Annotated in this window: 57 protein-coding genes (1 of these 57 cut by a window edge); 25 read left to right on the forward strand and 32 right to left on the reverse strand. The window is 59.7% G+C overall.

Features of this window, described 5'->3' with window-relative positions; translation table 11 throughout:
* On the reverse strand, window positions 1-1008 hold the 5' portion of the coding sequence (gene serA / locus OIM11_01040; protein HJI99735.1) for a phosphoglycerate dehydrogenase. The gene continues 576 nt to the left of window position 1, outside the view; 1008 of the gene's 1584 nt are visible here — the first part of the coding sequence; it begins with the start codon at window positions 1006-1008; its stop codon lies off the left edge, out of view.
* A gap of 390 nt (window positions 1009-1398) precedes the next feature.
* On the opposite strand from serA, the gene OIM11_01045 reads away from it, so the two are divergent.
* The 9 genes from OIM11_01045 to OIM11_01085 all read left to right on the forward strand — a co-directional run bounded on the left by OIM11_01045 (window position 1399) and on the right by OIM11_01085 (window position 9064).
* Entirely contained in the window at window positions 1399-2217 is an 819-nt protein-coding gene (locus OIM11_01045) for a hypothetical protein (GenBank protein ID HJI99736.1), read from the forward strand.
* A gap of 112 nt (window positions 2218-2329) precedes the next feature.
* On the forward strand, window positions 2330-2647 hold the full coding sequence (locus OIM11_01050; protein ID HJI99737.1) for a hypothetical protein: 318 nt from the start codon (window positions 2330-2332) through the stop codon (window positions 2645-2647).
* 338 nt (window positions 2648-2985) lie between these two features.
* Window positions 2986-3537 (forward strand): cupin domain-containing protein, encoded by a 552-nt coding sequence (locus OIM11_01055; GenBank protein ID HJI99738.1) that lies wholly within the window; start codon window positions 2986-2988, stop codon window positions 3535-3537.
* A 49-nt stretch (window positions 3538-3586) separates the two neighbouring features.
* Window positions 3587-5260: an AMP-binding protein gene (locus OIM11_01060; GenBank protein ID HJI99739.1), complete on the forward strand. Its 1674-nt coding sequence runs from the start codon at window positions 3587-3589 to the stop codon at window positions 5258-5260.
* A 183-nt stretch (window positions 5261-5443) separates the two neighbouring features.
* Window positions 5444-6187 carry a molybdopterin-dependent oxidoreductase gene (locus OIM11_01065; protein HJI99740.1) on the forward strand — a complete coding sequence of 248 codons (744 nt, stop codon included), beginning with the start codon at window positions 5444-5446 and terminating at the stop codon, window positions 6185-6187.
* Complete coding sequence (locus OIM11_01070) at window positions 6072-7043, forward strand: molybdopterin-dependent oxidoreductase (protein ID HJI99741.1); 972 nt, start codon at window positions 6072-6074, stop codon at window positions 7041-7043. The genes OIM11_01065 and OIM11_01070 overlap by 116 nt, the downstream gene beginning before the upstream one ends.
* A 25-nt stretch (window positions 7044-7068) precedes the next feature.
* On the forward strand, window positions 7069-7683 hold the full coding sequence (locus OIM11_01075) for a hypothetical protein (protein HJI99742.1): 615 nt from the start codon (window positions 7069-7071) through the stop codon (window positions 7681-7683).
* 81 nt (window positions 7684-7764) lie between these two features.
* Window positions 7765-7995 (forward strand): DUF4332 domain-containing protein, encoded by a 231-nt coding sequence (locus tag OIM11_01080; GenBank protein ID HJI99743.1) that lies wholly within the window; start codon window positions 7765-7767, stop codon window positions 7993-7995.
* A 364-nt stretch (window positions 7996-8359) separates the two neighbouring features.
* On the forward strand, window positions 8360-9064 hold the full coding sequence (locus OIM11_01085) for a TetR/AcrR family transcriptional regulator (protein ID HJI99744.1): 705 nt from the start codon (window positions 8360-8362) through the stop codon (window positions 9062-9064).
* Here the strand turns inward: OIM11_01085 and OIM11_01090 are convergent.
* The 16 genes from OIM11_01090 to OIM11_01165 all read right to left on the reverse strand — a co-directional run bounded on the left by OIM11_01090 (window position 9061) and on the right by OIM11_01165 (window position 28923).
* Window positions 9061-9267: a hypothetical protein gene (locus tag OIM11_01090; GenBank protein ID HJI99745.1), complete on the reverse strand. Its 207-nt coding sequence runs from the start codon at window positions 9265-9267 to the stop codon at window positions 9061-9063. The two genes, OIM11_01085 and OIM11_01090, sit on opposite strands and share 4 nt — an antisense overlap.
* Window positions 9268-9424: 157 nt before the next feature.
* A complete protein-coding gene (gene ilvN, locus OIM11_01095; protein ID HJI99746.1) occupies window positions 9425-9898 on the reverse strand; it encodes an acetolactate synthase small subunit in 474 nt (157 codons plus the stop codon).
* Window positions 9899-9900: 2 nt separating this feature from the next.
* Window positions 9901-11619 carry a biosynthetic-type acetolactate synthase large subunit gene (gene ilvB / locus OIM11_01100; protein ID HJI99747.1) on the reverse strand — a complete coding sequence of 573 codons (1719 nt, stop codon included), beginning with the start codon at window positions 11617-11619 and terminating at the stop codon, window positions 9901-9903.
* A gap of 223 nt (window positions 11620-11842) precedes the next feature.
* Window positions 11843-12742, reverse strand: a complete 900-nt coding sequence (locus OIM11_01105; protein HJI99748.1) for a sulfite exporter TauE/SafE family protein — start codon at window positions 12740-12742, stop codon at window positions 11843-11845.
* A gap of 120 nt (window positions 12743-12862) precedes the next feature.
* Window positions 12863-13837: a hypothetical protein gene (locus tag OIM11_01110; GenBank protein HJI99749.1), complete on the reverse strand. Its 975-nt coding sequence runs from the start codon at window positions 13835-13837 to the stop codon at window positions 12863-12865.
* Window positions 13838-14265: 428 nt separating this feature from the next.
* Window positions 14266-15348, reverse strand: coding sequence for a 3-phosphoserine/phosphohydroxythreonine transaminase (gene serC / locus OIM11_01115; protein ID HJI99750.1), 1083 nt, complete (start codon window positions 15346-15348; stop codon window positions 14266-14268).
* A gap of 161 nt (window positions 15349-15509) precedes the next feature.
* On the reverse strand, window positions 15510-16085 hold the full coding sequence (gene raiA / locus OIM11_01120; GenBank protein HJI99751.1) for a ribosome-associated translation inhibitor RaiA: 576 nt from the start codon (window positions 16083-16085) through the stop codon (window positions 15510-15512).
* 31 nt (window positions 16086-16116) lie between these two features.
* The gene (locus tag OIM11_01125; GenBank protein ID HJI99752.1) at window positions 16117-17118 is read right to left on the reverse strand and encodes a transporter substrate-binding domain-containing protein; all 1002 of its coding nucleotides are present in this window, start codon (window positions 17116-17118) and stop codon (window positions 16117-16119) included.
* A 313-nt stretch (window positions 17119-17431) separates the two neighbouring features.
* Complete coding sequence (gene rlmKL / locus OIM11_01130; protein ID HJI99753.1) at window positions 17432-19672, reverse strand: bifunctional 23S rRNA (guanine(2069)-N(7))-methyltransferase RlmK/23S rRNA (guanine(2445)-N(2))-methyltransferase RlmL; 2241 nt, start codon at window positions 19670-19672, stop codon at window positions 17432-17434.
* 14 nt (window positions 19673-19686) lie between these two features.
* A complete protein-coding gene (locus OIM11_01135; protein HJI99754.1) occupies window positions 19687-20739 on the reverse strand; it encodes an NAD(P)-dependent oxidoreductase in 1053 nt (350 codons plus the stop codon).
* Window positions 20740-20742: 3 nt separating this feature from the next.
* Window positions 20743-21684: a DegV family protein gene (locus OIM11_01140; protein ID HJI99755.1), complete on the reverse strand. Its 942-nt coding sequence runs from the start codon at window positions 21682-21684 to the stop codon at window positions 20743-20745.
* A 57-nt stretch (window positions 21685-21741) separates the two neighbouring features.
* A complete protein-coding gene (locus OIM11_01145; GenBank protein ID HJI99756.1) occupies window positions 21742-23202 on the reverse strand; it encodes a nicotinate phosphoribosyltransferase in 1461 nt (486 codons plus the stop codon).
* A 23-nt stretch (window positions 23203-23225) separates the two neighbouring features.
* Window positions 23226-24695, reverse strand: a complete 1470-nt coding sequence (locus OIM11_01150; GenBank protein ID HJI99757.1) for a stage 0 sporulation family protein — start codon at window positions 24693-24695, stop codon at window positions 23226-23228.
* Entirely contained in the window at window positions 24686-25681 is a 996-nt protein-coding gene (locus OIM11_01155) for a hypothetical protein (GenBank protein ID HJI99758.1), read from the reverse strand. Before OIM11_01155 ends, OIM11_01150 begins: the two co-directional genes overlap by 10 nt.
* The gene (gene tmk, locus OIM11_01160; protein HJI99759.1) at window positions 25678-26379 is read right to left on the reverse strand and encodes a dTMP kinase; all 702 of its coding nucleotides are present in this window, start codon (window positions 26377-26379) and stop codon (window positions 25678-25680) included. Before tmk ends, OIM11_01155 begins: the two co-directional genes overlap by 4 nt.
* 18 nt (window positions 26380-26397) lie before the next feature.
* Window positions 26398-28923 (reverse strand): DNA topoisomerase I, encoded by a 2526-nt coding sequence (locus OIM11_01165; GenBank protein ID HJI99760.1) that lies wholly within the window; start codon window positions 28921-28923, stop codon window positions 26398-26400.
* Window positions 28924-29221: 298 nt separating this feature from the next.
* Between OIM11_01165 and OIM11_01170 the strand changes: the two genes are divergently transcribed.
* Both OIM11_01170 and OIM11_01175 read left to right on the forward strand, forming a co-directional pair.
* Complete coding sequence (locus OIM11_01170) at window positions 29222-29941, forward strand: phosphoribosyltransferase family protein (protein HJI99761.1); 720 nt, start codon at window positions 29222-29224, stop codon at window positions 29939-29941.
* 58 nt (window positions 29942-29999) lie between these two features.
* Complete coding sequence (locus OIM11_01175) at window positions 30000-30752, forward strand: transposase (protein ID HJI99762.1); 753 nt, start codon at window positions 30000-30002, stop codon at window positions 30750-30752.
* A gap of 146 nt (window positions 30753-30898) precedes the next feature.
* Here OIM11_01175 and hypB read toward each other — a convergent pair whose 3' ends face one another.
* The 5 genes from hypB to mtnA all read right to left on the reverse strand — a co-directional run bounded on the left by hypB (window position 30899) and on the right by mtnA (window position 34615).
* Window positions 30899-31549 carry a hydrogenase nickel incorporation protein HypB gene (gene hypB, locus OIM11_01180; protein HJI99763.1) on the reverse strand — a complete coding sequence of 217 codons (651 nt, stop codon included), beginning with the start codon at window positions 31547-31549 and terminating at the stop codon, window positions 30899-30901.
* A gap of 54 nt (window positions 31550-31603) precedes the next feature.
* Window positions 31604-31975 carry a hydrogenase maturation nickel metallochaperone HypA gene (gene hypA / locus OIM11_01185; protein HJI99764.1) on the reverse strand — a complete coding sequence of 124 codons (372 nt, stop codon included), beginning with the start codon at window positions 31973-31975 and terminating at the stop codon, window positions 31604-31606.
* Window positions 31975-32745 (reverse strand): twin-arginine translocase subunit TatC, encoded by a 771-nt coding sequence (tatC, locus tag OIM11_01190; GenBank protein HJI99765.1) that lies wholly within the window; start codon window positions 32743-32745, stop codon window positions 31975-31977. Before tatC ends, hypA begins: the two co-directional genes overlap by 1 nt.
* The gene (locus tag OIM11_01195) at window positions 32738-33298 is read right to left on the reverse strand and encodes a twin-arginine translocase TatA/TatE family subunit (protein ID HJI99766.1); all 561 of its coding nucleotides are present in this window, start codon (window positions 33296-33298) and stop codon (window positions 32738-32740) included. Before OIM11_01195 ends, tatC begins: the two co-directional genes overlap by 8 nt.
* A 153-nt stretch (window positions 33299-33451) precedes the next feature.
* Window positions 33452-34615 (reverse strand): S-methyl-5-thioribose-1-phosphate isomerase, encoded by a 1164-nt coding sequence (gene mtnA, locus OIM11_01200; protein HJI99767.1) that lies wholly within the window; start codon window positions 34613-34615, stop codon window positions 33452-33454.
* Window positions 34616-34719: 104 nt separating this feature from the next.
* On the opposite strand from mtnA, the gene OIM11_01205 reads away from it, so the two are divergent.
* Complete coding sequence (locus OIM11_01205; protein ID HJI99768.1) at window positions 34720-36066, forward strand: Na+/H+ antiporter NhaC family protein; 1347 nt, start codon at window positions 34720-34722, stop codon at window positions 36064-36066.
* A 128-nt stretch (window positions 36067-36194) separates the two neighbouring features.
* Here the strand turns inward: OIM11_01205 and ahcY are convergent, their stop codons facing one another.
* The gene (gene ahcY, locus OIM11_01210; GenBank protein HJI99769.1) at window positions 36195-37454 is read right to left on the reverse strand and encodes an adenosylhomocysteinase; all 1260 of its coding nucleotides are present in this window, start codon (window positions 37452-37454) and stop codon (window positions 36195-36197) included.
* Window positions 37455-37710: 256 nt separating this feature from the next.
* Between ahcY and OIM11_01215 the strand changes: the two genes are divergently transcribed.
* Entirely contained in the window at window positions 37711-37974 is a 264-nt protein-coding gene (locus OIM11_01215) for a hypothetical protein (GenBank protein HJI99770.1), read from the forward strand.
* Between the two features lie 347 nt (window positions 37975-38321).
* On the opposite strand, the gene OIM11_01220 is transcribed toward OIM11_01215, so the two are convergent.
* Entirely contained in the window at window positions 38322-38744 is a 423-nt protein-coding gene (locus OIM11_01220) for a TOBE domain-containing protein (protein ID HJI99771.1), read from the reverse strand.
* A gap of 151 nt (window positions 38745-38895) precedes the next feature.
* On the opposite strand from OIM11_01220, the gene modA reads away from it, so the two are divergent.
* The 4 genes from modA to OIM11_01240 all read left to right on the forward strand — a co-directional run bounded on the left by modA (window position 38896) and on the right by OIM11_01240 (window position 42022).
* Complete coding sequence (modA, locus tag OIM11_01225; GenBank protein ID HJI99772.1) at window positions 38896-39711, forward strand: molybdate ABC transporter substrate-binding protein; 816 nt, start codon at window positions 38896-38898, stop codon at window positions 39709-39711.
* A 72-nt stretch (window positions 39712-39783) separates the two neighbouring features.
* Window positions 39784-40725 carry an ABC transporter permease gene (locus OIM11_01230; GenBank protein ID HJI99773.1) on the forward strand — a complete coding sequence of 314 codons (942 nt, stop codon included), beginning with the start codon at window positions 39784-39786 and terminating at the stop codon, window positions 40723-40725.
* Window positions 40715-41443, forward strand: coding sequence for an ATP-binding cassette domain-containing protein (locus tag OIM11_01235; protein HJI99774.1), 729 nt, complete (start codon window positions 40715-40717; stop codon window positions 41441-41443). The genes OIM11_01230 and OIM11_01235 overlap by 11 nt, the downstream gene beginning before the upstream one ends.
* A gap of 159 nt (window positions 41444-41602) precedes the next feature.
* Window positions 41603-42022 (forward strand): metal-dependent transcriptional regulator, encoded by a 420-nt coding sequence (locus tag OIM11_01240; protein HJI99775.1) that lies wholly within the window; start codon window positions 41603-41605, stop codon window positions 42020-42022.
* 76 nt (window positions 42023-42098) lie between these two features.
* Here the strand turns inward: OIM11_01240 and OIM11_01245 are convergent, their stop codons facing one another.
* From OIM11_01245 to OIM11_01260, 4 genes are all read right to left on the reverse strand, one after another.
* A complete protein-coding gene (locus OIM11_01245) occupies window positions 42099-42512 on the reverse strand; it encodes a type II toxin-antitoxin system VapC family toxin (GenBank protein HJI99776.1) in 414 nt (137 codons plus the stop codon).
* Entirely contained in the window at window positions 42509-42865 is a 357-nt protein-coding gene (locus OIM11_01250; protein HJI99777.1) for a hypothetical protein, read from the reverse strand. Before OIM11_01250 ends, OIM11_01245 begins: the two co-directional genes overlap by 4 nt.
* A 303-nt stretch (window positions 42866-43168) precedes the next feature.
* Window positions 43169-45859, reverse strand: coding sequence for a ferrous iron transporter B (locus OIM11_01255; protein HJI99778.1), 2691 nt, complete (start codon window positions 45857-45859; stop codon window positions 43169-43171).
* A gap of 217 nt (window positions 45860-46076) precedes the next feature.
* The gene (locus OIM11_01260) at window positions 46077-46304 is read right to left on the reverse strand and encodes a ferrous iron transport protein A (GenBank protein HJI99779.1); all 228 of its coding nucleotides are present in this window, start codon (window positions 46302-46304) and stop codon (window positions 46077-46079) included.
* Between the two features lie 285 nt (window positions 46305-46589).
* On the opposite strand from OIM11_01260, the gene OIM11_01265 reads away from it, so the two are divergent.
* From OIM11_01265 to OIM11_01290, 6 genes are all read left to right on the forward strand, one after another.
* A complete protein-coding gene (locus OIM11_01265) occupies window positions 46590-47534 on the forward strand; it encodes a hypothetical protein (GenBank protein HJI99780.1) in 945 nt (314 codons plus the stop codon).
* A 34-nt stretch (window positions 47535-47568) separates the two neighbouring features.
* On the forward strand, window positions 47569-48981 hold the full coding sequence (locus tag OIM11_01270) for a protein kinase (GenBank protein HJI99781.1): 1413 nt from the start codon (window positions 47569-47571) through the stop codon (window positions 48979-48981).
* Window positions 48982-49083: 102 nt separating this feature from the next.
* Window positions 49084-49272, forward strand: a complete 189-nt coding sequence (locus OIM11_01275) for a hypothetical protein (protein HJI99782.1) — start codon at window positions 49084-49086, stop codon at window positions 49270-49272.
* 29 nt (window positions 49273-49301) lie between these two features.
* The gene (locus OIM11_01280) at window positions 49302-50279 is read left to right on the forward strand and encodes an FHA domain-containing protein (protein ID HJI99783.1); all 978 of its coding nucleotides are present in this window, start codon (window positions 49302-49304) and stop codon (window positions 50277-50279) included.
* A gap of 183 nt (window positions 50280-50462) precedes the next feature.
* Window positions 50463-51800 (forward strand): protein kinase, encoded by a 1338-nt coding sequence (locus OIM11_01285; GenBank protein HJI99784.1) that lies wholly within the window; start codon window positions 50463-50465, stop codon window positions 51798-51800.
* Between the two features lie 15 nt (window positions 51801-51815).
* On the forward strand, window positions 51816-52778 hold the full coding sequence (locus tag OIM11_01290; GenBank protein ID HJI99785.1) for an FHA domain-containing protein: 963 nt from the start codon (window positions 51816-51818) through the stop codon (window positions 52776-52778).
* Window positions 52779-52921: 143 nt separating this feature from the next.
* Here OIM11_01290 and OIM11_01295 read toward each other — a convergent pair whose 3' ends face one another.
* From OIM11_01295 to dinD, 4 genes are all read right to left on the reverse strand, one after another.
* A complete protein-coding gene (locus OIM11_01295) occupies window positions 52922-53332 on the reverse strand; it encodes a type II toxin-antitoxin system VapC family toxin (protein HJI99786.1) in 411 nt (136 codons plus the stop codon).
* A gap of 9 nt (window positions 53333-53341) precedes the next feature.
* Window positions 53342-53584 (reverse strand): antitoxin, encoded by a 243-nt coding sequence (locus OIM11_01300; protein HJI99787.1) that lies wholly within the window; start codon window positions 53582-53584, stop codon window positions 53342-53344.
* A gap of 136 nt (window positions 53585-53720) precedes the next feature.
* The gene (locus OIM11_01305) at window positions 53721-55352 is read right to left on the reverse strand and encodes a hypothetical protein (protein HJI99788.1); all 1632 of its coding nucleotides are present in this window, start codon (window positions 55350-55352) and stop codon (window positions 53721-53723) included.
* Window positions 55353-55599: 247 nt separating this feature from the next.
* Entirely contained in the window at window positions 55600-56460 is an 861-nt protein-coding gene (dinD, locus tag OIM11_01310; protein ID HJI99789.1) for a DNA damage-inducible protein D, read from the reverse strand.
* Window positions 56461-56807: 347 nt separating this feature from the next.
* Between dinD and OIM11_01315 the strand changes: the two genes are divergently transcribed.
* The gene (locus OIM11_01315) at window positions 56808-57164 is read left to right on the forward strand and encodes a type II toxin-antitoxin system RelB/DinJ family antitoxin (protein ID HJI99790.1); all 357 of its coding nucleotides are present in this window, start codon (window positions 56808-56810) and stop codon (window positions 57162-57164) included.
* On the forward strand, window positions 57161-57658 hold the full coding sequence (locus OIM11_01320) for a PIN domain-containing protein (protein ID HJI99791.1): 498 nt from the start codon (window positions 57161-57163) through the stop codon (window positions 57656-57658). Before OIM11_01315 ends, OIM11_01320 begins: the two co-directional genes overlap by 4 nt.
* Window positions 57659-57671 lie beyond the last annotated feature (13 nt).

Genomic DNA, 57671 nt, shown 5'->3' on the forward strand with positions numbered 1-57671 from the left:
CTCGCCACCGCGCTGGGCAACGGGGATGAAGTACTTGAGCTGCGCCATGACATCGGCCGGGATGCGCGCGGCGTTCACCGCCGTGGCAACCGTCTTGCCCTCGAGACCGGCGATGACGTACTCGGCGATCTGCGTTGCCGCGCGAATCTGGGCCTCTTTGGTGGATGCGCCCAGGTGCGGGGTGATGACGGCGTTCTCGAACTTGTGGATGGGCGAGTCGGAAACGGGCTCGTTCTCCCACACATCGATGCCGGCACCGGCAAGATGACCGTTCTCGAGCGCGTCGGCAAGCGCATCGAGGTCGACCAGGCCGCCGCGCGCGACATTGAGGACGATGGCGCCCTCGGGCATCTCGGCCAGCTGCTTGGCGCCGATCATGCCGGTGGTCTCGGGAGTCTTGGGCATGTGCAGGGTGATGAAGTCGGACTGCTTGCACACCTCGTCGATGTCATCGAGCAACGTGATGCCGTAGTGGGCGGCGCGCTCGGGCGGGCAGTACGGGTCATAGCCGATGAGCTTCATGCCAAAGGCGGCGGCGCGCTCGGCAACCAACAGGCCGACGTGACCGGTGCCAAAGATGCCGAGCGTCTTATCCTGGAGCTCCTTGCCCGTGAACTTGGAGCGGTCCCACTTGCCTTCCTTCATGGACGCGCTCGCAGCCGCTGTGTTGCGCGCGGTGGCGAGCATGAGTGCCATGGTCTGCTCGGCAGCGGACACGACGTTGGAAAGCGGCGCGTTGCACACGATGATGCCGCGCTCGGTGGCAGCCTCGCGGTCGATGTTGTCGACGCCGACGCCTGCGCGGCCGATGATCTTGAGCTTGTCACCGGCCTCGATGACCTCGCGGGTGACCGTCGTGGCAGAGCGCACGATAAGCGCGTCGTACTCGGGAATCATCTCGACGAGCTCTTCGGGCGTGGTGTCGGGCTTGAACGTGACTTCGTAGCCGGCATCCTCGAGCACGGCAATGCCGGCTTTGTTGAACTTCTCCGGAATCAATACCTTCATGATCATCCTCATTTCCCAGTTGCCATAACCAGTTGGCGCAGTAAATGCAGTTATTGTAGTGACCCCTCGTCTCGGGCGATAAGGGTTCCCCGCTTTGGTTCTATAAGTGGCACTAAAAGTGTATATTTACATCGATTTGGCGGTTTTATCTCATGAAACATAACTGGCTGCTCTTGATTTTGCCACCATATCGCCTATTTTAATCACATGACAAAGCATGCGTATATCATTCTTGCTCACGATAGCTCGCTCTCCTATTGGCGCAGCCCAACCGCAAAACGCGGACGAGGCCTAGATGCCGACGAGGCGCGTGACTTTATCGACCACGCGTGCGGGTGCGCTCACGTTCGGACGCTCGACAGCGCCCTTTCGTCAGGTATGCTCACGAGCATGCGCAAGCCGCTCGATCTGCTCACCGCCAATCGAAACGAGAGGCGCTCCACCAAGCGGGCGCGATTCCATTGCGTGCAAACTGCCTTGCCAGACGGAGCGCTTTTCCTAGCTGACGAAACAACCCTTCCCGACGGCACGAGACTGCATATCGCACTCAGCAGTCCCGAATTCTGCTTTCTGCAAATGGCGCGCTCGTTTGCATGGTTCGATTTGATCGCTCTTGGCTTTGAGCTCTGCGGGGACTACGCGCTCGCTCCCGATGCTCCGCGCGGATTTCTCCCCCGCAGTCCCATCAGCACGCCGGAGGGTTTTGCCGCCTTCGCCACAAATGCCCATAACTTCACAGGGGCCAGGGCGGCCCGCAGGGCGGCCCGACAAATCCTGCAAGGATCGCGCTCGCCCAGGGAAACGAAAATCTGCATGCTCGCGCATCTTCCCCGGCTCCAGGGAGGAATGGGGTGCAAGGTCCCTCTGCTCGGCCAGGAAATCGAGGCACCCGACCCCGCCGCGCGCATTCTTGGCGCGCGCACCTTCAAACCCGATCTCTATTGGCCCGAACATCGTGTGGTCGTTGAATACAGCAATCGCGCATGGCCATCGGCACAGGAGCGCCTGAATTACGATAAGCTCGTGCGCAATGCATACCGCATGCTCGGAATCACTGCTATCTCGCTAGGCAAAGACGACTTGCCCGACGATGCGGGGCTACGAAAGCGATTCGAGCTCGTCAATCGCAAATGCAAGCGGCGCTTGCAGACGCCAAACGATCGGCATTTGGCTCGTCAGCGCGAATTGCTCGACTGGATGGGCAGTTAGCCTTCCGTTCGACCGGCCACACCGCATTCGCTCTTTCGGGCCTCCCGTCCTAGCTGTCTTTTCGCACATGCGCTACTATCGCTTGCAGCAACAACACGCGAAAGGACACCCCATGGCCTCAACATACGATGTCATCGTCGACACGCCTAAATACCATCGTCAGGGAAAGGTGAAGCTCGAGCTTTCGGGCGACACCGCCCGCGCACATCTCGACATCACCGATGTGGGATCGCTCGACGCGGAGGGCACGCGCAACGGCAAGGACTTTGACGTCGCGGGCGTCGCGCACATCAATGGCGAGGATATCGAGTTCGCCGCCCATGGCGCAACCTGGGCCAACAGCATCGACGTCAAAGCACAGACGAGCATCGGCGAAGTCGTCATCTACGGCACGATGACCGGCTACTCCGCAGGTGACGTCGTAGGGTAACGATGCGGGCTTCGCGGGTCGCTGGGCCGACGTGCAATAAACGGAGCATTTTTTCGATAATGTGAGAGTAACCCGAACAGGGTGCAAGAAAATTTCGATTGTGTGATGATCGAAAGGCGACCGATCTCACATAATCGAAAAAAGCGTGCACGAGTTCGCCGCACGCCACACATAATCGAAAAAATTGCGTACGGGAAAAACTCTAGGTTCACATAATCGCAAAAAACGTGTAAAAGATGCCGATTGGAGCACATTTCCTGTGCACACAGCAGAAACACGCATTATACTTTGACGACATATCTGCAGGACAAACTCCACGCACAAACGAAAGGTCGATTATGTCAACTGATTTCATCGCTATTGGCGAGCGCATTCGAGGCATCCGCGAGGCCTGTGACGTAACGGCCGAGGACATGGCCGCCGATCTTGACGTCGACCTGGAAACCTACATCCAATGGGAGGAGACGGGTGCCGACGTACCCATCTCGGCCATCTATCACATGGCAAATCGCTTTGGCATCGAGTTCACGGAGATCCTGACGGGCAAGTCCGGGCACCTCGACACCTTCCACCTCATCAAAGCCGGTGAGGGCCGTGAGGTCGATCGCCTTCCGGGCTATCACTTCGAAGACCTGGCCTGGCGTTTTACGCAGAAGGACTTCCAGCCCCTGCTCGTCACACTTGACCCCCATGACGAGCCTGCGGAGCTCGTCGACCATCGGGGCCAGGAGTTCAACTACATCCTCGAGGGTTCCATCGTCTTTACCTTCGACGACCGTGAGATAGTCCTCGACGCAGGCGACTCCATCTTCTTCAACCCGGAGCACAGGCACGGACAGCGTTGCAACGGCGACGTACCCGCCAAGTTCCTCACCATCATTAGCGAATAAGACAGCGTGCCTGGCACACTGTCTCATATCCTAGAAAGAAAAGGTAAAAGTGGATTACATACTCAGCAAATATTGTCCCCGCATCGAATTCGACTCGTACGAGGACTTCTACGACAACTTCAAGATCGACGTGCCCGAGAACTTCAACTTCGCCTATGACGTCGTCGACGAGTGGGCACGCGTCGAGCCCGAGAAAAAGGCCCTCGTGTGGATTAACGATGCCGGCGAGGAGCGCGAGTTCACCTTCACCGACATCTCGCTGCTCTCAAACCGCGCTGCCAATGCCTTCAAGAAGCTCGGCATCCACAAGGGTGACGTCGTGATGATGATGCTGCGCCGCCGTTGGGAATACTGGGTGTGCGCCATGGCGCTGTGCAAGATCGGCGCGACCATCATCCCCGCAACCATCCAGCTCACCTCGAAGGACATCGCATACCGCGCGAACTCGGCAGACGTGAAAATGGTGATCTGCGTCGATGACGACTACGTGGTCGAGCAGGTGGAGGGTGCCCTTCCCAATTCGCCCAGCATCAAGGAGAAGGTGCTCGTCGCGGGCAAGCGCGACGGCTGGCTGTCTTTCGACGAGCTCGTCGAGAACGCGAGCGACCAGTGGGAGCGCCCCACGGGCGAAGATGCCACGCAAATCGACGATATCATGCTCATCTACTTCACGAGCGGCACCACGGGTAACGCCAAAGCCGTGGAGCACAGCTTCAAGCATCCGCTCGGGCACATCCTCACCGCCAAATACTGGCAGCAAGTACGCGAGAACCGCCTGCACATGTCCGTGACTGACAGCGGCTGGGCCAAGTTCGGCTGGGGCAAGATCTACGGCCAGTGGATTGCCGGTGCCGCGATCTTCGCCTACGACATGGACAAGTTCGTGCCCGCCAAGCTGCTGCAGGTCATGCAGGACTACGATCTCGCGACCTTCTGCGCGCCGCCCACCATGTACCGCTTCATGCTCCAGGAGGACGTCGCGGCCTATGACCTTTCGTCCATCGAGAACTTCGCGACCGCAGGCGAGCCGCTCAACGGCGAGGTGACCATCCAGTGGGAGAGGCTCACGGGCAAGAAGATCCGCGAGGGCTTTGGCCAGACCGAAGGCCCCGTGCTGCTGGCGACCTATCCGTGGATCGAACCGCGCCCCGGCTCCATGGGCAAACCCAGCCCGCTGCTCAACATCAAGCTACTCGATGATGACGGCTACGAAGTCGCCGACGGTAGCGAGGGCGCTATCTGCGTCACGGGCCTCAAGGAAGCCTATCCGCCGGGCCTGTTCGTCGGCTACTACAACGACCCCGAGCGTACGGCCGAAGCCGTGGGTGGCGAGTATTACAACCTCCACGACATGGCGTGGCGCGACACGGATGGCTATTGCTTCTTCGTTGGCCGCAACGACGACGTCATCAAGTGCTCGGGCTATCGCATCGGGCCCTTCGAGGTGGAGAGCGCGCTCGTGGCGCATCCGGCTGTCGTCGAGTGCGCGGTGACCGCCGCTCCCGACCCCGTGCGTGGCAAGGTCGTGAAGGCCTCCATCATCTTGGCCAAGGGCTACGAGCCGAGCGACGAGCTCACGAAGGAGCTGCAGGATCACGTCAAGCACACGACGGCGCCCTACAAGTATCCGCGTATCGTGGAGTACGTCGATGACCTGCCCAAGACCATCGGCGGCAAGATTAAGCGCAAGATGATCCGCAACGCCGACGGGGTTACAGACTAACTCGTCCGAGACTGGTCCTCACGCCTGGAAAACCGAATACATCCTTCTCAGAGAATAATAGAGCGAATCCACTGCTCAAGACCCCTCCTTTGGGCATGGCGGCATACCCAGACGCTTCCTAGTATGTAGGTATCGCGAGAACTGGGGCCCCACGAGAAATGAGAAGACAAGAGGAGGATCGAAATGGCTGAAGACAAGGTAGAGGTCCTGCGAGCCGGTTGCTTTTTCTGTCATGTCCGCTGCGGCGTGCTGGTAACCAAGGTCAATGGCCGCATCACCGACATTAAGGGAGATCCGGATTGCCCCCACAATCATGGATTTACCTGTTCGCGCCTGGACAAGCAGCGCTACCTGGAAGGGTTCGTCTACAATCCCAACCGCCTGAAAAAGCCTCTTAAGCGCATAGGCGAACGCGGCAGCGGTCAATGGGAAGAGATTTCCTGGGACCAGGCTTTTGACGAGATCGCAGAGAAGCTCGCCGATCTGCGCGACAAATACGGTGCTGAAACCCTGGCCTTCACGGAGGGCACGGCCCGTACCTGGAGCTGGCTACACTACAAGTTCACCAACCTGTTTGGCACCCCCAACACGGGAGGCAACGGCACCATCTGCTACAGCTCCGACATGTGGCTCGAGCCTTGCACCTACGGCGGCTTCTGCTCCGACAAGGCGGACTGGGTCAATGCCGACGTCGTAGTCATGTGGGGTCGCAACACCATCGCCTCAGAGCCTCTGCTGTGGGGACTGGGTGCAGAAGAACCGCGAGAAAAACGGCGCCAAGATTCTGTGCATCGACCCGCGCTTCAGCGAGGTGGCACAGCAAGCCGACCTGTTCCTGCAGCTGCGCCCCGGCACCGACGCCGCGCTGGCGCTTGGCATGATCAACGTCATCATCGAGGAAGACCTCTACGATCACGAATTTGTTGACGAATGGTGCATCGGCTTCGAGGAGCTCAAGGAGCGCGCCGCCGAATATCCCGTCGACAAAGTTGCCAAAATCACCTGGGTCCCCGAAGAGAAGATCCGCGCGGCGGCACGCATGTACGCAACCGCTGAATCGGCATCCATGCCCTGGGGCCAGAAGGGCGGAGATGCCTCCGGCATCAACGCTTCCTCCACCATCCAGGCCAAGGCCATCCTACGCGCCATTACTGGCAACCTGGACAAGAAGGGCGGAGACCAACTTGCTCCTCCGTCTCGCTTCCCACCGGCGTTCTTCGAGCACTACGCCTTGCCCCAGGAGCAGCGCGACAAGATGGTCGGAAACGACGTCTTCCCCGGCCTGACCTTCAAGGGCTGGGACATCATCTCCCAAGCCTACCCATCGTTCTATCCCTACTCCAACGCGCCGCTGATGTTCCGCCAGATGATTTCGGGCGACCCGTATCCCATCAAGGCGCTCATCGTTCAGGCAGACAACCCCGTCGTGGCGTTCTCCAACACCAAGCTGGTAGTCGAGGCGCTCAAGAACCTCGATCTGCTCGTGGTCCACGACTACTTCATGACCCCGACCGCCGCACTTGCGGATTACGCGCTGCCTGCGGCCACCTGGCTTGAGAGACCCGATAACTGCTATGCCGTCATGAACCATCGTCCCATGTACTTTGGCGCACAGGCCCGCGTCATCGACCGTTTCGAAGGCGGAGCTGACGTTGACTTCCGTGACGACTACGAATTCTGGTACGGCCTGGCAATTCGTCTCGGCCAAGAAGACAAGTGGTGGGGTCCCAAGACGGAGGACATGCTTGACTTCCAGCTCGCGCCCATGGGCATGACGTTTTGAGCAGTTCTACAACGACGTGAAGTACATGGCCGGCAAGAAGAAGTACCTCAAGTACAAGGAGCCTGGCTACAAGTTCCTCACTCCCTCCGGCAAGGTCGAGCTCAAGTCTTCGGTTATCGAAAAACTCGCAGAAGAGACGGGGCGCCCCTTCGACCCGTTGCCTCACTTCGAGTACCCCGGCCTGAGCAACGAAAAGCATCCCGAATGGGGCGATGAATACCCGCTCATCGCCATCACCGGCGCTCGCTTCATGCCGTTCTATCATTCCGAGCACAGGCAGCCCGGCCCCTATCGTGATTTGCATCCGGAGCCGATCTTCGATATCCACCCGGACACCGCAATCGACCTTGATATCGCAGATGGTGACTGGTGTTGGATCGAAACCCACATGGGCCGCATCAAGCAGCGTGCCCGAAAGACCTCGATTGTCGACCCGAGGGTCATCAGCGTCCAGCACGACTGGTGGTTCCCCGAGCAGGACATGGCCCTGCCAAACCTCGGCGGCGTGTTCAAGTCCAGCGCCAATGTCATCCTCGATGATGATCCGGAAAGCCTGGACCAGCTCATGGGCTCTTGGCAGCAAACCGGCGTTGCCGTAAAGGTATACAAATGTGCCCCCGAGGAATGCGGTATCGACTAGCGTCAAGACGCTAGCAACAAGCGCGCCGTCTCTCGCATGGGACGGCGCGCGTTTGAGCCTCGAGCGCGAGAGGAGAACAAGATGGCTGATGTGTCAAAGCTCTTTGGAATCACCGACCAGGAAATCGAAGCCGTAAAGGGCGAGGGAATCGAAACCGTGGAGGCCTTCTATGAGGTGGCCAAGCACCCTGATAGCCGCACCGAACTAGCAGGCAAGACGGGTATCGAAAGTTTCCGCCTAGAGGAGCTCTCTTCCATCGCGGGAAACTTCATTCTCATGATGGACTGCTCCTGGGATGATGATGACGAGTAGCTTCTGCTCAGATAGGAGGAAAGAGAAACATGTGTTTCAGACCACCTGAAGTGGATGCAGGAGAAGTCGTATGCCGGAGCTGCTATATGGTCGTCGAGCCTAATCCGGACGGCACCTGCCCCGAATGTGGTGCACAAATGGGAGATCCCGCTCCGGCCGCTGCGACACCGGCGCCTGCTCCCAACCCCACAGCGCCAAAGGCACCGGGAGCACCAGAGTAAGTTTCTGTCTGGTGAGGATTTGGCCCACCAGCTGACAAACGTAACGAGCGCGAAGGCTTCTGCGGCAGGCATGCAGCAGGAGCTTTCGCGCGCCTGTGAAAAACGAGGAAGACGCGACAAGCGAATAAGCGAGGGATGTCATGGTGCAGGATAGATATGAAGCCAAGCTACGCTTTGCCACGGCATTCGTAAAGCTTGCGACGGCGCAGCATCCTGACAAGGTTACGGTCGGACAGATCGTTGAGAAGGCAGGCAAGAATCGCAAGACCTTTTACTATCACTTCGAAGACAAGAACGCGCTGGTGAGATGGCTCTTTCGCTATGACATCGCATGCGAGCTCGAGCGCTACTTTCCCACACACGAGCTTGTGTTCGACGCTACCGGCGACGACGAGCATCTGGCCGGTCTACCCTTCTATGCGAGGCACTTTCAGCAAAACGGCACGATTGACAACACCATGTTCTTCGAGGTGTTCTCACGCAGCCTCGAGAAGCACCGCGACTACTACCGTCAGGTGTTTTCGCACGTAGGCGGCGACAGCTTGGATAGCTACCTGCACCAGATTTACACTCCCTGCCTGAGAGAGGACGTGCTCTACCTGATAGACCGTGAACTTGAGCTGCGCGGAGGAATCGACGCGCCGACGATCAAGAGCAAGATGGAGGAAAGCGCCGCTATCGACTTTCTTGCGGAGTTCTTCACCGGGTCCTTTATCTCGCGTGTTATCACAAGAATCCATGACACGGGCTTCAACAGGAGCATGCACGACATTGCTCCCTTCGAGAACGTCATACACGAGTCATTGCAGCTGATGATAGCCAAGCACTTGGGTCCAAGCGAGCACTAGCGATTGAACGCATCAACGGTGTCACCTGCTGCTGCGATTGCCCGCGCTCTTGCATTGTGCGGAAGGAACGTGTGGCAGGCGGGGCAGCTGATATCGGATTCTGCAACTTGAACGCCGCATTCCGGGCAGACATGCTCATGCTGGGCAGGGTCGCCCTCTTGCAGTCCCATGCAAGCTCCGCACATGACGCAGGGGATGCACATGCCGAGCTCCTTTCCTCGCGGGGAGGGGTCGTTCCCCCTTCTCTTAAGGATACCTTTCTTGGTCGCATCATGCCCTGGGCAACATGACGATTATGTGAGGGGGGGGGATTTCTCGACTCCGCTTCGCTTCGCTCGAAATGACAGGGAGGCATGACGGCTAGTCGGTTGCTAGCGCGACCTTGCCGGTGCGGATCATCTCTTTGATGCCATAGGGGCCGAGGAGCGCCTCGAACGCCTCGATCCTTTCGGCGGTGTCCGTGAGCTCGATGATGAGCGAATCGGCCGCCCCGCCATCGACACGCGCGCCGAAGAGCCCTGCAAGCTCGATGATCTCGCCGCGCTTCTCGGGCTCGGCGCTCACCTTGAAGAGTACGAGCTCGCGTTCGATGTGATCCTTGTCGGTGAGATCGGTCACCTTGTACACGTTGATGAGCTTGTGAAGCTGCTTTGTCACCTGCTCGACGATGCGCTCATCGGCATCGACCACCATCGTCACGCGACTGCGCACGTCCTCCTCGGTGATGCTGACGGCGAGGGACTCGATGTTGAAGCCACGGCGCGCGATAAGACCGGCGATGCGGGCAAGCACGCCCGGTTTGTTGTCCACCCACACGGAAAGAATGCGTGACATGGCTACTCCTCGTCTCGCAGGTCTGACACGCCCTTGGCCGAGCCATCGCATGCGTCCTTGGGGTATACGTCCTCGTCACTCGCGATGGGAATCCACAGCAGCGCCGGCCCCTCGCTTGCGAGCCACTGCCGCATTGCCGCCTCGAGTTCCGACGGGCTCTCGACCTTGCGTGCGCTCCATCCGTAGGCACGGGCGAGCGCGACGAAATCGGGATTTCCGGTGAACAGGGTCTGGCTGTATCGCCTATCGTGGAACTGCTCTTGCATCTGGCGCACCATTCCCAGGCAACTGTTGTCGAGGAGCAGCACCTTGACCGGCAGCCCGTTCTCGTGAATCGTCGCCATCTCCTGAATGTTCATCTGGATGGAGCCATCGCCCGTGATGCAGATGACGCGGCTATCGGGCATGCCGAGCTGAGCACCCATTGCCGCCGGAAGCCCGAATCCCATCGTCCCCGCACCACCACTCGACACGAAGGTGCGCGGCCTCGTGGTGTGGAAGAGCTGGCTTGCCCACATCTGGTGCTGCCCCACGTCGGTGGTGAGAATGGTGTCGCGGTCTTTCGTGAGCTCGTCCAGCACCATCATCACCTGCTCGGGACGAATCGTGCCCTCGCCACGCATGTTGCGATGGGGCTTTTCCCGCTTCCATCGTGCGATGCTCTCGAGCCATGCGGAAGTCTGCGGCTGCGCATCGTTCTTGTGCAGCTCCTCGACGAGAGCGGTGAGCACCGTCTTCACGTCGCCCACGATGGGGATGTCGGCGTGATGGTTCTTGCCTATTTCGGCGGGATCGATGTCGATGTGTATCACGTGCGCGTGCGGCGCGAATCCCTGCGCGTCACCCGTCGAACGGTTTGCGAAGCGCGTGCCCACGGCAAGCACGAGGTCGCTCTCGTGCATCGCCTCGTTTGCCGCCGGAAGCCCGTACATTCCCAGCATCCCCAGGTTGAGCGGACTGTCCTCGGGAAAGCCCCCTTTGCCGGTGAGCGTCGTCGCGACGGGAATCTGCATCGACTCGGCAAGCTGCGTGAGCTCGGCCGTCGCTCCCGAGGCGATGACACCGCCTCCCGCGTAGATGACGGGGCGCTTCGCCTTCTCGATTGCGCGCGCCGCCTGCTTCACCTGCTTGCTGTTGCCCTTGTACGTGGGCTTGTACGACTGGAGTTTGACCTCGGCGGGATAGCTATACGCAACGTCGAGCTCACGCGCGAGGTTGCTTGGAATGTCGATGACCACGGGGCCCGGACGCCCAGTCGAGGCGATGTGATATGCCTGGGCGATGGTCGCGGGGATGTCGGCCGCGTCCTTGACGAGATAGCTGTGCTTCACGATGGGAAGCGTGATGCCCGTCATGTCCGACTCTTGGAACGCATCGCTGCCCAGCGCGTCGGTGGGAACCTGACCGGTGATGACGACGAGCGGGATGGAGTCCATGTACGCCGTCGCGATGCCCGTAACCGTGTTGGTAGCACCGGGACCGCTCGTGACAATGACGGTGCCGGCCCTGCCGGTTGCGCGCGCGTAGCCATCGGCGGCATGCACCGCACCCTGCTCGTGGCGCACGAGAATGTGATTGAGCTTCTCGCTATCGTAAAGCGCGTCGTAGATGTCGAGCGCATGGCCACCAGGGTAGCCGAAGACGAATTCGACGCCGGCATCTTCTAGCGCCTTTATGAGGCACTGCGCGCCGCTCATCTTCGTTTCGTTGTGTTTGCTCATCGCTGTATCGTCATTTCCCTCGTCATTGGGCTTTGATAGCGTAATTTACGTATTATAGCGTGTGGGACAAATGGACAGGTCATTTGTCCCAGTTTCGACCGGGGATGCGTGGCGTGCCCTTGTCATCTCGACTGAAGCCCGATTGCCCTCCCCTTGTCATTTCGATCGGAGCCGCCGATAGGCGGCGCAGTGGAGAAATCTCGCCATTTCGATCGAAATGACATTACAGCAGGCTGAACTCGTTTATCACGAGCATCACAGCCGCCACGGCAAGCAGGCCGGCGAAGATGAAACGCAGCGTGCGCTCGGGTACCCGCGGTACGAGACGAGCGCCGAGCACGGCACCGGGAATGGCACCCACGCACAGCATGATGCCCGCAAGGTAGTCGATGTGACCGAGGAAGGCCTGCTGGATGACGCCGGGGATGGCGAGGATGATGATGGCGATGAGCGACGTGCCCGAGGTGCGCTTCATGGGAATGCCGAGCCATGCCGTCATGAGCGGAACCATGATGAAGCCGCCGCCCACGCCCACATAGCCCGAAGCGAACCCGGCTATGAGGCCTATCACCACCGCAAGCGCGACGTTTTTGCGCGTGAACGCAAATGCGCAGGGAGATGTCTGCTCAGCTTCGAACGCACCGTAAGGGTCCGTCCCCTTATTGCCAGTCGGCGTTGCGGGGTCCGGCGTTGCGGGGTCTGTCCCCTTTTGCCCACTTGCGGCGGAAGGGTCTGTCCCCCTCTTTCCCATGCGCAGCGCCTTTCGCAACATGGTGAAGGCGGAGTAGACGATGATGATGGCAGCGGCCAGCATGATGAGCCATGAAGGGGAAATCGACCCCAGGTACACACCTGCCGACGAGGTAACCGCACCAGCAATGCCCAGGAGTAGCCCCAGCTTGGGAAAGCAACCCCGTGCGCGGATGTGCGTGATAGCTCCTGCAAGCGAGATCGGGATAATCGCAAAGAGCGAGGTCGCCGTGGCCATGAAGGCATCGAGCCCATAGCCCAATCGCAGAACGGGAACCATGATGGTGCCGCCGCCAATGCCGAGCATTCCGGAAAGCACGCCGATGCCAATGCCGACAAGGATGAGCACGATAGATGTGATGATGATTTCCATGGGCTACATGATAAGCGAATGCCGAAGACGGATGTGTCAGGGGGTCAGACCCCTTGGCACATGGATCCATGTGCCAAGGGGTCTGACCCCCTGACACATCCCCTCCACTCCATCTGCCTACTAGATCTGGGCCATTTGCTCGGCGCAGCTGTTGTACCAATGTCCGGGATTCGAGGGGCAATACGTAGCAGCAGCCTCACGCGTGAGATAGCCGCCGTACAGCGAGCCTCCGAGTGCGGAAACGACTCTGTTGATGCCCTCTTCCCATGAGCCAAAGCTGTAACTACCGTAACCCCAGGCGTTGTGCGAGCGGAAGCAGACGGCGCCTTTGCTGCTCTCCACATACGAAATCGCCGGCGCCCAACGCGGGTCAACGCCATTATCCCAAGCAGCCGCTGCGTAGTACTCGCCCGTACCCGCCATGGGCGAGCCCGAAAGGTACGCATCGATGCGCGGTGCCCAGTCGCTCACGAAGTCGGACTTATCCGCCGACCAGCCCACATGCGAGGCGCTGGCCGATGATGCCGCATTGCTCGCCACACTCGCGGCTTGTTTCTCGTCGGCGCTCGCCGAATCCGAATTGATGACGTACTGGCTTGCCTGTTGCTCGGCAGCCTGAGCAGCGGCAGCACGAGCCGCCACGCGCTCGCGGGCCTCGCGGGCTTGTTGCAGCGAATCGAGCGCATCCTGGGCGGCCTTGTCGACATTCGCCTTGTCGTTTGCGAGCTTCTCTCGAGCATTCTTGAGCTCGGACTCCATTTGGATGGCGCTTTGGATCTCCGTCGTGTTGTACTCGATGATCCAATTGTACGAATCGACAATCGCAAGCATGTCGGTGACGCTCGTTGACTCGAGCAGCATCATGAGCACGCTCGATGAATCGTACTCGTACTTGTAGAGCGCTCGTATGCTCTCGTCAGAACGCTCGCGCTGGGCGGGAAGCTTTGCTTCGAGCTCCGCTATACGCGCATCGAGTGTCGCTATCTCGGCCGTTAGCTCTTCCTGGCGCGAGATGGCGTCGTTATAGGCATCGGCACTGGACTTGACTTGTGCCTCGAGAGCCTCAGCTTCTTCATCTGCGAGGGATGTCTGCACAAACCCGCCGCTGGCAAGACAAATCACAAGCGCCAACAAAGATGAAAGCGCGAGAATGATGCCTCGGTTGAGTGCATGTTGCAGCAAGAAATAACCTCATTTACGCTTCGTTTACGTGCATGCGGGATATAACTGTAGCGTAAGCTAGCAATATGCTCAAAAGCCGTCACATTCCCTACATATCCGCTTCACAACTGCAAAAGAGGCGTTCGCGAACAATCCCGTCCCATCAAAAGGGGAGCAGTCACTGTCATTTCGAGCGAAGCGACCGCAGAGTCGAGAGGCGGCAGGAGAGATTCCTCGACTTCGCGACCTTCGGTCGCTTCGCTCGGAATGACAGGGGGGGGGCATCGTTGCTTCGCCCGGAATGACAAGGGCGCTCGCATAATGCGGGCGCCCTTCCGATGCGTCAAGTTGCGCGTTTGCCCCTACTTGTTGTTGGCCGCCTCGAACTCGCGCATGAAGTCGACGAGCGCCTGCACGCCCTCGATGGGCATGGCGTTGTAGATGCTCGCGCGCATGCCACCCACGCTGCGATGACCCTTGATGTTGGCCAGACCGGCAGCGGTCGCCTCGGCGATGAACTTCTTGTCGAGGTCCTCGTCGCCCGTGATGAACGGTACGTTCATGATGGAGCGGTCCTTGGGATTGACCGTGCTCGAGAAAAGATCACTCGCGTCGAGGTAATCGTAGAGAAGCTTGGCCTTGGCCTCGTTGCGCTCTTTCATGACCTCGAGACCACCCAGCTCCTTGATCCACTTGAACACGAGGCCGCACATGTAGATGCCGTAGCTCGGCGGCGTGTTGTAGAGGCTGCCGCTGTCCGCATGCGTCTTGAAACGAAGCATGGTGGGCACGCCGGGAAGGTCGTCGGGGATGAGGTCCTCGCGCACGATGACGATCTGCACGCCGGCAGGGCCGCAGTTCTTCTGCACGCCGGCGTGGATGAGGCCGTACTTGCTCACGTCGACCGGCTCGGAAAGGAACATGGAGCTCTGGTCGGACACGAGCACGTGACCCTTGGTGTTGGGCAGCGTGTAGATGCGATTGCCATAGACAGTCTCATTTTCGCAAATGTAGACGAAGGATGCATCATCGCGAATGTCAAGGTCGGAGAGGTCGGGAATCCACGAGAAGTTGTCGCCCTCGCCGTTGACCAACAGCTTGGGATCACCGAGGATCTGGGCCTCCTTGTATGCCTTCTTGGACCAACCGCCGGTGACGATGTAGTCGGCCTTGCCGTTGGTGGCGAGGTTCATGAACACCGATGCGAAGAGCAGGGAGTCACCACCCTGCAGGAAGAGCACCTTGTAGTTGTCCGGAATGGACAACAGCTCACGCAGGTCTTGCTCGGCCTCGGTGATGATCTTCGTGAACGCAGCCGAACGATGGCTCATCTCCATGACGGACATGCCGGTGCCCTCGTAATCGAGCATCTCGCTCGCCGCTTGCTTCAGAACCTCCTCGGGGAGAACCGCCGGACCGGCGGAAAAATTGTACACGCGTGCCATGGGTTGATGTTCCTTTCGTCCAACTACAGTTGATAATCTGCACATACTAGCACTTCGATAAACACGACCATGTGCAAAAAGCACAGAGTAGCCAATGTGCTACGACAAAGGGGCCGGGCAGCGCCCGACCCCTTGCTCAAAACGATGACGTGTCTTATTGCCTATGCGTTGATGATCGGCCTGATGATGCCGTAACCGCCATTCTTGCGATGGTAGATGACCTGGATCTGATGCGCGTCCTGGTCGAAGTAGACGAAGAAGTCATGGCCAAGCAGGTCGGTCTGCACGAGTGCATGCTCCTCGGTCATAGGCTCCATCTCGACTTCCTTCAGACGCACGAGCAAGTCGTCGTCTTCCTCGGGCTCGGTCGGGATGACATCGGGGATGTCCAGCTCGTCGGGCTGGAGATGGCGGATGCTACCCCTGCCGCCACGGCGCTCCACGATCCTCGTCTTGTACTTGCGCAGCTGACGGGCAACCTTGTCGGATGCCAGGTCGATGGCCGCGTACATGTCCTCGGCGGACTCGGCCACGCGAATGACGGCGCCCTTGGCATTGACCGTGACCTCGCAAATGGCGTTGAGCGAAATGGCCGGGTTCTTCTCGGTACGCAGGACGACCTCCGCGTCCATGGCAGCACTGTCGAATACCTCGAGCGAGCGCCCGATCTTTTCGTCAACGTAGTCCTTGATAGCGGGAGTGACGTTCATCTTTCGTCCCGAAACTGTGATAGCCATGATAGACCTCCTTGATCGTGGGTTGTTCGTTCTACTCGTCGCCGGATTGCGCGCCCGTATCCTCCTCACCTGGGGTTTCCGGCGTATCGGGGTTGGGTTCCTCGGGATTATCCGGTTCTGCTGACACGCCGATGCCAAATGCCTTGGCTGGCAGCGTCGCCAGATCGGTCTTTCCTGCAAGAAGCGTATCGCCATCGGTACCAAGCCACTTGGTTGCGATGACACGCATGACGCCGTTTTCGTTGATCGTCTTGATGGCGGTGTTAACGCCACTCGAAAGCGCGGAGCTCTGCGTGAGCGTCACGGCGTAGATGGGCGTGACGCAATCTGCGCCCAGGAATCCCATGCGGATGACGCTCTCGTAGTTGCGCGCAAAGTAATCGCCGATGACTGCGTCGGTCACCAGGAACTTCTGCTCGCCGTTGTTGAGCGCGTCAAATGCCGCCTGCATGGTGGGCATGGCGACGATCTTGTCGATGCCGAGAAGCTCCTGCATTTTGCTCGCAGCAGTGGTCTCGGCCTGGACGAGCACCTTGGCGGTGCCAGCAGCCGTCTGCGCTGCGACATCCTCGATGGAGACGGGACGGTTGGTGCTCAGGCAAAACAGCGAGAGGCCGTCCGTCAGATATGGATCGCTGTAGGTAACGAGGTCGCCCGTGCCGGACTTGGTGAGCCCGAGAGCAACATCGACCTGCTTGTTGCTGAGCGCGAAGCGACCACTCGACCCGACATCGATGATCTGCATGCGCAAGCCGAGCTCCTGGGCGACGGCCGCAGCAACGTCGACATCAATACCGACGGTCTGATTGCTCGAATTGGTGCCGCCATACGGTGAGTTGCTCGTGTTGATGCCCACGGTGAGCACGCCCTCGGTGATGGTTGCCGAAGCATCCAGCTTGGGCGTGAGATTGCTCTCAACCTGCGTCTTGGTTTGAAGCTGGCACGCGGACAGCCCGACCACGGCAAGCATGCACACGGCAAGCGCCATGATGATCGAGGCTATTGTCTTGTGTTTGATTTGCTTTGCGAACATCTTGCTCCGTTTTTCATGGGCCAGTGAAAGTGCTCCTCCCAACTGACCTGGTTTTTGACCCCACACTCGCATACAGAAACTTTTGCCTGATACTATCTCACTACTCATTTTCTCGCCCGGGCCACCGTATGTGACCATAACGGACGGTACGTCTTACCCCTAAGATGCGCCATGCTCACGTGCAGGAAACCCTGCCCGCTTACGTGGATCCTTTCGACCGCATCTGCCTTGGACTAGAGCTGTTTTACCAGCTCGCAACCACAGACTTGGGAGGAGCGGCTCTAGTGTATCACGCAGCAGATAATCGCGCGGTCTAGATTCTCCGCAAAACAAAACAATGGTGGACCTGGGCATGTCGCTCGAAATCCAACGGTATCGTCTTGTCGGTGATGTCAACGACCTGCACGCCCGCACGTTCGATCGTCCCGCGGTCAAGCTTGAATCCACGCAGATTACACGAGAACACCGCAGCACCGCCACGGCTTAGCAGGCGGCTCACACCGATGAGCAGCTCGGCATGGTCGCGTTGCACGTCCCAGCCGCGCGTGCGCATCTTCGCGGAGTTCGAGAAGGTGGGCGGATCGACGAAGATGAGGTCCCAGCGCATTTTCGTGTGACGCGTTTGCTGGACCCATTCGACGCAATCGGCACGCACGAACTCCTGATGGCCATTCATGAGGCCGTTAAGTTCCATGTTGCGCTCGCCCCATTGCAGGTAGGTGTTCGAGAGGTCTACACTCGTCGTGAACTTCGCCCCATGGGCAGCGGCATAGACACTTGCCGTGCAAGTGTAGGCAAAGAGGTTGAGGAAGCTCTTGCCCGCGGCAAGCTTGCCGACAAGTTCGCGTGTGTCACGATGGTCGAGGAACAGGCCCGTGTCCAGATAACTCGCAAGATCGACCTCGAAGAGCAGGCCGTTCTCCTGCGTGATGAGGCTGGGACAAGGGGACAGGTCGTTTGTCCCACTGGGGTTCGTGGGACAAACGACCTGTCCCCTTGTCCCAGTACCCTTCGCGTATTGCGAGCCGCCCTTGGCACGCACGCGACGCTTCACGAAGATGTCATCTGCGGAAACATCGAGCACGACACTTGCGATGTTGAGGGCATCGGTCATGCGCCGTGCCGCCTTGGTCGCATCGATGCTCTTGGGTGGCGCATACTCGGCGACGTGCACGAGGCGCCTGCCCACATCCTTGCCCGCCCCCTCATAGAGGTCGATGGCCATGTTGTAGTCGGGCAAATCCGCATCGTAGATGCGATAGGCCGAAATACCGTTCTTGCTCGCCCATTTGCGACGCTGCTTGAAGACCTTGTTGAGACGGTCGGCGAACTGCTGCGCGCTTGCGTCGTAGACGGCGAGCTGCCTGTCACGCACGCTCACCTGTGCAGCACGGGATGCGTCACCGCGCAGGTCGAAGAGCGCGATGTCGCAGGGAGCGGACCCGTTCATGCAGCTATAGCCCCGCGTGCGCTCCCTGCCTAGATAGGCATCGGCATCTTGGCCCTCCACGAGCATGACAGCTGCCTCAAGCGGTTTGGCGTCAAGCAATTCGCCGGCAAGCTGCGCGTAGCGCGCGGGCAGGGTCGCCTCGAGGCACTCCGTGCTGACGAAGAGGCAGCTCGCGAACAAGCCCCGGGCGTCGGCACGGCGCATGATGGCGTTGGCAAGCGCATCTCGGCTCGGTAGAAACTCGATGAGCGGAACGATAGCCGCAGCCTTTGCTCGGGCCCGTGCGCACGCCATCTCGCGCTCGCGGGCCTCTGTCGCGTATATCACAACCTCGCGCGTCCCTGCTTGGGCACGCGCGTCAGCAGCGTCGAGGATGGTCTCCCACAACCCTTCGTCATGGCCACACCACCCCGAGAATCCCCAGGTAGAGCGTGTGATACCCGGCGCCACATCACCCGCTATCAGAGCCGCTTCGATGACGAGGGTGCCCGCGGCGCACATGCTATCAACGAGTATCTCGCCGCGCCTTGCGCGCGCGGGCCAATCCGCCGCGAGGAGCATGGCGGCAGCGAGCGTTTCGTGTATGAGAGGCGAGTTGCTCCGTGCGGCATCGCGGTACCCGCGATTCTCAAGCGAGGTGCCCGAGAGATCGATGTAGACGGTCGCTCGCCTAGCGTGAAGGTTTACCTGAATGAGCAGGTCGGGGTGTTGCGCGTCGACATCGGGACGTTCGCCGCGCTCATCGCGCAGGCGGTCGCAGACGGCATCCTTCACGCGCAGCGCCGTATAGCGCGTGTCACGCAGCTGGTCGTTGGTGCCACGGGCGTTCACGGCAATCGTCGCGCCGGGGGCAACGACATCCTCCCAGGCAATGCCACGCACGCCCGCATAAAGGCTATCGGAGTCCGTTGCCTCGACGCGTTCGAGCACCAGCAGGATGCGGCTCGCGACGCGCGACCATAACAGCGCGGTATAGGCCTGTTCAAGATCTGCCGAGAACGCGACACCGCCCGTGAGGGGGCGAACCTCGTCCATCCCAAGGCCGCGCAGCTCCTGGCCGAGAATCGCCTCAAGGCCCGTGCCGCAAGTCGCGAACAACTCCATGGAAAGTCGCCCGTCTAATTCTTCGAAAAGAAGCCGTCAATGGGCGGTGGGTCGCCATGCGAGCGACCGGAGGGGCCCGGGGTATCATCATCGAGAAGACCCGAGCCACCGAAAAGGTCGTCGAAACGCTCGCAGCGCTCGTTGAATCCCTCGGCAAGCGCCCAATCCAGGCCATAATCGGCACAGGTCTGCTCATCCTCGTACAGCAGGGCGAGGGCCTGCAGGTTCATCTCCTCGCCGCCAACTGCCTGAAGCAGCTCGTAGAGCTGATAGGCCGTTTCGGTCATGGGAATGGTCACCTCAAGCTCTTCGGCGGTGTCGAGCGCGACGTCGAGCATGTCGAGGAAGCTCGCGATATTGATGAGACCCGTATAGTCGTGGCTGAGCACCTGCGGAATGTAGTCGATAAGGGCACGCGAGCCGCCCGAGGTTGACGCAAGCACATTGAGCGCGTTCTTCTCGGGAAAGCCCGCAATGTGTGCGAGCGAGATTGCCTCGATGGCGCCCATGAGGGATCCGGCAAGCGCGATGATGCTAATCATGGCGGCGAACTGCCCATCACCTGCCGACTCCTGCGGCATGATGACGGGGGCCAGGTACGGGAAGAGCGGCGAGAGCGTTTCCTGCGTTTGCGGATCACCGCCCACGAAGGCGACGGGCTGCTCATGTTCGCCCACGCAGACGATGGGGGCATCGAGTACCTCGATGTCCGAGACGGCGGCGACCGCCTGGATCTCGCGGGCGAGACGCGGGCTCGATATGCTCAAATCGATGCAGAACGTGCCCGGATCCATGAGTTCGAGCAGGCCCTCATCGCCGAGATACAGGTTCTCGACCTCGGCCGTCGTGCGCAGCGAGGTGATGACGACCTGGCTGCCGAGCAGGGCCTCCATGCGGTCGTCGATGAAGACCGCACCCACTTCGCGCAGGGCCGGGGCTTCGCGCGGGTCGTGGCTCGCGACGACGACATCGAACCCGCTCATCTTGAGCTTGGCAATCGCTTCGATGACGGCGGGTTGTGCTGACCCGCCAAAGAACGCGATGCGCGTGTCAAGCGGACTGATCATCAATTACTCCCCACTGTTTATCTTGTTGGCAATGCGATCGGCAATGGAAATCTTCTCGCGGCGATCATCGCCCCAGAACACGACGGCGACCATACCCGGGCCGACGTGCGAACCGATGACGGGACCGATCTGACTGCGAATGGCGGGGATGGCGCCCTCGGGGCGATCGAGATGTTCCTCGACCCACTTGACGTCGCCCTCCGCATCCGCCGAGGCCGTGAGCACGACCCCGTTGGATCCATGGTCATCGGCGTGATTTTCGTCATAGCACTTGACCAGCGATTTGAGCGACTTCTTGCGGCCGCGGGCGACGCCGACAAGAGATAGAGCGCCGTCGAGATCGAACGCGAGCAGCGGCTTGATGTTGAGCTTGGCGCCGATGGTGGCTGCCGCTGCCGGAATGCGACCGCCCCGGCGCAGGTACTCGAGCTCATCGACCGTGAACAGGCAGTTCACGAACCAGCGCGCCTCCTCGGCCCATGCTGCGAGCTGCTTTGCCGAAAGGCCACGATTGCGCTGGTTGATCGCCTCGTAGGCAAGCAGGCCTTCGGCAATCGACGCAAGCTTGGTGTCGATCACGTATATCTCGAAATCGGGATACTGCTCCCTGATGTCACTGACAACCTGCTCGACAAGCCCGAAGGTGCCGGAAAGCGCGGAGCTAAAGCCGAGGTACACCGTCGGCATGCCATCCTTGGCATAGGCTTCGAAACGCTCGGTGATTTCGGAGACGGGAACCTGCGCCGTTCCCGAGACCTCGCCCTTGCGCATGCGGTCATAAAACTCCTTGGCGGTCATGCTCTTCCACATATCGTCGAAGTGCTCGCCATCGTTCATGTTGAACGGGAACTCGAGGAGATCGACCTTGGCGTTGTCGATAATCTCGGCGGGAAGATCGCAGCACGAATCGAGAACCAAGCGGCACTGAATCTTGTCTTCTGGCATCGGATGCCCCCTTCTTACTTGCGCGTGCGGGAACCGCCCCGCATCGCGTCTTCGGCTCTAATCATAGAGCGAACTGTTCTTCCCCGTGGCAATGACCATCTCGTTGCGACGGTCAAAAAGCCCGCGTTCGATGCCACACGGATACTCGTGCGGATTCATGAAGCGCTTGATCGAATCGTCCAGAAGCGCAAACTGCTCGGTGCAGCGCTTCTGCGCCCTGCGGGCAGACAGGTCGATATCCTCGACTTTGCCATCGGTGACGAGCGGCTTGAGCAGCGTCTCGAAGCGCCCCTCCACCTTCTTGCGACGTGTCGCGTCGAGCGGGTCTACCATGACGGCTTCTGCGGGTAGCTCGTCGTGCACGTCAATGATGAGATCACCGGCCAAGTGGCCATCCGCATCGAAATAGCGACGCACGTCAAGCACCCCGGGAATGGTGCGCTTGTAGAGCTGCTCGGAAATCTTGAGGCGCGGCGTCCACTCCTCCTGCCCCGGCTCGCGTATGGCCGAAAGCTTGTAGACGCCCCCGAGGGCGGGCTGCCCATAGGCAGAAGCCAGGTGCGTGCCCACGCCAAGGGCCGTGTACTGGGCCCGCTGCTCGTTGAGCGCGGTGATCGTATATTCGTCAAGGTCATTGGAAAGCACGATGCCGACATCTTCGAAGCCGGCTTGATTGAGCATCGCGCGGGTCATCTTCGAGAGCCATGCCAAATCGCCGGAGTCGATGCGAACGGCCTTGAGCTGGTGGCCATCGCGCTTAAGCTCCCGCGCAACGGTGATGGCGTTGCTCACGCCCTGCTTCACGTCATAGGTATCCACGAGCAGGATGCAGTTATCGGGCATGGCCTGGGCGTAGGCCCTGAAGGCGCTCAGCTCGTCGGGAAACGACATGACCCACGAATGCGCGTGCGTGCCGCTCACGGGAATATCGTAGAGCTTGCCCGCGAGCACGTTGGCAACTGACGAGCAGCCGCCCACATAGGCGGCCCGTGACGAGGAAAGCGCCCCATCGGGGCCTTGCGCACGACGCAAGCCAAACTCGGAGACGGCTCGTCCCTCGGCAGCATGGCAGATACGCGAGGCCTTGGTGGCAATGAGCGTCTGGAAGTTGACGCCGTTGAGGATGGCGGGTTCCAGGAGCTGGCATTGCAGCAGCGGCCCCATCACGCGCACGAGCGGTTCGCGCGGAAAGACGGGCGAACCCTCGGGCACGGCGCAAATATCGACAGATAGCTCGAGGTCGGTAAGCCATGCGAGGAACTCCGGGTCAAAGAGGGGGGTCCCCGCCGGAGACGGCAATGACGCGAGATATTCGATGTCGTCATCGGTGAAGCCGAATCCATCGATGAGCTCGGCGATCTGGTTGGCACCGCAGAAGATACCGTAACCGCCTCCAAAGGGATTATCGCGATAGAACGAGTAGAAGCACGCCTCGGTATCGAGCTTGCCCTGCGACCAATATCCTTGAGCCATCGTGATCTCATAGAGATCGGTCAACAGCGTCATGTTGCGTGCCATGTGCATCTCCCGCTTCGCGCGTGTTATTCGCTTGCCTTGCCCTCGCTTGGCTTGCCTGAACCCTGACCGTGTCCCGACCCGCCACGGCGTCTGCGGCGGCGCTTGTTGCCCGAACCATTCGAGCCACCTGAGCCGCCCTGTGCTGCGCTTCCGCTTACGGTCGATGAGTGCTGACCGGGGCGCGGACGCGAGGAACCTTGGCTCTTGCCCTGCGCGCCATCCTTAGACTGCGTACTCTGGCCGTTTTCGCGTGGCTTGCCGTTCGAGCGCCTGCGGCGATTACGCGAGCGGTTCGCATTGCCCGAGGATTGCTCGTCCTTGGAGCCACTCGCTTGCTTACGCGTGGAGTCGTCGTGCTTGATCTCGCTGCCGTCGGTTGCGGAGACGGAACGGCGGCGCTTGCGTTCATCGCGCGGCTTGGGCTCCGGCGAGGAAGACCCGCGCTTGCGTGGCTTGCGGCCCGATTCGCCCGATGAGCCGTGCGAGGAAGAGCCCGACGAGCCGCGACGACGACGGTGAACGCGCTCGAGCGAGCCGCCTTCGGCCGTGGTGTCAGCCAGGTTGGGGTCATCGGAGAAGAGCTTCTCGCCCATCATCGCGAGATTGCTGTCGTTGCTGAGCTCCTCCATGATCTTGTCGAAGTTCTCCTGCGAGATGTGGCAAGGGCGAATGCGCTCGCCCTCGCGCGGCACCTTGTCGCCCGTGTCAAGGAACGAAACGGGAAGCGTGAGACTCGAGCCGTCCTCCATACGCAGACGCACGGTCTCGCGTGGCGTATCGAACTCGACGACCTTGCCCATGCCCGCCGGCGTGTCGATGAGGGCGTTCTTCTTGGGGGCGCGACCCTTGAAGTCCTTGTATGCCTCGTACTCGTAGCGCAGGCAGCACATGAGCCTGCCGCACAGACCCGAAATCTTCGTGGGGTTGAGCGGAAGGTCCTGCTCCTTGGCCATGCGAATGCTCACGGGCTGGAACTCGCCACCCAGACGTGCGCAGCACAGCTCCTCGCCGCAATGGCCCAGACCACCGAGCATGCGGGCTTCGTCACGCGGCCCGATCTGGCGCATGTCGACGCGCGTGTGGAACTCGGCAGCCAGATCGCGCACGAGACCGCGGAAGTCCACGCGGTCATCCGAGGTGAAGTAGAAGGTCGCATGCGACTCGTCGAACGAGAACTCGACGGCCGAGGGACTCATGTCGAGGTGGTTCTTATCGGCAAGGTCATGAAAGACGGCGAGCGCTTCTTGGTCGCGCGCGGCTATCTCGTCGGCCTTTTCGAGGTCTTCCTCGGTCGCGATGCGGATGACCGGCTTGAGCGGCTTGGCGAGCTCCACCTCTTCGACATCGACGACATCGTGAGTGCACAGGCCAATTTCGGTGCCCTTGCTTGTCTCGACCAGCACGTGGTCTCCCGCCTTCACGTCAAGGCCAGCAGGGTCGAACCAATAGTCCTGGGACGCGTAGCGAAGTCGAACGGACGCTACTAATGGCATAACGCCTCCCTGATTTCTAAGAACATTGCGTCAATCGCAAGTTGTGGTGTCACATTATACGAAATGCGCGCGATGGCTCCCTTGGCGGCATCGAGCGCGGTGAGAAGACCGGGGATGCTCGCCGAACGAGCAATCTGAGAGGTCTGGTCGGCACATTCGGGGTACGCGAGCAGCTCCGAGCCCCCTTCGCGCGTCACGAGGCAATCGCGTAACCAGGCGCGTACGAGAGCGCAGAAGTCGAAGAGGGCCGCACGCTCGTGCGCAGTCGCCTCGCGTTTGCCGGCGAGTTCGATCTGCTTCTTGGCGCCCTGCGAAAGGTAATCGTCGTACTTCTCGATGTACGCCTCGACATCGAGGTCATCGTCGCCCATCTTTGCCGCCTGCTCACGCGCAAGCTCGACGAAACGCTTGGAGTTGCCGAGCAGCGTACGGTTGTCACAGTTGCGCGCAAGAGCGTAGAGCATGTCGAAGACCTGGGCGTTTCCGGCTCGTACCCCCGAGATGGCGTTGAGTACGAGCACCTCGCAGCGACTACGCAGGGTTTCGAGCACCGCGGACTCGCTGTTGGCAACGAGTATGCAGGTGACATCGCGCGGCGGCTCCTCGAGCGTCTTGAGGAACGCGTTTGCCGGCGCCCCCGCCAGACGATGAGCGTCCTGGACGATGTAGACCTTGCTTGCAGCGCGGATGGGGGCGAGCTCGGCATCGCGCGTGAGCTCGCGGATCTGCTCGACAAGGTAGCCGTCGGTGCCACCAGGCGCGTAGACGTGCAGGTCGGGGTGGACGCGGCGCAGAACCTCGTCTTGCGTCTGCGCGTCGCCCTGCGCGATGAGACCGGCCGCAAAACGCAACGCCAAATCGGCACCCAGGCTTTCGTCGCCGCCTGCGATGAGATAGGCATGCGTGGCGTTGCCCGTATCGTGCACGCGCTGGAGATACGATATGACCTGATCCTGACCAGCAATGCCGGCAAAGAGCTCGCTCATGAGCACCCCTCCGCCCCAGAAAACTGGGACAAATGGACAGGGCATTTGTCCCATTCGAGTTCGGCGAGGTCGGCGCATATGCGCTCATGCACTTGTTCGATGCTTCCGTTGGCGTCGATGACATGCACGCGCTCGGGTTCGGCGGCGGCTATCTCCTCGAAACCCACGCGCAAACGCGTGCGGAACTCGTCGCCTGCGGACTCCATGCGATCACCCGTGCCGTCGATCGACCGGTCCTCGACGCGCTCGCGCGCAATGCTGGGATCGAGCGAGAGCAGCAGCGTGCGCGTAGGATAGCGACCGCCGCAGGCGAGGTCGTTCGTCGCGCGGACGAGCTCGGCGCCGAGCTCGCGGCCATAACCCTGGTAGGCGAGCGTGGAATCGGTGAAACGATCGCAGACGACGATGCTGCCCGCGGCAAGTGCCGGCTCGATGACCTCGCTCATCACCTGGGCGCGAGCCGCCTCGAAAAGCAGGAGCTCGGCAAGCGGCACCATCGCGTCATCGTCCTTGTCGAGGAGGAGCGTGCGGATCTTCTCGCCCAGACGCGTGCCGCCTGGTTCATGCACACGCAGGACCGTGCGGCCCTGTTCCTCGAGCCATTTGGCGAGAAGGTCGGCCTGGGTCGACTTGCCGACGCCATCGTCGCCTTCGAGCGTGAGGAAGATGCCCTCGGTACTATCAGGTTTGCTATCCATGCGGATACGATGCTCCGTCTACTTCTTGGCCGCGGTCTTTTTCTTTGCCGTGGACTTCTTCTTGGCCCCACCGCTCGACTTCTTGGCCTTTTCGGCCTTCTCCTTCTCGCGCTTGGGGCAGTTCATGTTCACGCAGATGCGCCATGGGCCACGAGCCGTCGAGACGATGACCTCGGGGGCACCGCACTCGTCGCACACCTCGCCCGTCGCGGTGATGTCGCCGCGCTGGGGCAGCGGATAGCTCACGTCGCATTGCTCGAAGTTCTCGCAGCGGATGAAGCGCTTGAGCGTGCGCGGGTTCTTCTGCGCGATGAGCTTGCCCTCGCGGCCTGCTTCCTTGCAGACCTCGCACGTGCCGACGACGATTTCCTCCATCTTGTTGGTGGGGCACTCGGGGTCGAGGCAGTGGTTGTACGCCTTCTGCCTGAAGGGCGTGACCTTGATCTGCGGGCCTCCGCAGGTGGGGCACGGCTCATCAAGTGCCTCGTAGCGGCCCTGGGGCAGCGGATAGGTCACGTCGCAATCGGGCCAGTTGTTGCAGCCCACGAAGCTCGCACGGGTCTTGGCCGACGTCTTCACGCAGAGGTCGCCACCGCACTTGGGGCACGCGCCGACGCGACTGTCGGCCGTGACGGCGTCGCTGATCATGTCCGCGATGGCGTCCTTCTCGGGAATGAGGGCCTCGATGATGCCGCCGAGCAGCTCGCGCGAATGCAGCACGACCTCGTCGCGCTGGCGCTTGCCATCGGCAACCTGCGTCATCTCGCCTTCGAGCTCGGCGGTCATGTTGGGAGTGGTGATGGGCTCGGCGAACTTCTCGAGTGCGTCGATGATGGCGATGCCGAGCTGGGTGGGCTCGATGGGGTCGTTCACGATGTAGTGGCGGCTGTAGAGGCGCTCGATCATATCGTGACGCGTGGCCTTGGTGCCCAGACCCTTGGCCTCCATCTCCTGGACGAGCTTGCCCGACGAGAAGCGCGCGGGCGGCTCGGTCTGCTTATGGGCGCAATCGGCATCCCAGAAGTCGAGTGTCTGGCCCTCGGTGAGAGGCGGCATCTGCTCGTCCTTCTTGAGGCCGTACGGATACACGCTGCGATAGCCCGGCTCGACGAGCACGTCACCGCGGGCGGTAAATGCCTCGCCCGCGATATCGAGCGTGACCTTGGTGGACTCGAGGACCGCAGCCTCGGACAGCGTCGCCATGAAACGGCGGCAGATGAGGCTGTAGAGCTTCCACTCCTCGGGGCGAAGCTTGTCGGGATCGGCCGCGCCCGTGGGATAGATGGGCGGGTGATCGGTCGTCTCCTGCTTGCCGCGCGTTGCCGTGAGCTTGTTCTTGGCGAGCAGCTCCTCGGCGCCCTCGCGGAAATCGGGAACCTTGGCGAGAATGCCGAGGACCTCGCGCAGGTCGAGATTGTCGGGGTAGACCGTGTTGTCAACGCGAGGATACGAGGTGTAGCCGTTCATGTAGAGCGACTCGGCGATGCGCATGGTGCGCGCCGGCTTGATGCCGATGGAACTTGCCGCCGCCATGAGCGACGTGATGTTGAACGGGGCCGGCGGATTGGACTTGCGGCGCTTCTTCTCGATGGTGCCGACGGTCGCCTCGCTTGCGCCCGCAATGCGGGCCATGACGGCATCTGCCTCGTCCTTATCCTTGAAGCGCGCAGTGGCATGCGTCGCGGTGAAGGCCTCGTCGTGATCGCCCTTGGGGGCGGCGTTGCCGGTGATGACCCAGTAGTCCTCGGGGATGAAGGCGTCGCGCTCCTTCTCGCGCTCGACCACGAGGGCAAGCGTCGGGGTCTGCACGCGGCCGGCGGAGCGCGTGTTGCCGATGCCGCTGTACTTCACGCAAGTGAGGTAGCGCGTGAGCACGGCGCCCCAGATGAGGTCGATGTACTGGCGCGTCTCGCCCGCATGCGCGAGGTCGTAATCGAGCGTCGTGAGCTTGGCGGGAGAGAACGCCTCCTCGATCTCCTTCTTCACGAAAGCCGAGTAGCGAGAGCGCGTGATGGGGGCGGACTCGTTTACCTCGCGGACCACCGAGATGGCGTCGAGGCCGATGAGCTCGCCCTCGCGATCGAAGTCGGTGGCGATGACGATCTCGTCCGCCTTCTTGGCGAGGTTCTTGAGCGAGCGAATGATGTCCTTCTCGGCGGGAAGCTTCACGATAGGCGCGTAGGTGAGGTAGGGCAGCGACGGGATCTTCCAGCCCTTGAGGTTGATGCCCTCGGGGATGTACGGACGACGCTTGGACTTCCACGGTGGGGTGGGGAGCTCCTTGGGGACGTCCGGCGCATCGATGACCTCGCCGTCCTCTTCGAGACCAACCCAGCCGGTCTTCTTCTTGTAGATGAGCTCCTGCGGGAAGTCGAGGCCCAGGATGTGGCCCTTGAGACCGATGGCGACGCATTCGTGGCCGTCGCGATTGAAGCGGTACACGGGGGTGTTGTAGACCTTGTCCGTCTCGGGCTTGCCACCTTGGGCAAGAAGGCGAGAGATCTGTTGGGCCGCGATGTTCTTCTCGGTAATGATTAGTTCCATGTTGTCCATCACTCACTCGTTTTTGCTGCGTTCTTGAAGACAGCTATGGCTTACAATTACCCGCGGAGACTAGCGGGTGGGGCCGGAAAGGCCTCAGTTGCACGATTTTAACCATATATATAAGGTTCTGGCTACCTCCATTTTGGAAACGATTAGCCCTACGCGCTGTGTCGTGTGCGACATGCCCGGCAGCGTTTTGTGCGAGGGCTGCGCTTCCTCCCTTCCCTTCATCGATCTTGCACTTGCTTGTCCGCGCTGCGGAGCGCCGTTTGGGCGTACGTTGTGCACGGAGTGCCCCATGCCCGGTAGCGAGTCGGCGCTGCTGCATCCCGAGGAGGCGTTTCCGTTCACGCAGGCGCGAGCGGCGCTTTCCTTCGAGGACGGGGCGCGGAGAATCATCGGCACCTACAAGGACGGCGACGAACTACGGCTCGATGCGGTGATCGCCTCGCTGCTGTGCGCCGCAATACGGGGACGGATACTGGGACAAATGGACAGGTCATTTGTCCCATGCGGACGGACGATGGGGGCCGACATCCCAAGGCCTCCCGCCGTCATTTGGGGTAAGGCGGGGCCTTCCGCTGTCACTTCGAGCGAAGCGGAGCGGAGTCGAGAAATCTCCTCCCCACCCTCCCCTCAGGATTGGACGCAGTGGGCGGATGCGCTCGTGTACGTACCGGCATCGCCCGAGGCGCTCCTGCGACGCGGATTCGACCACATGGAGCGCGTGGCGGAGATTGTCGCGCGGCGCACGGGGATGGCGTTCGTGCACGCACTCGTGAGTTGCAAAGGAGCACGCGACCAGCGGGAGCTGGGACGCAGAGAGCGACTGGCAAATCGCAGTGGGTCGTTTTCGCTGGCAGCAGATGCAGTGTCGGAGGCAGATGCGCTGCCGCGACGCATCGTCCTCATCGACGACGTCTTTACGACGGGCGCAACGCTTTCGGCGGCAGCGCATGTGCTCCTCGACGGCGGCGCTCACGAAATCCGCACTGTCACCTGCTGCCGCGTCTGGTGAAGAAGCAAATGAGACAAATGGACAGGTCATTTGTCCCACCTAGAAGAAAGGAACGAAAATGGCAAAGAGTCGAGTTGCAAGCGAAGCCAACATTTATCATGTTATGGCCCGAGGCACCGGGAAGCAAATTATCTATGAGAGCAAAAATGATCGGGTGGTCTTCTTGCGAATGCTTCGCCATGCGATAAAAACCCACAAAGCCGAGTTGTATGCCTGGTGTCTAATGCAAAACCACTTTCACCTGCTAATTCATGGAAATCTGGAGGACCTATCTCAGTGCATGCGGGAGCTTTGCGGAAATTATGCGCAGTGGTTCAACAAAAGGGCGGGACGTGTTGGGCATTTGTTCCAGGAACGATATAAAAGCGAGCCCATAGATGACGAGGCGTACTTATTGACCGTAATACGGTACATACACGAAAACCCCAAAAAAGCGGATATCTGTGCTACATCTCACTACGAATGGTCTAGCTATCGGGAATACGTCAATCATGCCGAGTTGTGTAACACGAGCTACGCTCTTGATATTTTAGGAGGAGTAGAGTCCTTCAAGGAATTCCATAAACAAAGTCATGAGTCTCTTGAGCGAATAGACCGAGATGAAGCACGACAACGCATCCGCCTTCTAAGCGAAGACGCAGTTGTCCAGGAAGCGAAAAGACTCTTGGGGGACATAACCCTCGCTCAGGTTAAATCCCTCCCAAAAAGAGAGCGCAACGCGCTGTTGCACAAGCTGAAATTAGAAGGATTTACCGTACGTCAAATCGAGAGACTCACAGGTATAGGACGAAGCATCGTATCTCGCGCATAAAATGGGACAAATGACCTGTCCATTTGTCCCATTCTCGTGTCCCAGTCTCGAGCAGGAGGCCTACCTCAATTCCTGGACGCTGGGAACGGTGTAAGTCGATTCGCGATAAGGGGAAACCAGACAAAAGCGCCCCGGCGGCAACTGTCTCATTTTTCGATTTGCTCGGAGAGCCAGCTGGCCCACTCGTCAACGCCGTCGCCCTTGGTTGCGGCGATGGCGAAACTCGGTGCCGTGGGGTTAAGGCGCGCGATGTGTTCGTCGAAGAGCGTCTTGTCAAAGGTGAAGGCCGGCATCACGTCGATTTTATTGAGGATGATGGCGTCGGCTACCTGGAACATACCCGGGTATTTGAGCGGCTTGTCGTCGCCTTCGGGCACGGAGAGAATCATCATCTTGATGTCCTCGCCTAAGTAGAAATCCGCAGGGCACACGAGATTGCCGACGTTCTCAATGAAAATGAGGTCGATGTTGTCGAGGTCGAGCACATCGAGTGCGCGGCGCAGCATGTCGCTTTCCAGGTGGCAGGCGCCAGCCGTGTTGATTTGCACGGCAGGGATTCCCATGGCCTTGATGGTCTGCGAATCGACGTCGCTCGCGATATCGCCCTCGATGACGGCGATATTGTACTTATCGCGCAGCGCGTTGATGGTTGCCACGATGGTCGACGTCTTGCCCGATCCGGGGCTTGCCAGCACGTTGACCATGTAGACGCCCTTTTCGTCGAGCAGGGCACGGTTTGCCGCAGCTCCCTCGTCGTTCTTGTTCAGGATCTTCGTTTCCAGGTCGATGTGAGCCATGTCATCCTTCTCTCTCGACGTGTCGGGGGGTCTGACCCCGTGACACATTGGCCCCTATGCGGGGGCATCCTCGTCGTCGGGTGTCTCGATTTCCATGGACGCGACTTCGAGTTCGCGACCCGCTATGAGCATGGTCGCCGCGGAGTCGCAGGCGGGACAGTGGTTGTGAAAGCGGTCGTGTTCGAACTCGTTACCGCAATCGAGGCATTTCGATCGCGGACTCACGAAGTCCATCACGAGCACGCAGCCGTCGAGCAACGGGTCATCTTCGGAAAGCGCCTCGAAGGCAAACTCCATCGCTTCGGGTACGACCATCGTCATCTCGCCGATCGTGAGCTTGATGTTTGTGATCTTAGTCGCACCGTTTTGACGTGCGACGGGGACAACCGAGTCGAATATCCCCTGAACAAGCGAAAGCTCGTGCATTATGCAGCCATCTCCGCTTCTTCCTCGGCGCGCTGGCGCTTGATTCTACGTGACAGCGCAATGCGCGCGGCGGCGAGGGACACCTCGTAGAGCGCGAGAAGCGCGGCGAACATGATGCCCATCGTCACGGGAGAAGCGTCCGGAGTGACGACGGCGGCGATTACGAGCAGGCCAACGTAGATGCCACGCCAACTCGCACGCATCTTCTTGTACGGCACGATGTTGAACAGGATGAGGAAGAACACCACAAGCGGCAGCTCGAACGCAAGGCCAAAGGCAAGCTCGAACAGGATGATGTAGTGCAGGTAGTCGGTTGCCTGGGGCAGAATCTGACCGATCGACATGCTTTCGTTCGTGAGAAACTGGAACGCCGGACTCAGGCAGAAGCAATAGCAGAACACCATGCCGAGCACGTAGAGCGCGACGGCAACGAAGAACGTCGGCAGCACGTAGCGGCGTTCGTTGGGGCGCAGCGCCGGCAGGAAGAACGCGAGCAGCTCCCAGAAGATGAGCGGGCTGCACACGAGGACGGACATGAAGAGGGCAACGCGAAACTTCAGCGAGAAGCCTTCGAAAGCGCCGGTCACATAGACTTCTTGCACGTAATCGCTCACGGGGAGGATGAGGAAGTCGATGAGGTAGGGCGCGAGCAGGTACATGAAGCAAACCGTAACGGCCAGCGCCACGACGATGATGACGATGCGGCGGCGTAGCTCGCCGATATGGTCCATGAGCGGCATGCGTGCGGGTCCGATGGGCACGTCACTCACCGTCCCTCTCGCCGTCAAGATCGTACAGGCTCGCGGCCATGCTCTTCTTCTTGACGGTGCCGCCTGCCTCGGGAATGGGCTTGCCCTCGGGATGCTCTGCGGGCGCGTCATCGAGGACGGACGCGAACGGGTCATCGGCAGCGGGTGCCGGAGCGGCTTGCTTTGCCGCCGGAGCAGGGGGCTCACCAGGAACGCCGCCAGGGATGGCAGCGCCGGGCTTGGCCGCGGGAGAACCAGTCGAGCTGCCGAACATGTCCTTGAACGGGTCGGTGAACATGTTCTTCGTCTCGTTGAGGGTATCGTTGATGGCGGAGATGTCCTCTTGGATGGGCTTGGTCGACTCTTCGACCTGATCCTTATAGGGGGCAATGGCCTCCTGGAAGGGATCGGCGACCTCTTCCTTGAATTTCTTGTTGGCCGCCTCGGAGGCGTTTCTGAACTGCCTGATCGCCCGTCCTACGGTGCGCCCCATCTGGGGCAGCTTCTCCGGTCCGAAGATGAGGAAACCGAAGAACAGGATAATCACTAGCTCCGTGCCACTGATTCCGAACACGAAAACATCCTTTTCTAACAACGTTCGATTTCCCTGCAAGCTCGCTACTTTACCACATGCGGGGCGGGGAGGCGTGCCTGGCACACTGTCTCAAACGATAGCCATAATCAATAAAATGTCTGCGATATGAGACAGTGTGCCAGGCACGCTGTCTCACTCGCCTGCGAACTCGATGCCCGTTTCGGTGATGACGCCGGTGATGAGCTCGTTGGGGGTGATGTCGAAAGCAGGATTGAAGACGTCGCATTCACTCGGCGCAATGGGAAGCCATTGATGCCCGTAGGGCATGCAGCGCACCTCGGTCTCGTCGCGCTGCTCGATGACGACCTCATCGCCCGTCACGAGCGACTTGTCGAAGGTCGAATGCGGCGCGGCGACAAAAAACGGCACGCTGTGATAGCTCGAGACAACCGCGAGCGGATAGGTCCCGATCTTGTTTGCTACGTCGCCGTTAGCGCACACGCGGTCGGCACCGACGATGACGGCGTCCACGAGCCCCTGGCCCATGATGGACCCGGCCATGTTGTCGCAGATGAGCGTATAGGGCACGCCCGCCTGCTCGAGCTCCCACGCGGTAAGGCGCGATCCCTGCTCGACGGGACGCGTCTCATCGACCCAGACCTTTTCGATGTCACCGTTCTCGAAGGCGTGGTAGATGATTGACGTCGCCGTGCCCCACGCGGCTGTTGCGAGCGCGCCGGCATTACAGTGAGTCTCGATGCGCAGGGGACGGCCCAAGCGCTGGGCAAGCGTGGAGATGATGACGGCGCCGTTCTCGCCGATGAGCTTGCATGAGTAGATTTCGTCCTCCATGAGCTGGCAAGCCTGCTCTTCGAGGTCCTCGGTGATCTTATCAACGCTACCACCCTGGTAAGCGGCCATGCGCGCCGGCGCCACGAGCTCGTTGATCGCCCACGCGAGGTTGACCGCCGTCGGACGCACCGCCGCGATCTCGCGGCCGCGTTGCTCGAGCTTGCTCGCGAATACGGTGACAGAATCGACGTCACTCTTGGGGTTGGCCTGGCGCTTTGCTTCGCGAATGACAGGCCATTCGTTCTTAGCCCAGAGCACAAGGGCGAACGCGCCGGCAATGCCGATGGCCGGGGCACCGCGCACGGCGAGCTCCTCGATTGCATCGCAGACCTGCTTCGAGGTGAAGCAGTCGATGTACTCGATCGAAAACGGAAGCAGGCGCTGGTCGAGCACCGTCAACCGGGCTGCCGCATCGTCAAGATTTGCCGTGGTCAGCGCACTGGGAACCCATCCCTCGAGCGCCGGCTGCCATTTTAGGGAACGCGGAAGATTCTCTCCCACCATGCCTATCGCACCGCCTTTGATTAAAAACACTTAGGCGGATGATACCACCAAGCGCCCGCACGCGGCGGCTTCACGCCTCACAAGACTTTGGCTATCATGAGCGCATGGATAAGAGACCAAACGCAAAGGCATTGCTGCCCATCGTCGTCTTCCTCGTGCTGTACCTCGGATGCGGCATCTATTTCGAGTACATCGCACCAGCCGAGGGGCAGATGGGCTTCTACGTGGTGAGCGTCGTCGTGGCGTTCGTCATCGCGCTCATCGTCGCGCTGCTGCAAAATCGTTCGCTTTCCTTCGACGAGAAGATCCACGTCTGTGCACGTGGCATCGGTGACGACAACATCGTCATCATGCTCTTCATCTTTCTGATGGCCGGAGCTTTTTCGGGCATTGCGAGTGCGGCCGGAGGTGCCGAGAGCACAGCCAACCTCTTTCTCGACATACTCCCTGCCCAAGCGGCCATACCCGGCCTCTTCGTCATCGCCTGCATCATCTCGCTGGCCATGGGCACGAGCGTGGGCACCATCACGGTGCTAACGCCAATCGCGGTCACGGTTGCGCAGAGCGCCGGTTTCAACTTGCCCTTATGCGTTGGCACCGTCGTGGGTGGCGCGATGTTTGGCGATAACCTCTCGTTCATCTCGGATACCACCATCGCGGCGACCCGCACGCAGGGCGTCAACATGAAGGACAAGTTCTTCAACAACTTCCGCATCGCCTTGCCGGCAGCGCTCATCACGCTCGGCATTCTCATCGTCATGGCACTCATGGCCGGCACGCCCACGCTCGACGACTTCGACTACAACATTTGGCAGGCGATTCCGTACTTCGCGGTGCTTGTCGCCGCGTTGTGCGGCATCAACGTCTTCGTCGTGCTCGGTGGTGGCATCGTGCTGTTCGCCATCGTCGGCGTTGCGACGGGTACGCTCGACTTCGCGACAGCGTTCTCGGCCATGGGCACGGGAACGGCTGGGATGTTCGAGACGATGATCGTCACGATCCTGGTGGCGTCGATTAGCGCGCTCATGCGCGAGTACGGCGGTTTCGCCTCGGTGCTTGGCTTCATCAAGCGTCACTTCACGGGCAAGCGAGGAGGCGAGCTGGGCTGCGGCCTGCTCACGCTGCTGCTTGACGTTGCCTGCGCGAACAACACGGTCGCCATCGTCGTGGCCGGCCCCATCGCCAAGCACATCGGCGAGAAATACGGCATCGAGCCCGTGCGCGTTGCCAGCCTCATCGACATCTTCAGCTGTATTGGCCAGGGTCTTATCCCCTATGGTGCGCAGCTGCTCGTTGCCGCGAGCCTCGCCGGCATCGCGAGCGTCGAAATCATGCCGTTTCTGTTCTATCAGTTCCTGCTACTCGTCTGCGTGCTCATCAGCATCGCCCTCGACAAGCCCGGTAGAAAAAACATCGGACTTGAGCAAGAAACCGCCAAAGAAAACGCCTAGATACCGTTTGCTATGGTCGGGACTGGGACAGGGGGACAGGTCATTTGTCCCATTACCGAATGGTGCCTGTTGCTAATGGGACAAATGACCTGTCCCCCTGTCCCAGTCCCGACCTGTCCATTGCTTTGCTACACCGTTCCCAGCGTCCAGGAATTGAGGTAGGCCTCCTGCTCGGGCGTGAGCGTGTCGATCTCGATGCCGAGCGTACCGAGCTTGACGCGCGCGATCTCGTCGTCGATCTCGGCCGGGATGTTGTAGCACTGCGGCAACAGCTCGTCGCGATGCTTGAGCAGATATTCCGCCGCAAGCACCTGGTTGGCGAAGCTCATGTCCATGACCTCGGCGGGATGCCCCTCGGCGGCAGAAAGGTTCACGAGGCGTCCGTCGGCAAGCAGGATGATGGTGCGGCCGTCAGGCAGCGTGTACTCGTCGACCAACGGCTTGAGGGTCTCCTTCGACACCGCATGTTCCTCGAGCCACGGGATGTTGATCTCGCTATTGAAGTGACCGGAATTGCAGATGATAGCGCCATCCTTCATGTTCTCAAACGCTGGCGCGTCGATGACGTTGAGATCGCCCGTCACGGTAACCCACACATCGGCGTACTTGGCGGCCTCGGCACACGGCATCACGCGATAGCCCTCCATGTGAGCCTCGAGCGCTTTGAGCGGATCGACTTCGCAGATGATGACGCTCATACCCATGCCGGCAGCACGCTGCGCCAGGCCACGGCCACAGAAGCCGTAGCCGCTCACCACAAGGGTGCGTCCCGCGAGCAGGCGATTGGTCGCGCGCACGATGCCGTCGAGGGTGGACTGGCCCGTGCCGTAACGGTTGTCGAAGAAGTGCTTGGTGTTGGCATCGTTAACGTTAAACGAGGGGTACTTGAGCGCACCAGCTGCAGCCATGGCCGCCAGGCGGATGACGCCGGTTGTCGTCTCCTCGGTGCCGCCGATGACGTACTCGAGGGCATCCTGGCGATCGCCATGGATGCGGTCGCAAAGGTCGGCACCGTCATCCATCGTGATCTGTGGCTTGGTATCTATGACGGCATCGAGGTGCTTGTAGTAGGTTTCGGTATCCTCACCACAGCGGGCAAAGACCTCAGCGCCGTAGTACTTGACGAGCGCAGCAGCCGTGTCGTCCTGGGTGGAGAGCGGGTTGCTTGCGCACAAAGCGACCTGCGCGCCGCCCTCGATCATCGTGCGTACGAGGTTGGCGGTCTCGGTCGTCACGTGCAGACACGCACCGACGCGGATTCCCTCGAAGGGGCGCTCCTTGGCAAAACGCTCGCGAATCTCGGCGAGCACGGGCATGTCGCGGTCGGCCCACAGAATGCGCGCGCGGCCCTCGTCGGCAAGGTTGATGTCGGTGATGTCGTAGCTCATGGGTTCCTCCTCGATGAAATGACACGCTGCACATACTATCACGGGCGAATGGGGCAAGCAGTCGAGCCGGGGTAAACGAACGGGCCATTTGTCCGCGATTGTCATTCCGACCGAAGGGGCCGCGAGGCCCCGAAGTGGAGGAATCCCATGGCGGAGATTTCTCGACTGCGCAGCCCTCGGCCGCTCCGCTCGAAATGACAAATCCTATGTCCCGGCGCCGTTTGTTTCATTTGTTAGAGTATGCTAACATTTGGATATGAATATTGCGAGTTGGATCATACTTGCCATCGTTGTCGTGTGGATTGGCATTGCCATCAAGGTCGCCTTCTTCGGCGGCTTTGGCAAGAAGGGGCGCTCATGCCACGGCACGCACCACGATGCCGACTTGCCAAGCGACGAGGACCTCAAACTTCCGAGTGCCTGCATGGGTTGCAGCAAGGGGAGCTGCTCCGGTTGCGCAAGCGCAGCCGACAGACACGACATCCCGATACCGGTTATTCGCGAAGAGCCAGAGTCCTAGGACCTGACTGGCAAAAAGTCGAGCTGCGCGCGCAAAAACCGCGGATGTCTAGACTACAGATGCATAACACACGCGTGGCGTGCAGGAAAATGCCTGATGTCTAGGGTTTGAGGGCTGCAGAGGCTAGACATTCGGCATTTTTGCGTATACGGAGTCCCGATACCCTAGACATTCGCGGTTTTTGCGCGCGCCTCGCATAATACCTTGCATATATGCGAATGCGACCGGGGAAGCTCGGCCGCATTCGCACGAGAGAGAGGAAGAAGAAGAGTAATTGTTCTTCATCTGAAATAATAGTATAGCTTCTTTTTATTCTATTTAAAGAATAATATATAACTTTTTTTCCTTTACTCGACCCCGACCATGACTTCGCTGGCCTTGAATACGGCGACGGCATCTCCGCCGTCCTCGAGTCCCAACTGGTCGATTGCCTGATTGGTAATCGAACCTTTGATCTTATAGCCGCAGCGCAGCTCAATGGTGACGATTCCATTTACCGCGCCTTCCTCTACCTCGACGAGCTTGCCCTTGAGTTGGTTGCGAGCCGAAATGTTGGGGATGCGGTCAGTTGCGAACATGACGGAACTCGCTTTGACTATCGCAATGGCCTCTTTGCCAACCTCGAGCCCCAAATCATGAATTGCTGCATTCGTAATGGAAGCTTTTATCTTGCATCCGCAGGGAATCTCGATCGTGACAATGCCGTTCACGGCACCTTCTTCTACTTCGACAATCGTGCCCTTCAGCTGATTACGTGCGGAAATCCTCATGATCTGCTCCTTATCTTTGCTTGCCACTGGGCGATTTACGAGTATCCATTCGTGGCAGTATTATTCTAATGCACATCTATTCTTCTTGTAAAATATTCTTTTATTGATATATTTCATATACCGAATCAATCACCTTGGGAGAGGAACTGCAATGGCAATCACCAAAACAGGAAGTAGAATCAGGCGACTTGGCGCAATCGCTGCCATGGCTCTCGTGCTAGCAGCGCTAACGATGGTGGGGTGTTCCTCGTCAAACGCGGGATCGCAATCATCGTCGCAAGCAGCTAACCTGCAAGGCCAGCAGCTCAACATCTATTGCGGCGCGGGCATGACCGAGCCCTTCCAGAAGATAGCTGACCTCTTCACCGAGGAAACCGGTTGCGAGATGAACGTGACCTATGCCAACGCCGCGCAAATCCAAACGCAAATCACCACGACGAACGAAGGTGACTTCTTCATCGCCGGCTCCAAGGAAGAGCTCAAGCCTGTCGAAAGCGCGGTCGCCTCGAGCGAGGACCTGGTCAAGCACGTCCCCGTACTTGCCGTTCCCGCCTCGAATCCCGCAAACATCACCGGCATCGCCAGCCTCGCCAACGCCCAGCGTGTGCTCATCGGTGATCCCGAATCCACCCCTATCGGCAAAATCGCCAAGAAAGCCCTCACCGATGCCGGTCTGTGGGACTCGCTCATGGGCTCGGGCGTCATCACCACCACGACCACCGCACCTCAGATCGCAACCGCTCTTGCCAATGGCGAAGGTGATGCGGGAATCGTCTGGAAGGAGAACGTGAAGGGCGATGGTGTGAGCATCGTCGACACGAGCGATCTTGATGCCCTCGTCAAGGTAATCCCCGCAGCTCAGCTTACCTGCGCTCAGGATGTCGCCGCCGTTAGCGTCTTCAAGGATTTCCTGCAAACGGATGCCGTCTGGGATATCTGGGCTTCCTACGGCTACGAGCGCGCATAGCTCCGTATATTCGGACGTGAATGTGGGACAAACGACCTGTCCGTTTGTCCCACATTTGTTCCAAGAATCGCCATGTCTCATACGGACGAGACACGCAAGCATAGTGGGCGCATCCGGGAACTCTTTCCCACACTCACCATCATCATCGCAATCGTGGCGCTCCTGTTCATCGGGAGTGCCATCGTTGCCGTTGTCGCCAGTGGCATAACCCACTTCCACGAGGCACTCACCTCGGCTGAAGTTATGTTCTCACTGCGCATGAGTGTTGTCACCTCGATAATCTCGACCGCCATCTGCCTCGTGCTCGCGCTGCCAACCGCCTACGCGCTCTCGCACACGAACATGCCCTGCAAGCGCATCGCGAGCGTCGTCATGGAACTCACGTTGTCGCTGCCCTACATCCTGCTGGGTTTCGCGCTCCTCATCATCTTCTCGTCACCGTTTGGCAAGGCACTCAAGGACATTGGCCTGGCCGTGGTCTTTCAACCGGCTGGCATCGTGTTCGCCCAGCTCATCGTCAACCTGCCCTTCGCCATCCGCATGGTGCGAACGGCGCTTGACGAGGTCAACCCTCGCATGGAGTTCGTGGCCAAGACCCTCGGGGCGAGCTCCTGGCAGGTGTTTCGCGACATCATCCTTCCCCAGGCGCGCAACTCGATCATCTCGTGCGCCGTCCTCACGTGGGCACGCGGGATGGGAGAGTTCGGCGCCACGCTCATGCTCGTGGGCGTCACACGTATGCGAACGGAGACGCTGCCGGGAAGCATCTACCTGAGCATATCGACGGGAAACAATGACGTGGCGATGGCGACGGCCATGATCATGCTCATCGTCTCGGCGGCGACGTTGGTGCTCGCGAACCTGCTGAATCGCCCGGTCGGAGCATCGCGCGTGGACAAAGGCGGGCGCAGTAGATGGCTGCGCAGCCGACGGGCATCTTGCGACGAGAAGCCGATCGACGAAATGCCCGATATCGCCGATGTGCCTTTCGAGGAGGAGTCCTTTGGCCGGTAGCATCGAAATCAGAGACTTGTGCGTGAAGCGCGGGGCGTTCGTTCTGAGCGTCCCATCGCTGAATATACGGCCACGCGAGATCTTCGCTATCCTCGGCTCAACCGGATCGGGCAAGACCGTGCTCATGGAGGCCGTCGCCGGGGCATGTTCCTGGAAACGCGGGGAAATCCTGCTCGATGGCAAGAGAGCCGACAGCCTTCCCGTTCAGCAGCGCCATCTGGGGATTCTCTACCAGGATTACGCGCTCTTTCCCCATATGACCGTGCGGGAGAACGTGGAGTACGGATTGCGGGTTCGTAAAATCGGCGGCGATGAAGCGCGAAGACGCGTCGACCGACTGCTCACGAGTTTTGGCATCGATGGAATCGCCGACCGATACCCTGGCGTCATCAGCGGTGGCGAGGCCCAGCGTACGGCATTGGCACGCGCCCTCGTCCTCGAACCCGAGATACTGCTTCTTGACGAGCCATTCTCGGCACTTGATCCCGCAACCAAGCGGCAAATGTACGATGTCGTGCGCGAAGTACACAAGCGCTTTGATTGCACCATCGTGTTCGTGACCCATGATTTCGAGGAGGCGCGCATCTTGGCCGATAAGGTCGGCATCGTGCTCGATGGCTCGCTGCGGACCGTGCGTGATGCGGATTGCCTTTTCGATGCCGACGGCCTGGACGATGACGTGCTGGCATTTCTCGACATCGATAACGCAACAAGTTGACGTAACCGCAGCTCTCAGACCTCGACAATGAGACAATGTCTCTGAGCAACCGTCTCATTTCTCCGCATTATCCATAAATCCAGATAAAGAACACGCCGTGATTATCCATCCGTAGTATAATGCGTTTATCATCGACTCTCGAAGCGAGCGGAGCTCATCGTGGCCATAGGCGACCTTACCCCCTCATATGAGGATTACATCGAAGCAATCTACGACCTTGCCCTGCATGGCAGTGGCTCGGTGCGCTCCACCGACGTCGCGGATGCGCTTGGCTTTTCCAAGGCCAGTGTTGCACGTGCAACAAAGAACCTGCGTGAGATGGGTTACATCGAGCAGGAGCGTTACGGCGAAATCACCCTCACCCAAGTTGGCAAGGAATACGGCGAGCATATCCTCACGCGTCATCGCGTACTGCGCGCCTTCCTCATCGATGCGCTCGGCGTGGATGAAGAGGCGGCTAATCGCGAGGCGTGCATGATGGAGCATGCTGTCAGCGAGGATACGATGAACAAGTGGATCGCCTGGTACGAGGAGAACTTCGGCCCCGTCTCCGAGACCCCCACGAGCACGCGGTTGTAGACCAGACAAAAAGTCGCCGGGGCAATTTTGTCTGGTGAGCTGTCGCAAATTCTGCGACAGCTGGACTAGAGAATCTTCACCCAAAATTCCAGTCGAGCCAAACGGCATTGACGCCATTTTTGTCGCAGAGTTTCTGGAGTTTGCGATCTAACGTAAACAGCGTTGCCCCCTCTCGGCGAGCGAGCACCAGGTAGAATAGGTCATACGAAGAGTGGCCGAGCCGCAGTGATTCGGTGAGGGCCTCCGTCCATAGCGAGGCATCATCGCGAAACTCGTCCACGAGAAGCAGGGCATCGCGTGCGCAGTCCACAGCCTGCGAAACCTCGAGGTATCCCCCGCGCACATACTTGCTCATCACGTGAGCTACCTCGGCATGCATGAACGAAGGCGCGATGACACATTCGTCGGGGTTACGCAACATGACAAGAGCGTCGCCCAAGTCGGTGCCCATGGCAATCGCAACGGCGGCGTTGGTATCGAGGACAATCATCGTGCGTCCTCCATGACCTTTGCCATGACGTGCTCGAGCTGCTCGTCACGCTCGTCCCTAGCCTGGGCGAGCATCTCCACCGGATTGGGAAGGCCGTCTTGCCGCTGCGTCCTGCGTTCGGCTGCCCGACGGAACACCTCCTCGCGTTTGGCTATGCGCAACTTCCGGACAGAGGTGAGGTCGAATGATGCGGGAGTTGTACATCCGCATGTCTGCGCAGGTGCGGTGCCGTGTATCAGGCAATCGACGGCATCCACCGTTTGCTGGGCCATGCTGCGATGATGCCGCGCGGCATACTCACGCAGGTCCTCGTAAAGGGCATCGGGGAAATCTCTTACTTGCAACGCCGGCATGAAGTGCTCCTTCATCGATATTTATTATGCATGTATTTTACATGCAATTTACCTATATCAGCAAGTTGAATTAAGCGTCAATTGTCTTAAATGTGCGAGATGAAACCAGACAAAAGTCGTCGGGGCAGTTTTGTCTGCCAACGCAGGAAACGCCCCGTAAGGGGCGCTTCCCGGAGAGAGGGAGGACATTTTGCGGGCGGGTGGAGGAGCCGCCCATGAAGAAGACTTGTCCTGAAGCCAGGGGTAAACGTTTTATGCAGCCGGGGCAATGAGACAAAACTGCCCCGGCGCGTTTTGTCTCATCTATGCAGCCGCCTTCGCAGTCGTGTCCACCTGCGCAGGTGCCATGGGCTTGCTGGCCGGACGGAAGAGCGCCCAGAGCAGCGCCGCGATGAGCACGAGGGCGACGATGGTGCCGAGGCTGAAGGCACCGGTCACGACCCAGGCGCCAATCTGGAAGATGATCAGCGCGATGACGTAGGCAAAGCCGCATTCCCAGCCGATGGCAGCCCAGAACCACTTGTTGAAGCCGCCCATCTCGCGCTTGATGGCTCCCATGGCCGCGAAGCACGGTGCGCAGAGCAGCTGGAAGGTCATGAAAGCGAAGGCCGCGACAGGAACGAGCAAGACGGAGCCGGTCGTCGCCGCAAGCGACGCCATGTAGGCACTGGTCCACGCGACGTTGGGGTCGCCGCCGTACACCACGGCCATCGTCGAGATGACGTTCTCCTTGGCGATGAGGCCGGTGATGACGGTGGACGCGCACTCCCAGTTGTTGAAGCCGAGCGGTGCAAAGATCCACGCGAAGGCATTGCCAAAGTACGCGAGGAACGAGTAATCCATCAGGTCCTCACCGACCCACATGAACTGACCCTCGTAGATGCCGTATCCGGACAGGAACCAGACCACGATCGTGGCGAGCAGGATGATGGTGCCCGCCTTCTTGATGAAGGCCCAGGCGCGGTCCCACATGCTGCGCAGCAAATCGACGAAGCGCGGCAGGCGGTACTCGGGAAGCTCCATGACGTACGGCGTGACCTTGCCCATGAACGGCCTGGTCTTGCGCAGGATGATGCCCGAGACGATGATGGCGGCGATGCCCATGAAGTACGCGAGCGGGGCGACCCACCACACGCCGCCGAAGATGGCCGTGGCGATGAGCGCGATGATGGGCAGCTTGGCCGAGCACGGCATGAAGGTCGTGGTCATGACCGTGAGACGACGGGCGCTTTCGGACTCGATCGTGCGCGAGGCCATGATGCCCGGCACGCCGCAGCCGGTGCCAACGATCATGGGCACGAAGGTCTTGCCCGACAGGCCGAAGCGACGGAAGAGGCGGTCGAGGATGAAGGTGACGCGAGCCATGTAGCCACATGCCTCGAGGATGGCCAGCAGGAAGAACAGGATCATGATCTGCGGGACGAAGCCAAGTACGGCGCCGACACCGGCAACGATGCCGTCCATGATGAGGTCGTAGAGCCAGCCGACGCACCCGACAGCCTCGAGAGCGGTGCCGATGAGGACGGGGATGCCGGGAATCCAGATACCGTAGGCGCTCGGATCCTCGGGTGCGGGGACGCCAACACCCTGGGTGATGACCTCGCCGGTTTCCTCATCGGTGACTTCGCCGTCAAAGCTGTAGACGACGGCCTCGGCAGACCCCTCGCGGCCTTCGGCGGCGATTTCCTCGTTACGGGCATCGGCAAGAGCCAACGCCTGTTCTTCGCCCGCTTCGCCGTAGTACACGAAGTAGTCGGTCTCCATTGAGGATTCCTCGTCGACCGAGGTGTATTCGGCCACGAAGCTAGAGCTGGCAGCCTGCTGCTCGAAACCCGCAAGCGCAGCCTGGAACTCCGGAGACTCGAGATCGGCTCCCTCCTCGGCTTCCTCGCCGATGAAGGCGGCGATCTCGTCGGTGTTAATGCCCGCTTCGCCGGCTTGCGTCAGGTACTCGTTGACGGCGGTCTGCGCCTCGTCGTAGGGCTCGGTCGCCGCGTCGAGTGCGGATTGCGCCGTGCCCTCGGTTGACACGATGGCAACCGGGTCAAGGTACCAGCCGTCGCCGAAGACGCCGTCGTTGGCCCAGTCGGTCGCGTAGGTGCCGACGGTGCTGATGGAGATGTAGTAGATGAGCGTGATGACCACGACGAAAATGGGCAGCGCCAGGATGCGGTTTGTGAGGACGGCGTCGACCTTCTCCGAGATGGTCGCGCCCGTGATGGAACGCCTGTGAACGCGCTTGATGAAGCTTTCGATGTAGCGGTAGCGCTCGTTGGTGATGATGGCATCGGACGAATCGTTGAAGAGGCTTTCGGCGTCGAGAATGATGTCGTCGCAGTTCACGTGTGTGCCGAGCTCCTCAATGGCCTTCTGGTCGCGCTCGAAGAGCTTGATGGCGTAGTAACGACGCATGTCATCGGGCATGACGCTGGGGAGCTTGTCCTCGATCTTCTTGAGCGCGGTTTCGAGCTCGGGCGTGAACGAGACGGGCTGCGGGGCGATACCTTCGCGGGCAGCCTTCACGGCCGTGGCCACGAGCTCCTTCATGCCGTCGCCGCGCAGGGCCGAAATCTCGACGACGGGCACCTGCAGCTGCTCTGAGAGCTCCTTGGACTTGATGGTGTAGCCGCGCTTCTTGACGATGTCCATCTGATTGAGCGCGACCACGACGGGAACGCCGAACTCCATGAGCTGCGTGGTGAGGTAGAGATTGCGCTCGAGATTCGACGCATCGACGATGTTGATGATGGCATCGGGGTGACCATCGGCCAGGTAGTTGCGGGAGATGACTTCCTCGTTCGAATACGGCGATAGCGAATAGATGCCGGGAAGGTCGACAAAGCGAATGTTCTTGTCCGCCTTGAGGTGTCCCGTCTTACGCTCTACCGTTACGCCCGGCCAGTTGCCCACGTATTGGTGGTTGCCGGTGAGCTGGTTGAACAGCGTCGTCTTGCCTGAGTTGGGGTTGCCCACCAGTGCGATGGTCGTTTCCATGTCGTGCTCTCTTCCTCTCCTTGCTTTTATGAGACGGCGGAGACAGCGTGCCCGGCACCGTGTCTCAAATCATCGGCATTTCTTCTGTTTTGACTTCGTTTTGAGACGCGGTGCCGGGCACGCTGTCTCCGCCGTCTCATTTGTTAGCTAATGCTAACAGCTATGCAAAAAGAAGGGCTGGCATGGGGGGTGGCCAGCCCTTCGTCTTACCGTATGGCTATGCCATCTCGACCTCGATCTTGTTGAGGTCCTCCTTGCGCAGCGAAAGGTGATAGCCGCGCACGGTCAAATCGACGGGATCGCCAAGCGGGGCGACCTTGTCGACCTTGATTTGGGCGCCCTTGGTGATGCCCATGTCCATGATGCGACGGCGCGTGGCGCCTTTGTCGCGCAGACGCACGACCGTGCAGCTCATTCCCGGCTTGATATCCGATAACGTCATGATGACCTCCGTAGTTAGTTATTGTTAACTGCATATTAGACATCGCTAACTTTTTGTCAATGCATAATTCTGGATTTTTTTGCGGAATGGCGAAAAGCGACGGCGTGAGCCGAAGATGCGCCGAGCACGCTGTCCTGAACACGCACATCACCGAGCATCATCCTGTTGCGCAACAAAAACCAGAAGCAGCGAAATATAATACTTGCGCAACATTTCACGATGGAGGGGTCTGGCACCCCGCGTGTCGCGGCACGTCCAAGATGATGCGCACATTGGAGGAACAAGCGCGTGGTCTCAAAACCTTCTTCGGGGATTGGCGCCCTCCTTCGCCATCTCCCCAAAGCATACAGGACTCTCGTTTCCGCCTCGACGCTTCTCGTGGCGTGCTCCGTCACGCTGTTCGCCTTTGCGATACCCCCCGCCCTGAGCGCATACTCGGGCAGCCTGTTCGGCGGTGCGGCCTCGGATCTCGCAGGTAACGCGGCCGCATCCGATGGAGACGGCACATCCAATGCAACGAACGCCCTCGATGCTGCAGGTGGCCTTGCGCTTCCCTCGGCAAATCTGGCACCCATCGGCGCAACCTCACTTGGCAATGTCATCGCAACGGCAACCGCGGCCGTAAACGAAGAGGGCCAGATCACGGCCCAGAATCCCCAGAAAGCTCCCAGCACTGCAGGCGAACAGGAGCCCCTCGGCGATACCACGAACCAGGAAACGCAACCCACTGAGCCCCCCGTCGATCCGAGCACAGACGAAAGCGAGCTCCGGGCAGCGGAAAGCGAGCTTACCGCCGATTTCTACAACGCCCAGGACCACTACGCAATGCTCTCCAACGTCGTTGCCGGCCTGCCCATATTATGGAGCCCGAGCGGATACGCTGATTACGATGTGAACCTGTGGAACGATTTGCCATGGGCTTACGAACTGAGTCGCAAATGCATCTCTGAAGCATCGGCATACGAGGGCAAGTGTGCCGATGGAGCACGCAAATTCCCCGCATACGAAAAACAGTACAACACCATCAACAACACCTGGTCGATGCTAAGCAGCGCATCGCGTATCCTCATCGACTTCCTTGATGCAGTACGCGCCTGCCCCGACCCTGCCACCCACTCCGAATGCTTCATGGGCATAGTCGAGGGACACATCGTTGGCGTTTCCTCGGGTGGCCAGACCGTATACACGCTCAAGGAGCTAGAAAACGCGCGTCAGCTCCTGAACCAGTTCTAATCGTCATCCCCACGTAGAAACCGCTAGTAACGCCATGGAAAACCAGTCAAACCCGGATACGCACGACGAGCACGCCGCAACCGGCTTGCGACTTGTTCACATCGAAGGCTTCTCGACACCCACAACCTTGCAAGATGACGAGCAGGAAGCCTACCTGCGTCGCTTCGCCACGATCTTCATCGACGAGAGCCGCTGCCGTGAGGGTAACCTTGGCCAGGTGCTCTACGGCGAGGACACCTGGGGCAAGCCTGTCGCGCTCAAGGTGATGAACGATGCGGTCGTGCCCGACCCCGCAACCCCCTCCTCCACCCGCGACCTTGCCAGCGAGGCGTTTCGACGCGAATACGAAACCTTGCGTGCGCTCTCAGGCGTAAAGGGATTTCCCCGCCTGTATGGCTCGGGCAGCTTGGATGGCAGAGAGGCCATCATCATGGAGTGGGTCGAAGGAGAGACGCTCGCCACGGCAATTCGCCATCTCTCCATCGACGATTCCGGCAGGCTCTCTCCCCTGACCGCCGCGCAATTGGGACGCGACCTGTTCGGTCTGCTCGCGCGCATGGAAATTCTCGAGGATGACGTGGTGCACCGCGACATCTCGACCTCCAACATCATGATCGACACATCGGCACGTGCGCTCGACGAGCAGGCCGAGGCCGGAAGCTTCGACCTGAAGCTTGTGGACTTTGGCTCGGCGGTGCTGCCCAGCCGATCTTCGTCGCTCACGCAACGCTACGGGGCCCCGCGCGGAGCGACTCCGGACTTCGCCCCACCCGAGATGCTGACCGAGGACGTCGCCAACGTCTCGGCCATGCGCAAGAACCCGACGGTGGACGTCTACGCCGCCGCAAGCGTGCTCTATCTGCTGCTCGGCGGGCGCACGCCCTTTGACCTGGGCGAGAGCGAAGGCGAAGGACGCTCGTATTACCTGCGCAAGACCGAGCAGCTGCCGCGCAGCTTGAAGGGCGCTCATGCGGCATCGGGCCGAATCGACGCAACGCTCGAGCGCGAGCCACAGACGGCAGCGCTCGTCCAGGAAGCGATGAAGAAGACCGGCCAGCAACCCTCGGACAAGAAGCTTGTCAGCGCATTGTCCGCAGTGGATGGACAACTCAACGAGGTGATCTTCGCCTGTCTCGACCCCATCCAGGAATACCGGCCACTTGCAAGCGAGGTGCAGGATTCCCTTGCGCACTTCGTCGATTCGTACGGACGCAATGTCGAGAACGCCCTCGCGGAACAACCCTTGAGCTCGTGTACCGATAGCGCCTTCGAGCGCCGCGCGCGTGCAGCAAATGCGAAGAGATCGCGGCGCTGGAGCATCGGCGTGGGCGCAGGTGCGGTCGTACTGCTTCTCGTGACGAGCATCGTGACCGCGGTGCTCGTGGACGCGAGCAAGGTGATCGTCTCGTTCGGGCCAATCCACTGGAGCGGCCCACTCAACGGCTAGGCCATCGGCGCGCTGCTATGGCTTCCCGCGCTTTGCGGCTGCATCGCACGCCTCGCGACACGGAACAGGCCATCATCGCTTGCATGGACAGGCGGTGGTGTCGTGCTCGGCACGTTGGCCGTGCTCGCGTTCACGCTGTCCACCTCGTTTGCCGCAGCTGCGCCGTTTTGGCTGATTATCGGGGCACTTGCCGTCGCGGCAGCGCTCTCGTGGTTTGCGCTGTCCTTCGACATCATCATGGCCAGAGCACGCACGACGCCCATCGAAAGGGCGCAGCCTCGCGCGGCGTAAACGTGCGGAGAGGCAGAAGGGAACGATCCATGGCAAAGAACGCAACGGCCCCGCTGGGAGCCATGTTCTCCATCCTGAAGAGGTACGGCGACATGAGCTATAAGGAAGTGGCATCGCTCATCCTCTCGGAAGAGCCGGTGAAGGGCGGCGTGAGCCCCATCAGCCGCGTAAACGACCGGACCTGGATCTCGCGCTACCTCGTGCATGCGCCGGCAGATGCCGTGCGCGACGATTACTTCGTCAGCTACGAAAAGTGCGCGATGCGCCTCATCTCGCGGCTTAAGAAACGTGCGGGCAGCGCGATGAGCAACCGCGAGATCATGGAGCTGATTGCAGGAGCTCCCGGCCAGGAAATGGTCAACGCACTCAAGAACGCCGGACAGGACCCCGCGCCGTACCTCAACATGCTCGCGCGTCTCGATAAGGACAGCGAGTTCAGGGCCGAGGAGCGCGTGGAGATCGCCATGGTGCTTTTCGTAGCGACGGCATTGAGCGCTGATATCGCGCGAGCAACGGCATACGCACTCGAGTTCGCAGACGAGATTCACGGCGCGGCGATGGCAACGCCACTTATCACACCGCGCTCCGAGGATGCCGACGACGCGCAGATGCGCCAGCTTGCCGACGAGGACACGACCCTCGGGCTGCTGCGTGTGGTAGATGGCTACGTGAAGGGCGCGCCGTTTTGGCTTGATGCCGAGAGCGCGGAGCAGATCGAGGTGGGCGCCTTCGCGACGGGTGCGGGTGCCATCACCGACGTGGAAGCTGACGTCTCCGGAGTGCACGCGCGCATCTGGCATGACGATGCGGGCGCGTGGTACGTCGAGGGTGCGGGATCGAGAAACGGCACCGTGCTGGTGAGCGGCGCGGACCGCTCCGAGATCGTGGTGGAGCCGCCGGCTGACGAGCGCGAGGGGTGGGAGAGCGTGCCCGTGGCGCTCAAACCCGGCGACGAGCTCGTGTTTGGGAAGAACACGCGGTATGTGGTGATTGCGGGTGTGAGGTAGAGGCGGCGTGACCCTCAGCTGACCTTGTGTTTGTTGTGCAACAAAATCCGGAATTTGCACTATATGATATTTGCGCAATTTCTACCGGGCGGGCTGGATCCGCTCGGTTTTTGCCACCCTCTACCCGCCGCTTCTTAGTAGAAAACAACACCACGCGCCATGGAAAACCCCTCATGTCCGGAAATGAACGATAGGCACGGTACAGCCGGGCTGCAGGTCGTTCACCTGGATGATTTCTCCACGCCCGACATCCTACCTCCAGCCGAGCAAGAGAATCATGCACGACGCTTTTCCTCTCTCTTTATCGACAGAAGGCGCTGTCGGCGCGGGGGCATCGGCAGGCTTCTCTATGGCGAGGACATCTGGGGTAGTCCCGTTGCCGTAAAGGTCATGGATGACTCGCCTGCAGATACGACAGCCGACGAGGCGGACCATGTCGTCGCTCGTGAGGCGTTCATGCGGGAATACCAGACGTTGCGCACGCTCTCGGGCGTGCGAGGGTTTCCGCGGCTCTATGGGCTGGGGCGCCTGGACGGCAAGGATGCCATCATCATGGAGTGGATTGAAGGAGAGACGCTACAGTCGGCACTCAGACACCTTTTCGTAGATGACGAGGGAAGGCTCTCACCGTTGACGGCGGCGCAGCTGGGGCGCGACCTCTTCGCGCTCCTCGCCCGCATGGACATCATCGAGAACAGCGTCGTGCATCGCGACATCTCGACTTCCAATATCATGATCGACACGTCGGTACATACGCTCGAGGAGCAAGTTGACATGGGGCATTTTGACCTGAAGCTCGTGGACTTCGGGTCAGCGATACTCCCTGGCCAGCGTGCGTCCATCACGCAGAAATATGGTGTGCTGCGGGGAGCAACGCCTGATTTCGCACCTCCCGAGATGCTCACCGAAGATATCGCCAACATCGACACCCTGCGCAGGAACCCCGCCGTGGATGTCTATGCCGCCGCAAGCGTGCTTTTCTTGCTGCTGGATGGTCACGCACCCTTCAATTTCGAGAGGCAGGGGCGGGGCCGTTCCTACTATCTGCAGAAAACCGAACGGCGACCACGAAGATTGACGAGCGTGCATAAAGCATCGGGCAATATTGTGGCGGCGCTCGGTCACGAAACGCAGACAGCGCGCCTCGTCAAAGAGGCGGTTGCGCGCTGCGGAAGGAGGCCACCGGACAGAGAGCTGGCAAAAATCCTGAGCACAGTGGATGATCAGCTCGAATCCCTGCTCCTTGCCTGCCTCAATCCTGTGCAGGCACTCCGGCCAACCGCAGGAGATGTCGAGAAGGCGCTTTCGCGCTTTGTCGATTCCTATGGCGCGAACATCAGAAACGGCTTTTGGGGATGTCCGGTCACCCCTTGCGTGGATGCCGAAGCGAAGTACCAGAAACAGGATGCTGAGACCGGGGGAAGCGGTCATTGGGGAGCCGTCGTAGCCGCGGGTGCCACCCTAGTTCTCGCAGTTGCATCGGCAATTATCACGCTCGCTCGCCGGAAGAACCGAAGCTAACAAGAGGAGCTCTTCATGGCACGGACCATATCAACACCGTTGGGTGCGCTCTTCTCCATCCTGAAGAGGTGCGGACACATCAGCTATAAGGACCTTGCGACGCTCATTCTCTCCGAAAACCCCATGCCGGGTGGGACGAGCCCCATAAGCAGGTCGAACGACCGAACGTGGATTTCGCGCTACCTCGTCCACGCCCCCGCGGAATCCGTGAAGAGAGACTACTTCATCAGCCCGGAAAAGTGCGCCATGCGCATCGTCTCGAGACTCAAGAAGCACATGAACAACCGGGAAATTATGGCAATGATAGCGGGACCTGCGGGACATGAGATGGTGGATGCACTGACCCATTGCGGGCAAAACCCTGCGCCCTACCTCAACATGCTCGCACGGCTGGACAGGGAAGATGAGTTCAGGGTGGAAGAACGCGTGGAAATCGCCATGGTGCACTTCGTAACAGCTGCGTTGAGCGCCAGTGTGGCCGAGGCGACGACCGGTGCACTCGACTTTGCCGAGGAGATTCACGGAAGCCCCGTGACAACGCCCCTCGTCACGCCGCGTTCCAAGGAGATTAGCGGCGAGAGGGTTCGCGAGTTTGCAGAGAGGCCCGTGATTCTGGGCCTTTTGCGCGTGATGGACGGCTACGTGGTGGGGTCTCCTCATTGGCTCGACCCCACCGAGGCAAGCGAAATCGAGGTGGGCGCCTTTGCGACGGGAAAGGGCCTGAGCAATGTGGCTGCCGACGCCTCTCGCCATCATGCACGCATCTGGCATGACGATGCGGGCGCGTGGTACGTCGAGGGCGCGGGGTCGAGAAACGGCACCGTGCTGGTGAGCGGTGCGGACCGCTCTGAGACGGTCGTGGAGCCACCAGCCGACGAGCGCGAGGGATGGACGAGCGCTCCCGTGGCGCTCAAGCCCGGCGACGAGCTCGTGTTTGGGAAGAACACGCGGTATGTGGTGATTGCGGGTGTGAAGTGAGGGGGAGGCGAAATCGTATCCTTCGCCTCCTATTGAGGATACATTTGACCAGGTGTTTTGTATAACTTCGGTCATTTGGACGAGATAACTTCGGTCATTTGGACATCCTATCCGCCTGTGGTTAATTGTCAATCAGCGAGATTCTATTGGAGCGGCACTTCGGCCCATTGCTCGACGGAGAGACCAGGGATTCGCTCGAACTCCGCCGTGTTGTTAGTAACCACAGTTGCCCCATATGCCATGGCGCAAGCTGCGATTATGTAATCGTTTGCGCCGATGCCCATTCCTTTGCCCTCGAGATATGCGCGCAGACGAGCGTAGTGCAAGGCGCAGCGGTCGTCGAAAGGAAGCGTCTCGAAGGGCAGCAGGAGCAACTCGACCTTGAGACGATTGTTGCCTGGGTCACTCGATTTCTCGACACCCAGGAGAAGCTCCGCCTTGACGATAGAGGGAATCTTGAATATGCCCGCATCACTCGTCCTGAGCATTTGCAGCGCATATTTATTCTTACCCCGGAGAAAGTCGATGAGAATATTGCTATCAATGAGATACATGGCTCATCCTCAGGCAAAAAAAGGTTCAACAGGAGCAGGCTCAAGATCTTCGATCTCGGGGAAATCCGGGCAGCTGCCATATAGATCGAAGAAGCCCGGCGGCCAGCCGTTTTCCCATCCGGCGGCATCTCGTGTGTTGCGCGTCTCGAGTACCTCGCGCGCGTATGCAGAAATTGATATGCCCCGCTTGGTGGCGTCTTCGCGCAAGCCGGCCATGGTTACCTCATCCATGTAAAGCGATAGCTGAGCCATTGTGATGCCTTTCGATAAGACAAGTATACATGACAAGTATATCCTGTGGAGGGATGATTGTGTAGGGTGAGGATGTAGCAAAGGGGCACGCCTTTCGACGTGCCCCTTTCTACGTGCGTTGATTTGTAGATTCTTGCTACTTCACGCCGTGCCAGCCGACGCCCTCGTCGACCCAGCCGAGGGAAAGCAGCGTCTGGAACTCTCCCCAGTCGAGCGTGTAGTGGTGGTTGTTGGCGTATGCGTTGGGGTTGTAGGCGCGGTACAGGGGAACGGCCTCGTTTGGATCCGAGTACCAGCCGCCCTCCTCCCAGGTCCAGCCCACGCCGACCAGCATGTCTCGCTCGGCCTCCGAGGTCGTGTAGTGGTGCTCGCCGGCGAAGGAGTTGTACAGGCGGTAGACCTTGATGCCGGAGGTAGGTGCCGTCCAGCCCACGCCCTCGTCGTTCCAGCCGGCTTCGATCACCGCCTGGCGCTCGACGGGCGAGGAGGTGTAGAAGTGCTCGCCTGAGTTGGGGTTGTACAGGCGGTACATGGTCTCGGTGGAGACGGGCTCGGGGTCGCTCGCGTCCGGCTTGTCGGTATCATCCGGCTTGGGGTCGGATGTGGAGTCACCTGGAGGAGTAGAGCTAGTCTTTTTAATCGTAAAGTAGAATTTACGCGATCCCGTGTAATCTCCCATGCCATTTACATATATTGTTCCCTTTCCTTCGTCGATATTATTCTCATATGAAAGCGTGTAGTCTTTTCCCTCTTTAAGCGTCACCCCATCAAGCTCGATTGTTGGTTTCGGGGTAATGGGGCTCCCCGTCCAAGCGAGATCAGTCAGTGGTGAATTGGTGGTTGCGTGGGCAACATTGCGATCGGGATCCGTCGGATTCGAAGGGTTGTCGGGAGCAGGATCATCTATAGGATCCGCCATGATGCTGAATGCGTAGCCTTTCTTCCAAGCGTCTCCGTTTCCGCTAGTTTGCAGGTAATAAGTACCGGCCTCGAGGCGACCACAGTTGATGATGTTACTTGAGTTGCCCGGGGCGGTCTCACCCGCTTTGATGGGCGAGGGATCTCCACCCATCTCTCTCCTGACCGCGTAATAAATGCTTTCCGTGGTCACAAAAGGAATGTTCACATCTGAAACAGCGTCAACAGTAAAGGAGAACCAATCGGTGTCGTTACCAGTAACACCCTCCGCCTTGCCTGCTGCAAATTCCTCACCATCCGGATTATAGGTGTTTGCGAGATAGGTTCTCCCAACCTGAATGGGCATAGCAAAATCTGACGTGTTGTTCGGCTCCATCTCATAACCTGACGTCATGTCCTGATGTGCCTCAGATTCCATGGTGAGGTAGATCGTCACGTCCCTAAACGACGTCAACTGGAAATGCTGTTCGCCAGCATTTAAGTAAAAAGGATAGAATTCGAAGGTTTGGGTGGATTTGGGAATTTGCCAAAAAATCTGACTGTCACTATTCGCGCCTTTTAAGACAGCGTTTAAGGGGCGTTCACCTGACGAGTATTTCTGATATAGCACGAATCCAACCGTGGAATCCTTATCCAAGTTAAATACAAAGTCTATGGTCTCGCCCGAACTGATAGTTAGCTCTTCGGTCGAAACGCCGCTCACCAATCTAATCTCTCTTGTGGCTTGCTGTGCTACTAGCAAATCACTGGCATCATTCTGTGCTCCCGCACCTCCAGCCGCGAAGGCGGTAATAGGCGTCATGCTCAACGCAAGCACAAGCGATAGGGATAATGCTGAGAGCTTCTTCATGAGTGCTCCTTTCTAGGAGGTTCACGTTGCCGATACAATTCGACTTAGCGACCTCACCCTACAGGCGTATTTCGAGATTTTGTTGCGCAACATGGCAGAATAGCGGCAAGCGGTTCGGGCAGGTCACTGGCGCTTGCAGATGGATTGTCAAGAGATTTCTCGACTGCGCTGCCTTCGGCAGCTCCGCTCGAAATGACAGTGGGGGCGGCTTTCGCGCCTTTGCTCGAAATGACAGGGGGGTCTATACCTACAGGTCCTGCGGCGTGGGCCCAAACCCTGATGCGCCTTGCTTGAGCTTTCGCTCGTCTGCCTCCACCCTGCGCTTCAGCTTCTTCGCGTCCTCCTCCGGCGGCAGATCCTCCGGCTTGATGCCGCGTGCCACGAGAGTGCCGCGCACGCTCCTGTTGTTCTGGAGGTGCTCGTCGCCGATTTGCCTTGCTCCGTACAAGTCGTTCGCTTCGGTGTTATATGACGTCATTGAGTTCGCAAGGTTCTTGGCCGCCATGGTCACGTCGGGAAGAACATCGGCAAGGGGCTTCTTCTCGGGCACGCCAAGGCGTTTCTTCATGGCCTTCGTGTTGTTTCCGCCGAACAGGACCTCGTCCCCCTTTGATTTAATGGTCGCAAACCCCCGCTGGTCCACGCCTCGCTCGAAGGCTATGGCGGCGAGCACCTTCTCGGACTCCGTAAGGGCGTCTCTCTCCGTGAGCCTGCGCAACTCCAACATGCGCTGCTCGATGAGCTCCTGCTTGCGCGTTTGAAGGGCGAAGTAGCTCTGGGCAAATGCAATCTCCTCCTTGCGCGGGTCGCCGTTTTGCGCGATGAGGTAGCAGGCATAGCGCGTGAGCATATAATCTTTTACCGATCGCTCCGCGCCACTCCCAAGAGGGACCATTTTGCTGGCCTCAGTAAAATGGTTCTGAGCGGGAGTTTCTGTTGATTCAAGCGATATCTTCGCTCGGTTTATGGCCACCTCGAAGTTCTGCCATCTCGTATAACCGTAAACGTTCATGATGTCTCGCGCGTACCAGAATTCCACGCCGTCCCCCGTAAGATGCATGTGGTCATCGAGCGCCAACCTGCGCTTCTCTATTTCTTTGCTATCCATCGATCCTCCAAGCTTCAGCGGCATAATCTTGCTCCCCCATAATTGCAGGCGAATCTAACAAAAACGCCGAACGTTTTCGGTCGAATCACCGAGTTTTTGCCGAGCAGAATCGGACATGGCGGGTGAGATTTCTCGACTGCGCTGCCTTCGGCAGCTTCGCTCGAAATGACAGGGGAAGACTGCTTCGTTCGCTTCGCCCGGGATGACAGACCATCAATGTCATTCCGGGCGGAGGGGCGCAGCACCGAAGTCGAGGAGTCTCGGCCTTTTCATTCGAATATCGTGGACCATCATTCGTATAGCACTCCCACCCTCATGCTATACTTCTCTCAAAGGAGGTGGCGGTCATGGCCATGACGCAGATGAACGTACGCATCGACGAGCAGCTTCGCCTTGAGGGCAACGCCGCTCTCGAGAGTATAGGAATCTCACCCGCCCAAATGGTGCGCGCAGTGTGGTCCTATGCCGCGCGCAACAAGAACAACCCCCTGAAACTCGAACATGACCTGAAGTTCCTCGAAGAAGACAAGCCGCTAAGCGAGGAGGTTCAGCGAAAGCTGGATCTCATCGCCGAAGGGCAAAAGATCGTAGAGGATTTCTATAAAGAGATGGGGATAACACCAGGTGAGATAGATCCTCTGCCATACGACGAGCTCAAGGAGCTCGCGTATCGAGAGCGATGGGAAAGCAGAGGACTACTATGAGTACCGACAGCCCCGTTGCACTACTTGATACCAACATATGGCTCGATTGTTATGATGCCGCCCGCCCCAATCATCCAGATGCCCTGACTCTCATGGACTTGTTGGAGAAGGCCGATTTCACCATCGCTTACGCATCTACCTCGATAAAGGATTTTTACTACCTGTTTTGTGCCGAACATAAGCAGGCGATTCGTCAGCGCGAGGGTCAGCTCACCCAGGCCCGTGCGCAAGCCATACAGGCCACAGCCTGGGGATGTCTTCGTAACATGACCGCCATAGCTGTGGCGGTACCCATCGGCGAGCCGCAAATCTGGCTTGCCGAGCATATGCACGACCTGCACGGTGACTTCGAGGACAACCTCATCCTCACGGCGGTCGAGACGAGCAAGGCCGATTACTTCGTCACCAATGACACGACGCTGCTGGGGAAGAGCGCGTGTCCGGCATTCACCTGCGCGGACATGCTCGCTTTCCTGCAGACGCCGAAGGCGTGACCGAAACCCTCGC

This window comes from Coriobacteriaceae bacterium, assembly GCA_025992705.1.
In the GTDB taxonomy this organism is placed as follows: Bacteria; Actinomycetota; Coriobacteriia; order Coriobacteriales; family QAMH01; genus QAMH01.

Coding starts and splice junctions, on each gene's coding strand:
- OIM11_01045 (HJI99736.1), top strand. CDS start 1,399: ATGCGCAAGCCGCTCGATCTGCTCACCGCCAATCGAAACGAGAGGCGC.
- OIM11_01050 (HJI99737.1), top strand. CDS start 2,330: ATGGCCTCAACATACGATGTCATCGTCGACACGCCTAAATACCATCGT.
- OIM11_01055 (HJI99738.1), top strand. CDS start 2,986: ATGTCAACTGATTTCATCGCTATTGGCGAGCGCATTCGAGGCATCCGC.
- OIM11_01065 (HJI99740.1), top strand. CDS start 5,444: ATGGCTGAAGACAAGGTAGAGGTCCTGCGAGCCGGTTGCTTTTTCTGT.
- OIM11_01075 (HJI99742.1), top strand. CDS start 7,069: ATGGCCGGCAAGAAGAAGTACCTCAAGTACAAGGAGCCTGGCTACAAG.
- OIM11_01080 (HJI99743.1), top strand. CDS start 7,765: ATGGCTGATGTGTCAAAGCTCTTTGGAATCACCGACCAGGAAATCGAA.
- OIM11_01090 (HJI99745.1), bottom strand. CDS start 9,267: ATGTGCATCCCCTGCGTCATGTGCGGAGCTTGCATGGGACTGCAAGAG.
- ilvN (HJI99746.1), bottom strand. CDS start 9,898: ATGTCACGCATTCTTTCCGTGTGGGTGGACAACAAACCGGGCGTGCTT.
- ilvB (HJI99747.1), bottom strand. CDS start 11,619: ATGAGCAAACACAACGAAACGAAGATGAGCGGCGCGCAGTGCCTCATA.
- OIM11_01105 (HJI99748.1), bottom strand. CDS start 12,742: ATGGAAATCATCATCACATCTATCGTGCTCATCCTTGTCGGCATTGGC.
- serC (HJI99750.1), bottom strand. CDS start 15,348: ATGGCACGCGTGTACAATTTTTCCGCCGGTCCGGCGGTTCTCCCCGAG.
- raiA (HJI99751.1), bottom strand. CDS start 16,085: ATGGCTATCACAGTTTCGGGACGAAAGATGAACGTCACTCCCGCTATC.
- OIM11_01125 (HJI99752.1), bottom strand. CDS start 17,118: ATGTTCGCAAAGCAAATCAAACACAAGACAATAGCCTCGATCATCATG.
- rlmKL (HJI99753.1), bottom strand. CDS start 19,672: ATGGAGTTGTTCGCGACTTGCGGCACGGGCCTTGAGGCGATTCTCGGC.
- OIM11_01135 (HJI99754.1), bottom strand. CDS start 20,739: ATGATCAGTCCGCTTGACACGCGCATCGCGTTCTTTGGCGGGTCAGCA.
- OIM11_01140 (HJI99755.1), bottom strand. CDS start 21,684: ATGCCAGAAGACAAGATTCAGTGCCGCTTGGTTCTCGATTCGTGCTGC.
- OIM11_01145 (HJI99756.1), bottom strand. CDS start 23,202: ATGGCACGCAACATGACGCTGTTGACCGATCTCTATGAGATCACGATG.
- OIM11_01150 (HJI99757.1), bottom strand. CDS start 24,695: ATGCCATTAGTAGCGTCCGTTCGACTTCGCTACGCGTCCCAGGACTAT.
- OIM11_01155 (HJI99758.1), bottom strand. CDS start 25,681: ATGAGCGAGCTCTTTGCCGGCATTGCTGGTCAGGATCAGGTCATATCG.
- tmk (HJI99759.1), bottom strand. CDS start 26,379: ATGGATAGCAAACCTGATAGTACCGAGGGCATCTTCCTCACGCTCGAA.
- OIM11_01165 (HJI99760.1), bottom strand. CDS start 28,923: ATGGAACTAATCATTACCGAGAAGAACATCGCGGCCCAACAGATCTCT.
- OIM11_01170 (HJI99761.1), top strand. CDS start 29,222: ATGCCCGGTAGCGAGTCGGCGCTGCTGCATCCCGAGGAGGCGTTTCCG.
- OIM11_01175 (HJI99762.1), top strand. CDS start 30,000: ATGGCAAAGAGTCGAGTTGCAAGCGAAGCCAACATTTATCATGTTATG.
- hypB (HJI99763.1), bottom strand. CDS start 31,549: ATGGCTCACATCGACCTGGAAACGAAGATCCTGAACAAGAACGACGAG.
- hypA (HJI99764.1), bottom strand. CDS start 31,975: ATGCACGAGCTTTCGCTTGTTCAGGGGATATTCGACTCGGTTGTCCCC.
- mtnA (HJI99767.1), bottom strand. CDS start 34,615: ATGGTGGGAGAGAATCTTCCGCGTTCCCTAAAATGGCAGCCGGCGCTC.
- OIM11_01205 (HJI99768.1), top strand. CDS start 34,720: ATGGATAAGAGACCAAACGCAAAGGCATTGCTGCCCATCGTCGTCTTC.
- ahcY (HJI99769.1), bottom strand. CDS start 37,454: ATGAGCTACGACATCACCGACATCAACCTTGCCGACGAGGGCCGCGCG.
- OIM11_01215 (HJI99770.1), top strand. CDS start 37,711: ATGAATATTGCGAGTTGGATCATACTTGCCATCGTTGTCGTGTGGATT.
- OIM11_01220 (HJI99771.1), bottom strand. CDS start 38,744: ATGAGGATTTCCGCACGTAATCAGCTGAAGGGCACGATTGTCGAAGTA.
- modA (HJI99772.1), top strand. CDS start 38,896: ATGGCAATCACCAAAACAGGAAGTAGAATCAGGCGACTTGGCGCAATC.
- OIM11_01230 (HJI99773.1), top strand. CDS start 39,784: ATGTCTCATACGGACGAGACACGCAAGCATAGTGGGCGCATCCGGGAA.
- OIM11_01245 (HJI99776.1), bottom strand. CDS start 42,512: ATGATTGTCCTCGATACCAACGCCGCCGTTGCGATTGCCATGGGCACC.
- OIM11_01250 (HJI99777.1), bottom strand. CDS start 42,865: ATGCCGGCGTTGCAAGTAAGAGATTTCCCCGATGCCCTTTACGAGGAC.
- OIM11_01255 (HJI99778.1), bottom strand. CDS start 45,859: ATGGAAACGACCATCGCACTGGTGGGCAACCCCAACTCAGGCAAGACG.
- OIM11_01270 (HJI99781.1), top strand. CDS start 47,569: ATGGAAAACCAGTCAAACCCGGATACGCACGACGAGCACGCCGCAACC.
- OIM11_01280 (HJI99783.1), top strand. CDS start 49,302: ATGGCAAAGAACGCAACGGCCCCGCTGGGAGCCATGTTCTCCATCCTG.
- OIM11_01285 (HJI99784.1), top strand. CDS start 50,463: ATGAACGATAGGCACGGTACAGCCGGGCTGCAGGTCGTTCACCTGGAT.
- OIM11_01290 (HJI99785.1), top strand. CDS start 51,816: ATGGCACGGACCATATCAACACCGTTGGGTGCGCTCTTCTCCATCCTG.
- OIM11_01295 (HJI99786.1), bottom strand. CDS start 53,332: ATGTATCTCATTGATAGCAATATTCTCATCGACTTTCTCCGGGGTAAG.
- OIM11_01300 (HJI99787.1), bottom strand. CDS start 53,584: ATGGCTCAGCTATCGCTTTACATGGATGAGGTAACCATGGCCGGCTTG.
- OIM11_01305 (HJI99788.1), bottom strand. CDS start 55,352: ATGAAGAAGCTCTCAGCATTATCCCTATCGCTTGTGCTTGCGTTGAGC.
- dinD (HJI99789.1), bottom strand. CDS start 56,460: ATGGATAGCAAAGAAATAGAGAAGCGCAGGTTGGCGCTCGATGACCAC.
- OIM11_01315 (HJI99790.1), top strand. CDS start 56,808: ATGGCCATGACGCAGATGAACGTACGCATCGACGAGCAGCTTCGCCTT.
- OIM11_01320 (HJI99791.1), top strand. CDS start 57,161: ATGAGTACCGACAGCCCCGTTGCACTACTTGATACCAACATATGGCTC.